Below are 56,931 nucleotides of genomic sequence, written 5' to 3'. Positions count from 1 at the left end.
TTCCCGGCTCACCACCCGCCGATGAACACCTTCCTCGGCGTACCGATCCGGGTGCGGGACCACGTCTTCGGCAACCTCTATCTGACGGAGAAGCGCGGCGGGCAGCAGTTCGACGAGGACGACGAGTCGGTGCTGGCGACGCTGGCCGTGGCGGCCGGCGTGGCGATCGACAACGCCCGCCTCTACGAGGAGTCCCGGCTGCGTGAGCGCTGGCTCCAGGTGAACGCCGAGATCACCCACACGCTGATGTCCGGCGCGGACCAGGGCGGGGTGTTGCCTCTGATCGCCGAACGGGCCAGGGAGATCACCGCTTCCGCCCTGAGCGTGGTGGCCATGCCGGTGAGCGGAACCGACACACTCGCGGTGGAACTCGCCATAGGCCACGAGGCCGACGTATGGCTTGGGATCGTGCTGCCCGTGGAGGGCACGCTCATGGGGCAGGCGTTCGTTCAGCGGGTGCCCGTCAGCAGCCCGGACGTCTCACGTGACACCCGGGTTTCGGCCGCTCCGCCACGCTTCGAGGGACTCGGACCGGCCGTCGCCGTACCGATCGGCTCGGGCGACGAGGCCCGCGGTGTCGTGCTTCTGGTCCGGCGCTCGGGTGGCGCGGAATTCTCCGAGAAGGAGACCGAGCCGCTCCAGGTCTTCGCCGCCCAGGCCGCCGTCGCGATGGAGCTGGCGGAACGACGCGCGGACGCCGAACAGATCGCACTGCTGGAGGACCGCGACCGCATCGCACGCGACCTGCACGACCTGGCCATCCAACGGCTCTTCGCCACCGGCATGACCCTGCAGAGCGCCGGTCGCCGCGTCCAGGATTCGATGGCCTCCGAGCGGATCCTGCGGGCGGTGGACGACCTCGACGAGACCATCAAGATCATCAGGTCGACCATCTTCGGCCTGCGCTCCCGCGACGACGACGCTGCGCCCGGCCTGCGCTCCCGCGCGGTGCGCGCGATCGGCGAGGCCGCCCCGCTCCTGGGCTTCGCTCCCAGTGTCCGCATGGAGGGTCTGCTCGACACGCACGTGCCCGGCCGGACCGCCGACCACGTCATGGCCGTCCTCACGGAGTCCCTGACCAACGTCGCCCGGCACGCAGGCGCCGACCGCACCGACGTCGTGCTGGAGACGGACGGCAAGCAGGTCCGCCTGACGGTCACGGACAACGGCGTCGGCATCCCGGACGGAGGCCGCCGCAGTGGTCTGACCAACATGGCCGAGCGAGCGCAGAAGCTCGGTGGGGGCATGGAGCTGGAAAGCCCCGCTGGGAAGGGGACACGGCTGGTGTGGCACGCGCCGCTGGCGCAGTCCCCGGACACGACGGAAAGCGGCAGGCCCGCCCAGTGACGCACGGCGTCGGCGGACGAGCGGCACCTTGATGGCTCCTTGAGGCCCCTGCGATCGAGGCCGGCCGGTCACCGGGACCATCGGCTCACCGTGCGGGCCCCACGGCCCAAGACGGCGCACCGCGACCGCGGTCGGATGGAAGGCGTCAGGACGGACGACCGGGACCGTCCCGCCCGCCGGCCCGGCTCGGGTGGGCGGAGCCCCTGGGACGAGCACGCCGGAAGCTCGCGGGCAAGGCACCCGGCAGGGAGACGCCATGAAGATGACCAGCCGCTGTGGACGCACCCTCAACGTCACACGCCTCGCGCCCCATGATCTCCCGGCGTCCATGGGACGCGTCGTCCTGGACACTCCCCGTGCCCCGCACGACAGCCGGGCCCCGTGGCTGTCGCTGACGGCCGAAGAGGCTCGGCGCCTGGCTGGTCTGCTGCTCTTCCAGGCCGCCGCCGTGGAGCCCGCTCCAGACGGGCCGGCCGGACGCGTCGAGGTGACGCCTGTCGCCGGCGACGCCTTCGAGATGCGGGTACGGGGTCACGTCCTGACCGTCGACCAGCCACGGGCCGAAGGCGGCAGGGACACGGCACCCACACCCGTGGAACTCTTCGTCGCGTCCGTGGCCTCCTGCACCGCGCACTACGCGGGCCGGTATCTGGACCGGCACGGTCTCAGCCGGGACGGCCTGACCGTCCAGGCGGACTTCCGCATGGCCGACGACCGCCCCGCACGGGTCGCCGCCCTGTCGATGACCGTCCACGCCCCGTCCCTGCCCGCGGAGCGGCTGGCCGCGATGCGCGCGGTGGTCTCCCACTGCACGGTGAGCAACACACTGGCCGACGCTCCCGAGGTACAGGTGCACGTCCGGTGCGAGCCGGAGATGTCGCAGGCGAGGGAGCACGGGCCCGTTGAGGCGGGGTGACACGCACCGCAGACGGGTACGGAGCGCCCGCGCCGGCCGACGCCGGAAGAACACCGCCCGGTCGCGTCGTCGACGGGACCGGGCGGCGCGCGTGTTCACACGTCGGCTTCCATCACCTCCTCGACCGGGCGACGCGGCGAGGCCGGTCCTTCGGGTCCGTACCCGAGCCGGATCACCATCTGCGAGTGCACGCGAGGGCCGTCGACCGGGAGACCGTCGAGGACCCGGCGCAGATCGGGCCACTCCATGGCCTGGTGAAGAAGCGACGCGCGCGCTCCGCGCCGGGTGGCCAGCAGAAGTACGCGTTCCAGGGCCTGTCCGGCCCGCAGCCAGTCCGTCCGCCGGTCGTGTGCCGTGGACAGCAGCGCGAGCGTCGGACGCGTCTCGAAGGCGCGGGCAGGCAGCACGTCCGGGTGCCGCTGTGCCCCGAAGTCCCGCATGGGCATGCGCTCCAGCGCGTCCTGCGGACCCAGAGCCGCTGACGGAAGTCCCAGCGACTGGGAGTGCGGGCCACTGACCAGTCGGCGGCTCTCGGCTGCGCGATCGGCGTCCGCCCGGTTGCGCCACTCCGCCTCCCGTGTGGCGCGCAACACCCGGTGAGTGTCGTTGCGTCCCAGGAAACGCAGAGCCGCCCCCTCCAGGTGTGCCGCTTCGGCCAGCTCGGCGAGCAGGTCCGACGGCAGCGGTTGCCCGGAGAAGGGGAAACGACTGCTGTGCCTGCGCCACACCGCCTCGTACAGGCCGGTTGTCGGTGCACCGCGCACCGATTCGGCGAGCCGGACCGTGGCGAGCAGAGCGGGACGGTCCGGGCACGGGAGCAGCCGGGGCACCGGCTCCCAGCCGAAGTGGGCGGCGGCGACGCGCAGATTGAGGACCGCGCAGCCCACGGACAGGTGCACGGCGCGGCCCACCGGATCGGTGTGGCGCAGCGCCCGGTCCGCGGCGGCGTGGATGCGTACCGTGCGGGTGTCGGTATCGAGCCGGAAGCGCCAGGGCTGAGTGTTGTGCAGGGACGGTGCGGCCACGGCCGCCGCGACCAACCGTTCCAGTGCCGGGGCATCGAGGGCTGACGAGCTCATCGGGACTCCTTCCCGCCCACGTCCGAGGCCGGCTGGGCTGGTGGGTGGACCCTTCCCAGCCTTGGTCCCCGCCGGCGCGTGCGTAAAGGGCCGTACGGGCACCGCCCGGCACCGTTCGGCCTTGGCGTCCGGTGGTGGCCGAAGGTCCCTGTGGATTGGGGCTGTTGAGTCCCTGGGGTGTGGACCTTCGGCGTCGGGTGCGCGGTGGTTGGGGGCGGGAGAGTGAGTGGTGTCAGGAACCAGCCGGATCTTCTCTGAAGGGGGCACTGTCATGGCCGTGCACCAGTCCACGCACCGTAGTTCGGGTTTCCACCTGCCGTCGTTCCGCCGGAACCACGCCGGTTCCGTGCCGGGGGCGGCAGGGTCGGCGGAGGTCATGCCCCTTGCCGTGGTGTAAATGATCAGTCGTCTGACGTGGCGGGTAGGAGGATCGTGTCGTCGGGGTAGAGGGCGTCCATGCTTTCGTTGGAGGGGTAGCGGCGGGGCAAGGCGATCCATTCGTCGTGGAGTTCGGCGAGGACCGCGGTCGCGAGGCGGAGGACGGCGGGCGGGTTCGGGAAGACCTGGACGACGTCGGTGCGGCGTTTGATCTCCCGGTTCAGCCGCTCCAGCGGGTTCGTCGACTGGATCTTCTTCCAGTGCTGGTGGGGAAAGTCCGCGAACGCGGTCAGATCTTCCTTGGCCTCCAGCAGCATCTCTCTGACCTTGGGGAACTGTCGGCCGAGCATGTCTGCCACGGTGTCGAGCTGGGTGCGGACGGCGTCCGCGGTGGGCTGGGCGAAGATTGTGCGGATCGTCGCGGCGACCATCTCCGCCGAGCCTTTCGGGATCACGGCGAAGACGTTGCGGACGAAGTGGACCCTGCAGCGCTGCCAGGCGGCGCCGAGCATGACCTTGCGGATCGCTTTGACCAGACCGCTGTGGCTGTCGGAGATGACCAGGCGGACGCCGCTCAGGCCGCGTTCTCGCAGGTGACGTAGGAACTGGGCCCAGAAGGCTTCGGTCTCGCTGTCGCCGACCATGACGCCGACGACTTCGCGGCCGCCGTCCTGGGTGACGCCGGTGGCGATGACGATCGCCTGGGAGACGATGCGGTGGTCGACGCGGGCCTTGACGTAGGTGGCGTCGAGGAACAGGTAGGGGAACCGGATGTGGTCCAGAGGCCGGGTGCGGAAGGCGTCCAGCTGTTCGTCGAGCTCAGCGCAGATTCGGGAGACCTCACTTTTCGATATCCCGGTATCGGAGCCGAGGGCTTTGACCAGGTCGTCGACGGAGCGGGTGGAGACGCCGTGGACGTATGCCTCCATGATGACCGCGTAGAGGGCCTGATCGATCCGCCGGCGGCGTTCGAGGAGGCTGGGGAAGAAGCTTCCGGCCCGTAGTTTCGGGATGGCGAGTTCCAGGTCACCGGCCTGTGTGGTCACTGTCTTCTCGCGGTGTCCGTTGCGCCAGGTGGTGCGGGTGTCGGTGTGTTCGCCCCACTCGGCGCCGATCTTTGTGGTGGCCTCGGCCTCGATCAGTTCCTGGAGCAGCCTTTCGGCGATCTCGCGGACGAGTTCAAGGCCATCGGCCGAACGTAGTGACTCAAGCAGGCGAAGTAGGTCATGCTGGGACAAGGCCATCGTGCACCCCCTGGGGTCGAACTGCCCGTTCACTCCGGACAGTTGCACGGTGGCCTGCCAGTTGAGCAGGGCACAGTCACCGGCAGACGGTGCACCCCAGGGAGCAGAACCCGCGCACTCAACCGCGGAGATCCCCTACACCACACAGCGGGACGCCATCGTCGGCGGAGGCCGGCACGCTCACCGCACGGGCCTATGTCTGGGCCTCGGCGCGGGTGCTGATGGGGTTCGTCTTCCTGTGGGCGTTCCTCGACAAGACGTTCGGGTTCGGCTATGCCACCCCGTCCGGCAGGGGCTGGATCGACGGTGGTTCGCCGACCGAGGGCTTCCTCGGGCATGTCGCGGTCGGGCCGATGGAGTCGACGTTCCACGCGTGGGCCGGGGCGGCGTGGGCGGACTGGCTGTTCATGCTGGGGCTGCTCGGTGTCGGGCTCGCGCTGACGGCGGGAGTGGCGCTGCGGGCGGCGGCGCTCGCGGGGACGGTGATGATGGCGCTGATGTGGGTGGCCGAGTGGCCGCCCGCGAAGCACCTGTCGGACGGGACGGCGAGCATGTCGTCGAACCCGTTCGCCGACTACCACCTGATCTACGCGGTGGTGTTGATCGCCCTGGCCGTGGTGTCGACGGGTGACGCGCTCGGTCTGGGCCGGCTGTGGGCCAGGCTCCCGATCGTCCGCGACCACGCGTGGCTGCGCTGAACACGACTGGCGGGGCGGGCGCACCCAAGGACCCGCCCCGTCGGCCTGCCGGCAGGGACCGTCGGCCCCGTCCAGGGACCACAGGCCCCTGCCCCCCGGGACCGCCCGAAGAGACGCTGAGAACAGAACGAACGACACAGGAGGTGGCCAGCATGGCCCGCACGATCACCGTGGGACTCGACGGCTCGCCCGAGAGCCGGGCAGCCGCAGAGTGGGCGGCCCGCGAAGCCGCGCTGCGCCAGGTGCCGGTACGGCTGCTCCACGTGTGGCAGCCGGTACCGGAGCCCATGGCCCAGGCCCCGTTCCTCGGTGCCGAGACGCACCAGCACTGGACCGAACGGATCCCCCGGGATGCGGCCGAGGGCTTGAGGCTGCGTCACCCCGGGGTCGAGGTGACCACCGAGCAGCGGGCGGGGGCTCCGGCAGACGTCCTGCTCGCCGCCACCCGTGAGGCGGAACTGCTGGTGCTGGGCTCGCGCGCCCTGAGCGGCCTCACGGGCTTCCTGGTCGGGTCCGTCGGCCAGTCCGTGATCGCCCGCGCGGAGGCGCCGGTGATCCTCGTCCGAGCAGGCGAACAGGCCGCCGACGAGCACGTGAAGGACCCCGCCGGCATTCCGTCCGCCGCCACCGGCTTCCGGCCCGTCGTCGTGGGTCTGGACACCGGCTGCCCCGACGAGACCGTCCTCGCCTTCGCCTTCGAGGAGGCGTGGCGCCGTGGGGCCCCACTGACCGCCCTGAGGGCCTGGAACCTGCCGTCCTCCTACAGCTACAGCCTGGCCGCCGGTTTCGATCCGCGCGAGGAACTGGCCCGCGCCCAGGCCGAAGCGCTCACCGAGGCGCTGCTGCCCTGGCGGGAGAAGTACCCGGACGTCGAGGTGACCGAGGCCTGCCGGCTCGGCAGCCCCGCCGAGCACCTCATCGACGCGGCCCGCGACGCCTCCCTCGTCGTGGTCGGCCGCCGCGTCCGCCGCAGCCCGTTCGGCGCGCACATCGGCGCCGTCGCCCACGCGGTCATGCACCACGCCACCACCCCCGTCGCCGTCGTCGCCCACGACTGACGCGACCGACCGAAGGAGCAGGCACCATGAAGGCAGCGGTTGTCCGGGAGTTCGGCAAGCCTCTGGTCATCGAGGACCGCCCCGATCCCGAACCGGGCCCGGGACAGGTCCGCGTGCGCGTCGAGGCGTCCGGTCTGTGCCACACCGACATCCACGCCGCGCACGGAGACTGGCCGGTCAAGCCCACCCCGCCGTTCGTCCCCGGCCACGAGGGCGTCGGCCTCGTCGAGAAGCTGGGCGACGGCGTGACCCACCTCGCCGTCGGACAACGCGTCGCCGTGCCCTGGCTCGGCAAGGCGTGCGGACGGTGCGAGCACTGCCGGTCCGGCTGGGAGACCCTGTGCGAGAGCCAGATCAACACCGGGTACGGCTGCGACGGCGGATACGCCGAGAAGATGCTGGCCTGGGCCGACTTCGCCCAGCCGGTGCCCGAGGGCGTCAGCGCCCTGGACGCCGCCCCGCTGACCTGTGCGGGCGTCACCACCTACAAGGCGCTGAAGGTCGCGGACGTCGGGCCCGCCCAGCTCGTCGCGATCTCGGGCGTGGGCGGACTGGGCCACCTCGCCGTGCAGTACGCGAAGATCGCCGGAGCGCGGGTCGCCGCGATCGACGTCACCGACGACAAGCTGCAGCTCGCCCGGGAACTCGGCGCCGACATCGTCATCGACGCCCGCACCCAGGACGTCGGCACCGAGCTGAAGCGGCACGGCGGTGCGCACGCCGCCCTCGCTCTCGCCGTGAACCCGGCCGCCTTCCAGGCCGTCAACTCCGGTCTGCGGCGCGGTGGGAAGCTCGTCATGGTGGCCCTGCCGGCGCACGGCACCCTCCAGGTCCCGATCTTCGACACCGTCCTCAACGGCACCTCGGTCATCGGCTCCATCGTCGGCACCAGGCAGGACCTCGCCGAGGTATTCCAGTTGCACGCCGAGGGCCGCACGAAGGTCATCCGGGAGACCCGCCCGCTCGCCGCCGTCAACGACTGCATCGACGAGGTTCTCGGCGGTCACGTCAAGGCCCGGATCGTGTTCGATCTCAACGCGGGAGGCTGAGAACGATGTACCTGCCCATGGTCGTCGGCGTCGACGGCTCCGAGTCGAGCCTGCGAGCCGTCGACTGGGCGGCCGACGAGGCGGCCCTGCACGGAGTACCCCTGCGGATCGTCCACGCCTACCGCTGGGACCGCTACGAGGGCGCCTCGCTCGCCCGAGAGCTGGGCAAGCCGTCCGGCCACGTCACCCCCGACGACATCCTCGTCGTCGCCACCCGCCGCGCCCGACGTCACCACCCGGACCTCGCCGTCACCACCGAAGCGATGGCCGAAGAACCGGAGTACGTTCTCCTGCGCGAGGCCCGCAACGCCTCCGCCGTGATCGTGGGCACCCGCGGGCGCGGCGAACTCGCCGACCTCCTGCTCGGCTCGGTCAGCCTGGCCGTGGCCACCGCGGCGGACTGCGCGGTCGTCGTGATCCGCGGGAACCACGACAACCGGGCCGCCGACGGCCGGCGCGGCCGCATCGTCGTCGGTGTGGGCGACGCGCCCACGGCGGCGGTGCGGTTCGCCTACGAGGAGGCCCGGCGGCGCGGGGCCGCCCTGGACGCGGTACGGGCGTGGCGATGCCCCACGCACGACACGGCCGACCACCCCCTGCTCGCGGGCACGCCCGAGCGTCTGCACGAGGAACGGGCGGCCAAAGAGCTGGAGGCCGCGCTCGCCGGTGTCCCAGCGGACGCGCGCCTGCGCCCGCACACGGTCGAGGGACCTGCCCGCCGGGTGCTGCTGACCGCCTCGCACGAGGCGGACCTGCTGGTCGTCGGCCGACGGCGTCCCGGACAGTTCGGGCACCGCCTCGGCCGGGTCGCCCACACGCTCCTGCACCACGCCACCTGCCCGATCGCGGTCGTACCCGACGCGGCGTGACGGTCCCGGGCTGCCGCGCGTGGGACGACCGGCATGGGACCTGAGGCCGACCGGCCCATCGAGTACCCCCGGTCGGTCCCTGGGCGCGGCCGACGTCGTGACAGATGCTCGACAAGTCAAGGGACCCGAGCGGCTCGAGGGAGAACCGTCATGAAGGACGACACGTCCTACCGCCCCGCGGTTCACGCGCTGCTCAAGGACGGCACCACCGTCCGCATCCGTGCCGTCGAGCCCGGGGACCACGATCAACTGGAAGGGCTCTACGCGGAGATGTCCCCGGACAACCGCCGCCTGCGCTTCTTCTCCGCCGGCTCCCGCTCCGCCGGCCCGGCCGCCGACACCGTGTGCGCTCCGGCCCGGCGCGGGCACCGGGCCCTGCTCGCCGAACGCGCGGGACAGGTCATCGGCCTCGTCGAGTACCACGCCGACGACGACGCGCCGCGCACCGCCGAACTCGCCGTAGCGGTCGCCGACGGGCTGCACCACCGGGGCGTGGGAACCCTGCTCGTCGAGCACCTCGTCTCGGCCGCCCGGGCCGACGGCATCACCGGCTTCACCGCCGACGCCCTCAGCGAGAACCACGAGGTGCTGCGGCTCTTCGCCGACCTCGGCCTCGCCGCGACCCGGCGGTTCGACGGGCCCGAGGTGCACTGCGTCATCGACCTGCACGAGGACGAGACGTACTTGACGGCCTCGGAGGCCCGGGGACGGGCCGCCGACGTGGCCAGCCTGGAGCCGCTGCTGAAGCCCCGGTCCATCGCCGTCGTCGGGGCCGGCCGCCGTCCCGGCTCGGTGGGACGCGCCCTGCTGCACCACCTCCACGAGGGCGGCTTCACCGGCCGCCTGTTCGCGGTGAACCCGGCCGCCAGGGCGATCCTCGGGGTACCGTCCTACCCCTCCGTCGGCGCCCTTCCCGTCGCCCCTGACCTGGTCGTCGTGGCCAGCCCGGCCGGGACCGTGCCGGCCGTCGCCGAGGAGTGCGGCAAGGCGGGAGTACGCGCCCTCGTCGTGGTCTCCGCCGGACTCGACACGGAGCAGTCCGAGGCCCTGCTCACCGCATGCCGGGCCCACGGGATGCGCCTGGTCGGCCCCAACTGCCTCGGCGTGGCCAACACCGCCCCCGGGCACCGGTTCGACGCCACCTTCGCCGCCGCGCACCCGCGTGCCGGGACCGCGGGGGTCGCCGTACAGTCCGGCGGCGTCGGCATCGCCCTGCTGGAGGGACTGTCCCGGCTGGGCATCGGCGTCTCCGCGTTCGCCTCGCTCGGCGACAAGTACGACGTCAGCGGCAACGATCTCCTCCAGTGGTGGGAGAGCGACGGCCGCACCGACCTCGCCCTGCTCCACCTGGAGTCCTTCGGCAACCCGCGGGCCTTCTCCCGCACCGCCCGGCGTGTCACCCGGCGCATGCCGGTGCTGACCGTCGACGCCGGCCGCACCGACGCCGGCCGCCGCGCCGCCGCCTCGCACACCGCCGCCGCGGCCACCGGCACGATGACCCGCCAGGCACTGTTCACCCAGGCCGGCATCACCGCGACCCGCTCCGTCGGCGAGCTGCTGGAAGCGGCGGCCCTGCTGCACGCACAGCCACTGCCGGCCGGCATCCGCGTCGCCGTGATCACCAACGCCGGCGGCGCGGGAGTACTGGCCGCCGACGCCTGCGCCGAAGCCGGCCTGACCCTCAACCCGCCCAGCCCCGAACTGGCCGACGACCTGCTCGCCGCGCTGCCCGCCGGAGCGAGCGCCGGCAACCCCGTGGACGCCACCGCCGCCGTGACCGAGGACGCGTTGAGCGCCTGCGTCGAGCGGCTCGCGGGTCACCCGGCCGTCGACGCGGTCCTGGTGGCCCTCGTCCCCACGGCGGTCGCCGCGGCGACGGGTGACGACCTGGTCCGGGCCGTCACCCAGGGCCCCGGCCGCCGGGCCAAGCCCGTCATCGTCGTACGCCTGGAACAGGACCTGCCGGTCACCCTGCTGCCCGTCACCGACGGCGAGGCGATCCCCGCGTACGCCGAACCGCAGGCGGCGGCCCGGGCGTTGGCCCACGCCGCCCGACGAGCCGCGTGGCTCGCCCGGCCTGTCGGCACCGTGCCGGACCTGGACGACATCGACACCCCCCGTGCGCACGCCCTGGCGGACGGCTTCCTCGCCCAGCAGCCGGACGGAGGCTGGCTGGACCCGCGTGCCTGCGCCGAACTCCTCTCCTGCTACGGCATCCCCCAGCAGCCCTGGGCCTGGGCCGAGACCGAGGACGACGCCGTACGCGCCGCCGCACGCCTGCGCGGCACCGACGGCCGAGTGGTCCTCAAGGCACACTGGCCCGGACTCGTGCACAAGAGCCTTCAGCACGCCGTCCACCTCGACCTGCGCGACGAGGCCCAGGTACGCACGGCCTTCCAGGACCTGCGCACCCGCTTCGAAGGACTCATGACCGGAGTCGTCGTCCAGCCGCTCGCATCCCGCGGCACCGAACTGTTCGCCGGCGTCGTCCAGGACGGCGTCTTCGGCCCGCTCGTCGTCTTCGGCCTGGGCGGCACGGCGACGGAGGTACTCGCCGACCACGCCGCCCGCCTCGCCCCGCTCACCGGTCGGGACGTGCACGACCTGATCACCGCCCCGCGCTGCGCCCCCCTGCTCTTCGGCACGCAAGGAGGCGGCCCCGTCGACCTGGAGGGACTGGAACAGGTGCTCCACCGGTTGTCCTGCATGGCCACGGACCTGCCGCAGCTCGCCGAGGCCGACTTCAACCCGGTCCTCGCCACACCCGGCGGGGTCACCGTTCTCGACGCGCGGATACGTCTGCTGCCCCGGCGGCCGCAGGACCCCTATCTGCGCCGACTGCGCTGAGGAGGAACAGACATGAGGAACCAGAAGGTCGGCTCCGTGATGACCACCGAGGTGATCCGCGCCGAGCACGGCACTCCCTTCAAGACCGTCGCCAGGCTGCTCTCGGAACACCGCGTCAGCGGACTGCCCGTGGTGGACGACGACCAGCACGTCATCGGCGTCGTCTCCGAGACGGACCTGATGCTCCACCAGGCCGCGACGCCGCTCGCCTACGAGCCGCCCCCGCGGTTCCGCGTCGCACGGCTGACACCCCGCGCCCGCCGGCGGGCGGCCAAGGCCCGGGCGTGCACGGCCGGCTACCTGATGACCGCTCCCGCCGTCGGCGTGCACGCAGGGGACACTGTCGTGGAGGCCGTCCGCACCATGGTCGAACACCGGGTGAACCGGCTCCCGGTACTCGACGAGGACGACCGCCTGATCGGCATCGTCACCCGGCACGACCTGCTGCGGACCTTCCTGCGCCCCGACGCGGAGATCCGCGAGGAAGTGCTCCGCGAGGTGCTGGAACGCGGACTGTGGCTGGTCGACGGCAGCGTCGACGTCACCGTCACGGAGGGAGTCGTCACGCTGGAAGGCGAGATGGAGCGGAAGAGCGAGACCGAGGCAGCGGTGGCCATGACCCGCAGGACCGACGGAGTCGTCGACGTCGTGGACAGACTCACCCACCGCTTCGACGACTCCCGGTTCCGGGACGACACGCGCGTGCCGGGCGGCGTCGCGGACGACTGGCTGCGGCGGCTGTGAGAGGAGGCGGACCACCATGGAGCAGAGGGTGCTGGTCACCCACGGGTCGACCAACGGATCGACGGAAAGGATCGCCGAGACCGTGGCGGAGGTGCTGCGGACAGCGGGGATCACGGCCGAGGCGCTGCCCGCCCGGTCGGTGACGGACCTGGACACCTACGAGGCCGTGGTGGTCGGCGGTGCCCTGTACGCCGGGCGCTGGCACAAGGACGCCAGGCGCTTCGTACGGCGGCACCGCGGAGCACTGGCGCACCGGCCGGTGTGGTTCTTCAGCTCCGGACCACTCGACTCGACGGCCTCGCAGCGGGACATCCCGCCCGTGCCGGGTGTCAAGAAGGCCATGGCCAGGCTGGACGTCCGTGGGCACGTCACCTTCGGCGGTTGCCTCACCGAAGGCGCGGAAGGTCGCGTCGCCCGCCTGATCCTTCGCAACGGCAAGGGCGGTGACTTCCGCGACTTCGCCGCGATCGAGCACTGGGCGGCGGGTGTGGCGAAGGAACTCGGTGGCATGGTGCACCGGTGAACAGCCGTGGCGGTACGGCCCGTCGTGCCCCCGACGGCCGGTCTCCCGGCGCCGGGGGCACGGTCACGACCGCGTACGAGCCGACGGCGTGGGCGCTCAGGCGCGCCCGGCCACATGGTCGGTGAACCAGTCGGTCGTCAGCCGCACGACGTGGTGCAGGGCGTCGGTCGAGGAGGCGGGATCGGCGACGTCCGGTATCTCGACCACGTGGTGGGGACAGCGCAGCCAGTCGGCGGCCAGCCGGTTACGGCTGAGCAGCGGTTGGTCGAGGTCGCCGGTGACCAGCAGGACGGGAACGGACACCCGGGCCAGCGCGGACGGGCGGGCGAGTCCTGGCCGCCCGCTGACGCAGACCACCGCACGGAGGGCGTCGTGTTCCGCCGCGGCCTCGAGCGCTGCGGCCGCCGACGTGCCGCCGGCCGCGCAGCCCACGGGAAGGCTGGTGCGCTCGTGCAGCCAGTCACAGGCCGCACCCAGACGACGGGCCAGCATGACGACGTCGAAGACGTTGCGCCTGTGTGCCGGCCGTACCGTCTCCCACAGGTTCAGTGTCAAGGTGCCCAGGCCGACGCGGTGCAGTGCGGCGGCGGAGTCCTGCCAGGAACGGTCTCCCGTGAGCAGGACCATGCCCCGGGCCGCCACGGGTACGGTCAGCCGTCCGGTCAGTTCCACCGACCCGGCGGGCACCGTCACCGCGTACTCCCGTGGCGGGTGACGGCGGGGAACCGGCTCGATGGCCGGTGGACCGACGGCGGCCGTCGCGCGGACGTCCTCCAGGATGCGGTGGCCCGCCTCATGGCGGTCGCGACCGTGTGCGGGAAGCACCGTGCGCTCGACATCTACGGGCCGATGGGTCGGGCCGTCCGTGTGGGTGCGGTAGCGCATGAGCCGCCACCTCCTCCGTGCTGCGGCGGCACTGTCGCGGTGCGCCGCCCTGGTATCAGTGCAGCGCGCCACCGCCGTCCGCAACAGAGGCGACCGGCCCTCGTGACGAGGGCCGGCCGGTCCTTGCCGGGCGAGCCGCGAGGACGGGGCACGTCCCGTCGACGGTTCAGCCCGCTCGCTGGCTCCACCGCGGACCGACGAGCCGCCACTCCGCGTCCCACTGAGCCATGCGCCGTCGGTCGAGGCGCCGCCGGGCGAGGGATGCCGTACCGGTAGCGGCGCCGGCGAGGACGGAGGCGGAGCCGAGACCGAGGAGCACGGACGAGACGAGTGCGTCGGCCGGTCCGGTCGGCGGGGTGGCGAGCTTGTCGCGGGCGTCCAGCCAGACCGTGACGTGCGCGCCGGGCTGCACATGGTTGCTCACCAGCGTCCGGCCGGTGCGGTAGGTGCCGTCCGAGTGCGGCCAGCGAACGGTCGCGGAGGTCCGGTAGGCCGAACTCTCGACCGATGCGGAACTCTGCACGGCGTTCGTGAGTACGACGGCCCGCACGGGGTTCAGTTCCGCGCGCTCCCGGGCGAAGCCGTCCTGGGCCGCCTGAGCCGTCACCAGTCCGGCGACGGCTCCTCCGCACACGATGACCACCCACATCACCAGCACCATCCAGGCTTCGACGATGTCGTCGTGCCGCCGCAGGGGATTGCTGCGCCAGCGCCACAGCCGCTTCCGCGGGATTTCGTGCACACCCATCAGCCCCACCTCCTCGTCCCTCACTCCTCCGAACATGGCAGCCGGCCCGTGCCGCCGTCTTGAGCCGATCGGTACCCCCGGAGGCCGATCGGCCCTGCCTCGCACGCTCACGAAGCGATCCCCGAGACATGCGCGTACGGGCACGTGACCGGATGAGCACCGGTGAGCGGACGGGACCGGCCGGCGAAGCGGGGGGCCGTCCGGCCCAAGCCGTGCCGAAGGGAGAGGGGCACGGTGGAAGCAAGAGCCGAGCACCTGTGACGACGGCAACCCGGCTCGCACCTGCGGGTCGCCGTCCGCAGTCTCCCGGCTTCCGCCGCGGACAGCGAAAGGGTGAGCACACATGAAGGCATATGTCTTCCACGGCCCCGGAGAGGCCGCCTGGGAAGAGACCGCCGATCCGGTTCTGAGCGATCCCACGGACGCGATCGTGCGGGTCGATGCCGTCACCGTCTGCGGGACGGACCTGCACATCCTGAAGGGCGACGTGCCCGAGGTCGGGCCGGGGACGGTCCTCGGTCACGAGGCGGTCGGGGAGGTCGTCGAGACGGGCCGGGACGTCCGCTCGGTGCGGCCCGGGGACCGGGTGCTGATCTCCTGCATCAGCGCCTGCGGGCGGTGCCGCTACTGCCGGGAAGCCATGTACGGGCAGTGCCGGGGCGGTGGCGGCTGGGTCCTCGGACACCTCATCGACGGCACCCAGGCCGAGTACGTACGCGTCCCACACGCGGACTTCTCCCTGCATCCTCTGCCCGCGAACGTCACCGACCAGGACGCCGTGTTGCTGGCGGACATCTTCCCCACCGGCTACGAGGTGGGCGTGCTCAACGGCCGGGTGCGTCCCGGGGACACCGTCGTGGTGGTCGGCGCCGGCCCGGTGGGGCTGGCCGCCATCGCCACGGCCCGGCTTCTCGCACCCGAGCGGATCGTCGCCGTGGACGTGGCCACCGCCCGGTTGGAAGCCGCCCGGAAGGCCGGGGCGGACGCGGTGGCCGCTGCCCAGGAGAACCCCGAGCAGTTGGTCGCCGACCTGACCGAAGGACTCGGCGCGGACGTCGTCATCGAGGCCGTGGGGGTGCCCGAGACCTTCGAGATGTGCACCCGCACGGTGCGGCCCGGAGGACGCGTCGCCAACGTCGGCGTCCACGGCAAGCCCGTGACCCTGCACCTCGAAGACCTCTGGAGCAAGAACATCACCATCACCACGGGCCTGGTCGACACCCACTCCACGCCCACCCTGCTGCGTATGGCGGCCGCCGGCCGGCTCCCCACCGCCGGGCTGGTCACCCACACCTTCCCGCTCGACCGCATGGAGGAGGCGTACGACGTCTTCGCCAGCGCCGCCGACACCGGCGCGCTGAAGGTCGTTCTGGGCGGACCACGGCGTGAGGTCGTCGAGGCCGGCGCAGCCTGAACGCGGCACCGCAGGACACGTCAGAAAGGTGGGCCCCACCGGGACGAGGGCCGTTCCGCGACAGGTCAGGGACTGTCGGCCCTCGCCGCCGGCCGCTTCCCCCGTGAAGGCTGGGAGCTCGTGCACCGGACGACACACGGAAAGACGACCGGCTGATGTACCGCAACGACGGATTCCGCGAACTGAACCGGCAGGAGAGCCTGCGTCGGCTGGCCAAGGCGGTCGTGGGCCGCATCGTGCACACCCGCGAAGCCCTGCCCGCCGTCCTGCCGGTCAACTTCCTCCTGGAGGAGAGCGGTGCCGTGCTGTTGCGCACGTCGGCCTCCTCGGAGCTGGCCCGCGCCATCGACGGCGCCGTGGTCGCCTTCGAGGCCGACGAGGTCGACGTCGCGGCGCATTCCGGCTGGAGCGTCGTCGTCACCGGCCCCGCCTCGGTGGTGACCGACCCTGACGAACATGAGCACCTGGTCCGCATCGGGCCACGGCCCTGGGTGCCCTGGCCCGTGGAGGTCTTCGTGCGCATCGAGCCGGAACTGGTCACCGGCAGGGAACTGGTCGGCGGGCGCACTCTTTACGGTGTGGACATGCCGCCGTCGGCTTCGGCACGGACGTCGAAACCACCGTCGACGAAGGAACACTGACCCTGCGGGCCGAGCGCGGCTTCCGGTTGACGGCAGCACTCGCGACGCGCCTTCGGATCACTTGATCCGAAGGCGCACACGTGTCGCGCCCTGCCAGGCGTGTCAGTCCACCCGACGCACCACGTCGCCGTTCGGCGGATCGAACTCCACATCGACTACCCCCTCGACCGCGCGGACCAGCCGGGCGGCCACGGGCACCAACGAGGTGTCCCGCAGACGGCCGCTGAGCGTCACCCTGCCGCCGGAAACGCGGACCTGGACAGGCTGCGCGGAGGCGACGAAGAGGGGGGAGACGATCTCCCGGCGAATCTCGTCGGCGAGTTCCTCGTCGGACCGCAGGAAGACCTTCAGGAGATCGGCGCGGCTGATCACGCCTTCGAGGAGTCCCTCGGCGGTGGTGACGGGCAGCCGCTTGAGCTGCCGCTGTGCCATGATCCGGGCGGCTTCCGCCAGTGTGGCGTCGGCGTGGACGGTGACGGCCGGTGTACTCATCAGCTCGCCCGCGATCAGTGCGCCAGCTTTGGCCAGGTCGGGCAGCCGCCTCAACTGCGTGAAGCGGTCGGGGTCGCTGTCGCGGAATTCTTCTTTGGGCAGCAGATCTGCCTCCGAAACGACACCGACGACACGCCCCTCGCCCTCCAGCACGGGCAGGGCACTGATCTTCCACTGCTGCATGAGCTCGACGATCTCTTTGAACGCGGCGCCGCGGCCCACGGCCACGACGGTGTGCGTCATGACATCGCTCACGAGATGCGGACCATGTGACATGAGGTTCCTCCTCGATGCGCCGTGTGTGCCGACGACGGTTTCGGTGAAGCCTTCGGTCCCGGATGCTGCAGCAGCTCCGGAATGGCCGAGGCGGCGGGCACCCGGCGTCTCCGAGCGCCGAGACGCCCCGGCTGACGGTGCAGGGCGGTGTAGTCACACCCGGTGCCCGCTGCCGTAGGGCGCGTACAGATCGAGCAGGCGAATCCGAGCCGCCTGCAAGCGGTGGGCGACCACGGAGCCGACCCAGACGGCGACGGCACGACCGAACTCCGGATCGCGAGCGCACATGACCCGTACGGCCTCCGCGTCGAACTCCCAGGCCCTCACCGGGCTCAGCGCCTCGGCGCCCAACTGCCACTGGTACGGCGGAAAGTGCCAGGACCAGCCGAGGAGTTCCCCGTGACTCACCGACTCGATGGCGGCGGCCCGGCGGCCGGGAACCCGCGAGTCGAGTGTGACGGTGCCGCTGCGGATGACCCAGAACCGGTCGGCCGGCCGACCCTCTTCGAACAGTCTCGTGCCCGCCTCGAAAGAGACTTCGCGGGCTATGCCCATCAGCCGGTCCCGGTGGCCGACGGACAGGGCCGTGGTCATGCTGTTGGTCATCGTCCGATCCCTTTCGCGTCGTGTGGCTCGTAGTTCGGTGACGTGTGACCAGGCACTCGACCTGACGGCGCGCGTCACGTCGAGCACCCCGTCCGGCTCGAGACCGGCGAGGCTGCCGATGGTGTTGTCCCGGTCTTCCTCGAAGGCTCCTGCTTTCAGCCTGTACGGCAGGCGGGTGCTGTGACACGGGTCGCCCGGGCCCCATCGCAGGGTCGTTCGGCCCCCAGCGCGTGGCCCGCGACCATGGAGACGGGACCGCACAGTGCTCGTGCACCGTGAGTGTCAGGTGGCGAAGAGCAAGAAGGGCGGGACGGAGAGAACCCCTTCTCGTGGATCCCGGCTCTGCGCGACTGCCGTCGTGCGGTTGTGGCGACCCGCGCAGTCGGCGCGATCGTCCAGCTGTTCGCTCGGCGGGGGAGCGGGGAGTGCCGTCTGGCCCCGACCGTGAAGGCTGCTCACGGACCGCAGGACGGCAGAGCGGGTGGCCGCCTGGTATGGCCCCGTTCGGCCCAAGACGCCGCGGGCTGGGCAGGCCGATTCTGGACATGTGGAGAACACCGCCCATACGTGCGGGAGGAAGCGATGTACGGCTGCGAATACACGGTGAGCGATGTCATGACCCGCTCCGTCGTGGCGCCGGCCGCAGGGGCGAGGTTCAAGGACATCGTGCGGACCATACGAACGCAGCGGATCAGCGCGCTCCCCGTCATCGACGCGGGGAACCGTGTGGTCGGCGTCGTCTCCGAGGCGGATCTGTTGCGCAAGGAGGAGTTCCGCGACAGTGACCAGGATGTGCACCCGAGGACCGGTCCCGTCCCGGCCCACGACAAGGCGCGAGGGGTGACGGCGGCGGACCTGATGACGTCCCCCGCCGTCACGATGGGCCCCCACGAGCCCCTGGCCGGGGCTGCCCGCGTCATGGCGCGGCGTGGGATCAAACGCCTGCCCGTCGTCGACGCCGACGGCGTGCTGCGGGGGATCGTGAGCCGTGGCGATCTGCTCAGGGTCTTCCTTCGGCCCGACCAGGAGATCGCTGAGGAAATCCGGCACGAAATCATCGGCGGCCGCTTCCCGACTGAGATCGGACCGGTTCGAGTCGAGGTTCACGAGGGGGTGGTCACACTCGCCGGCCGAGTGCGCGACACGTCGGTCGTCCCTCTGGCCGAACGGCTGGTGCGCTCGGTCGAGGGCGTGGTCGACGTTCGTTGTGAGCTGGCAGGGCCCCGTCATCGGCCAGCGCTCGAGTGAACCGGCCCGACCGCACGGCCCGCCGGCTGCTCGGCAAGTCGGACCCGCTAGACGCGGGTCGCCGCGCGAGCCGTGCTCAGCGGTCGCGCCCGGGTCCGGGCGAAGTTCGGCGACGGTCCGGTGCACAGCGCCCGGATCTACAAGCTCGCCAAGGACTCCGCGGTCAAGGCCCGCACCCAGGCGATCAACCAGCTCAAGGCCGTCCTGGTCATCGCCGACCCCGCCCTGCGGGAATGTCGAGCCTCGGCAACGCCGAGCTGTTCCGCACTGCGCGTGCCTCGGCCCACCCGACGGTGGGGGAGACGAGGACGCGGTGACCCGGGCCACCCACATCACGTTGCGCATGCTCGCCGAGCGCAACGAACAGCTCGCCGGACAGATCACTGAGCTGAACCAACGCCTGACCCGGCTCGTCGAACACCACGCACCGCAGCTGCTCGTGCCGGTGGGCATCGGTCCGGACAGCGCCGTCACTCTCCTGATCACCATGGGGACAATCCCGAGCGGATGGACAGCGAGGCGTCCTTTGCTGCCCTTTGTGGAGTCAGCCCCCTTGAGTACTCCTCTGGGCGCCGGAGCACGCGCCGGCTCAACTACGGCGGCGACCGCCAGGCGAACGCCGCCCTGCACCGCATCGTCTTCACCCGGCTGCGCCACGACCCGCGCACCCAGGCGTACTACGAACGCCGCATCCAGGAGGGCAAGACCCGCCGTGAAATCATCCGATGCCTCGAACGATACGCAGCCCGCGAGGTCTTCGACCTGGTCAGACCAGTTGCCCGCACCCCCGCGTTATAGGGGCGTCTGTGAGACGTGAGAGGCTGCGGGGCGTGAGTGAGACACCGTCGAACACCCTGCAATACCGCTTTGACGGGCCAGAAGAGGCCCCGGTCCTGATCCTCGGTCCCTCACTGGGTACCACATGGCACATGTGGGACCGGCAGGTGCCCGAACTGACCCAGCACTGGCGGGTCTTCCGTTTCGACCTGCCCGGACACGGAGGTGCCCCGGCCCACCCGGCGGGCTCCGTCGCCGAACTCACCACGCGTCTGCTGGCCACCCTCGACGGACTCGGCGTGCAGCGCTTCGGCTACGCGGGCTGCGCGTTCGGCGGTGCCATCGGGATCGAACTGGCCCTGCGCCACCCCGAGCGCCTCGCCTCCCTCGCGTTGATCGCCGCCTCGCCCCGGTTCGGCACGGCCGACGAGTTCCGCCAGCGCGGTGTGATCGTGCGCACCAACGGGCTCGACCCCATCGCCCGCAGTTCTCCCGAGCGCTGGTTCACCGGCGGGTACGCGGCCGCGCAGCCCGCGATCACCGAGTGGGCGGTGCAGATGGTGCGGACCACCGACCCGGGCTGCTACATCTCCGCCTGTGAGGCCCTCGCCGCGTTCGACGTGCGCGGCGAACTCGGCCGGGTCGGCGTCCCGACCCTGGTCCTCGTCGGCTCCGACGACCAGGTCACCGGTCCCGCCGAGGCCCGCACCCTGGTCGCCGGCATCCCCGACGCCCGCCTCGCCGTCGTCCCGGGCGCCTCCCACCTGGTCCCGGTCGAGCAGCCCGCGGCCGTCACCGACCTGCTGGTGCGGCACTTCACCACCGCCTGGCAGGCCGTCCACGACGCCACCTCCACCGGTCAGATCCCCGTCCCGGCCCCGGTCCACCCCACCGCACACCCGGTCCCGGTCGGCCCGGTCCCGGGACCCTCCGCCGCGCCCCTCCAGCCGGTGCCGGCTCCGCCGCCGCAGGCCGCGCCCATCGCCGAGATCGCCCCGGCCCCCGTCGTGCCGCAGGCGCAGGGGAGGCCCGACCCGTACGACGCCGGCCTCAAGGTGCGCCGCGAAGTCCTCGGCGACGGGCACGTCGACCAGGCGCTCGCACAGGCGGACGAGTTCTCCGGGGATTTCCAGGAGTTCCTCACCCGGTACGCGTGGGGGGAGATCTGGGACCGGCCCGGGCTGGACCGGCGCTCGCGCAGCTGTGTCACCCTCACCGCCCTCGTCGCCGGCGGCCACCTGGAGGAGCTGGCGCCCCACCTCCGGGCCGCCCTGCGCAACGGCCTCACCCCGGGCGAGATCAAGGAAGTACTGCTCCAGGCGGCCGTCTACTGCGGCGTACCGGCCGCGAACGGCGCCTTCCGGGTGGCCCAGCAGGTCATCCGCGAGGAGACGACACCACCGGAGTGAGCCCTGCGGGCGGGGAGCGGGCGCGCGGCGGCAGGATGGGGTCATGAAGCTCACCAAGAAGTCGCACGCCTGTGTCCGCCTCGAAAAGGACGGGCAGACGCTCGTCCTGGACCCCGGCGGGTTCACCGAGGAGGACGCCGCCCTCGGCGCGGACGCGATCCTCGTCACCCACGAGCACCCGGACCACTTCGACGAGCTGCGGCTGCGCGCCGCGATGGAGGACAATCCGGCCGCGGCGATCTGGACGCTGAACTCGGTCGCGGAGAAGATCTCGGCGGCGTTCCCGGGCCGCGTCCACACCGTCGGCCACGGCGACACCTTCACCGCCGCCGGCTTCGACGTGCAGGTCCACGGGGAGCTGCACGCGGTGATCCATCCGGACATCCCGCGCATCACCAACGTCGGCTTCCTCGTGGACGGCGGCAAGGTCTTCCACCCCGGCGACGCCCTCACCGTCCCCGACCACCCGGTCGAGACGCTGATGCTGCCGGTCATGGCGCCCTGGAACAAGATCGCCGAGGTGATCGAGTACGTCCGCGAGGTCAGGCCGCAGCGCGCCTACGACATTCACGACGCGCTCCTCACCGACCTCGCCCGCCCGATCTACGACCGCCAGATCGGCGAGCTGGGCGGCACCGAGCACCTGCGGCTGACGCCCGGCGACTCGGCGCGGCTCTGAGGCCCCGCCCCGGGCGGGACCGCGCTGTCAGTCCCGCCCGGTAGGTTGTGGGACATGCGCATCGCGACCTGGAACGTGAACTCGATCACCGCCCGCCTGCCGAGGCTGCTCGCCTGGCTGGAGAGCAGCGGCACCGACGTGCTGTGCCTCCAGGAGGCCAAGGTCGCCGAGGCGCAGTTCCCCTTCGACGAGCTGCGCGAGGCGGGCTACGAGGCGGCGGTCCACGCCACCGGCCGGTGGAACGGGGTGGCGGTGCTCTCCCGCGTGGGCCTCGAGGACGTGGTCAAGGGCCTGCCCGGCGACCCGGGCTACGAGGGCGTCCAGGAGCCGCGCGCCATCTCCGCCACCTGCGGGCCGGCCCGCGTCTGGTCGGTGTACGTGCCCAACGGCCGCGAGGTGGAGCACGCGCACTACACCTACAAGCTCCAGTGGTTCGAGGCGCTGCGCGCCGCCGTCGAGAGCGACGCCTCCGGCAGCCGCCCCTTCGCCGTGATGGGTGACTACAACGTCGCGCCGACGGACGACGACGTCTACGACCGCGCGGCCTTCGAGGGCGCCACCCACGTCACCCCCGCCGAGCGCGCCGCCCTCGCCTCCCTGCGCGGCGCCGGCCTGTCCGACGTGGTCCCGCGCCCGCTGAAGTACGACCACCCCTACACGTACTGGGACTACCGCCAGCTCTGCTTCCCCAAGAACCGCGGCATGCGCATCGACCTGGTGTACGGGAACGAGCCCTTCGCCAAGGCGGTCACCGACTCCTACGTCGACCGCGAGGAGCGCAAGGGCAAGGGAGCCTCGGACCACGCGCCGGTCGTGGTCGACCTGGACCTGTAACCGCACACACCGCACACACCGCACACACCGCACACACCGCACAGGCACCTGCACCGCACACCCACCGCACGCGTACCGCCCGCGTGCCCTGTGGTGCACATGGCGGTACGAATGACAGTCTGGAGGTATGAACTTCCCCTTCCTGGGCAAGCGGCGCGAAGATCCCCGGGTGCACGACGCGGAGGGCATCGGCGAACTGCTCGCCGACTGCGATCTGCTGCGTTCGCAGGCGCTGCGGGAGGGGGTCCGCCTCGACGACTCCGCGCTCTCCCTGGAGCAGCTGGACCAGGTGCTGCCGCGCTGGCGCAGCGACGAGGAGATCCTGACCTGGCTCGGCAACGACGCCGGCCTCTACCTCGGCACCGTGATCGTGCGCACCGTGCCCGGCGCCGTCTGGGCCATCCGGTCCGACGGACAGCCGGTCGTCCGGCTCGCCTCGGGCCGGGAGTTCGACGTGGTGGCGAACGGGCACGCGTGGGCGGAGGACGGCGTTCCCGAACTCTCGCAGCTGTACGGCGAAGTCGCCGAAGCATGAGCCGGCGCGTGAGCCGAAAAGCGGGCGGCGTCCCCGCCCCCGCGGCCGTCCGCCTCGAAGCCGTCCGCCGTGAAGCCGCCCGCCTTAAATAGGGGTAATGCCCGAAAGGTGCGTGTCGGCATCATGCGTGACGTTTGCCTCGATACGTTGCGGTGGTCGGAGCGGACACGAACACACGGGGGGCCTACGCAGGGTGCAGCCGGAGATCACTGCTCGCGCGGCGCGGCGGACACCACGATGCGGTGTCCGCGGGCGAGGAGAAGGTCAGCTGCACACCGGCGAGCGACCGCGTCGAGGCGCCGCTCGACGACGTACCGCTCGCCGGTCGGCTCAGTGGGAGCTGCCGGACGGTGCCGAGGGCAGGTACCTGGGCGCCCGCCAGGCACCCAGCCGGTGCTCCACCGACGCACCCAGGGACAGCAGTTCGGCGTCCTGCCGGTCCCCGGCCATGAGGAGCAGCCCGACCGGCAGTTCACCGACGAACCCGGCGGGCACGGACAGTGAGGGATACCCGGCCACGGCGGCGGGGGTGGAGGACGGGATCACGTCGTTGTCGCCCCGCGCGCAGTCGGTGGTCCACGCGGGCGGGTTCGCCGGAGAGGCGATGGCGTCCAGGTCGTGCGCGGCCATGACCTCGTCAATGGACCGCCTGGACAGGTCGGTCAACTCCGCGCGCATCGCCCGGTACTCCGGATCGGTGGTGGGCGGTGCGGCCAGCGCCTGCTCGAACAGCTCCTGACCGGCGAAACAGGTCTGCTCCTGCGGGTGCGTGCGGTTGAACTCGATCAGCTCGGCCAGGTCCCGCGGCCCGCCACGGGTGGCGAGGTAGGCGTCGATGTCCCGGTGGAACTCGCTCAGCAACGCCGGGAACTCGAGTTCGGCCAGCCGCTCCTGGTACGGCATGCTCACCTCGACGACCTCCGCCCCCGCCGCGCTCAGCCGGTCGGCCGTACGGGTCATGAGGGCGTCCACCTCGGCGCCGAGTGACGGCAGCCGCCACAGGCCGATCCTCTTGCCGCGCAGCGTGCCGGGGCGGCCGGCCGCGTCCGTGAGGCTCGGCGCGTCGTCGCCGCGCACGGCGTCACGGCCGCTGAGCACGGAAAGGGTGAGCGCGGTGTCGACCACGTTGCGCGCCATGGGACCGGCCGTGTCCTGTTCGGCGGAGATCGGTACGACGCCCGACTGGCTGACCAGTCCGAGGCTGGGCTTGAGGCCGACCACCCCGTTCATACCGGCGGGGCAGACGACGGAACCGTCCGTCTCGGTCCCGATCGCCACCTGCGCCAGCGACGCGGCGAGCGCCGCGGCCGAACCGGAGGACGATCCGCAGGGGTTGCGGTCCAGGACGTACGGGTTGTTGGTCTGACCGCCCACCGCCGACCACCCCGATGTCGGCCTCGCCGCGCGGAAGTTGGCCCACTCGGACAGGTTGGCCTTGCCGAGGATCACCGCGCCGGCCGCCCGCAGCTTCTTCACCAGGTCGGCGTCGGTGGCCGGTGGGCTCCCGGCCAGTGCCAGGGATCCTGCGGTCGTCGGCATGTCGCGGGTGTTCACATTGTCCTTGAGCAGGACGGGGATGCCGTCCAGCGGGCCGCGGGACTTGCCGAGGCGATGCCTGAGGTCGCTGGCGGCCGCCTGGCGCAGGGCCGTCGGGCTCGTGCGCAGCACCGCGTTGATCCTCGGGTCGACGGCCTTGATCCGCCGTAGATAGGCAAGGGTCAGCCGGAGCGAGGACAAGGACCCGCTGTCCATGCGCGCCTGCAGTTCGGGGATGGTCACCGTGTCGAGGTTCACTCCGCGGACGAGCGTCGACTCGGCGGATCGCGCCGAGTCGCCGGGCTCGGGTTCGGCGGCTTGAACCCGTTGACCGGGTGCCGCCGCCACGAGGGGGACCACGACCAGGATCGCGGTCAGGGCCGCCATGCTTCTCTTCTTCATGCCGGACAGCCCACTACACCGGGCCGGGGCGCACAAGGGGCCGTCGTCGTAGCGCAGTTGGGCATCTCCCACCCCCTTGACGGCCCCTGCTCCTTCGCTAAGGTCTAGACCTGCACGCGCAGGTCTAGACCTGCGTTGCGGTGTTGCCTCATCGGCAACGTCGTACGTACGCCGGGGCAGGCTGGTTCGACGTGGACCGAAGGGAAACGTGATGTCATGCGCATGAAAAGACGAGTAGCAGCCGCCGTGGGAGCGCTGGTCGCCCCTGTGGTGGCCCTGAGCCTGCCGGCACCCACGGCGAGCGCCCACGGCTGGGTGGTCTCGCCGGGCAGCCGACAGGACCAGTGCGCCAACCGCGTGGTGCAATGCGGTCAGATCAAGTGGGAACCGGCGAGCGTCGAGGGTCCGAAGGGGCTGCGCAACTGCAGTGGCGGGGACGCCCGGTGGGCCGACCTGGACGACGACGCCAAGGGCTGGCGGGTCACGCCGATCGGCACCACCCACACCTTCACCTGGACCATCGAGGCACGGCACGCCACCAGCAACTGGCAGTACTTCATCGGCGACCGGAAGATCGCCCAGTTCGACGGCCACGGCGCCCTGCCTCCCGCCTCGGTCAGCCACCAGCTGGACTTCAACGGGTTCACCGGGCGGCAGAAGGTGCTCGCGGTCTGGAACATCGCGGACACCGCCAACGCCTTCTACGCCTGCATCGACGTCAACATCGGTGGTGGGGGCGACGGTGGTGGGGGCGACGACGGCGGGGACGGCGGCGGTGGCGACGACGGCGGCGGCGATCAGCCGGGCGACTGCGTCGCGGGAGCCTGGAGTGCCGGGAGCGTCTACAACGGCGGAGAGACCGTCTCCCATGCCGGCCACACCTGGCGTGCCAAGTGGTGGGTGACGGGCGAGGAGCCCGGCACGACCGGCGAATGGGGCGTCTGGGAGGACCTCGGCGCCTGCTGAACCGTCGCACCACCCGAGCACAACCGGCCGGCGTGCGCCACGCGAGGGGCGTACGCCGGCCATCGACAGGTCAGGACCGGCCCCAGGCGAGTCCCTCGAGCTCCTCGATGCCGTGGTTGAACTCGATCATCAGCGTGAGGAACTGCTGGGTGCGTTCGTCGTCCCACCCCGCCGCCTCGATCAGCCGCGCGGCCCCCGCCCGGCTGATGGCCCGGTCGGCCTCCAGCCGTTCCAGGCCCAGCGGGGTGGGCCGGAAGGTGCGGGCGCCGCCCTTGGTGGCGGCGTCGATGCGCTCGACCAGGCCGTGCCGGAGCATGGTGCTCATCTGCCGGTTGATGGTGGACACGTCGGCCTGGAAGGTGTGGGCCAGTTCCTTGAGCGTGAGGGGATCGCCCGTTTCCAGGCGGGTGAGCAGAACGTAGGCCGAGCGGTCGAGGCTCTGACCGATGCGTGGGCCGCGCGAGGCGATGAAGTGCCTCGACAGCAGGGTCAGTTCCCGTTCCAGGTCGTTCAGGCGGCGATCCTGCCCGCTCGGCTCGGTCATGTGTTCCGTGCTCCCTTCCTCCGTGTCCGCTCCACCAGTGTCCACGGCCGGGCCCGGCCGGGCCCGGCCGCCCCGGATGGCGACCTCTCCTGCAATGTGTATGTAACATGCACATCATAGTCGAGAAACCGGACAATGAAACGGACAGCACCATGACCCCACGGACCCTGCAGGGCAGGACCGCCATCGTCACCGGGGGAGCCTCCGGCATCGGTGGCGCCATCACCAGGACCTTCGTCGAGCGCGGCGCCCGGGTCGTCGTCGTCGACCTGCAGGAGGAGGCCGGGCAGCGCATCGCCGCCGAACTCGGTGACGCCGTGGTCTTCCTCCGGGGCGACGTCTCCGACCGGAAGGTCGCCGACACGGCCGTGGCCACCGCCGTCGACCGTTTCGGGTCCCTGGACGTGCTGGTGAACAACGCGAGCGTGTCGCGGCAGAAGCCGTTCGACGAGCAGACGGACGACGACTGGGACCTCGCGATGAACACCGGTCTGTACGCGACCCGCAACTTCATGCTCGCCGCACTGCCCGAACTCAAGAAGACCGGCAACGCCTCCGTCGTCAACTTCGGCTCCGGCGCCGGCCTGAACGGGCAGCCGAACCAGGCGTCCTACGCCGCGGCCAAGGAGGCGATCCGTGGCCTGAGCCGGGTGGCCGCCAACGAGTGGGCCCCGCACAACATCCGGGTCAACGTGGTCTGCCCGATGGCCCTGACTGCCGGCGTGGCCCAGTGGGCCGAGGCCCGCCCCGAGCAGTACGCGCAGTCCGCCGCCTCGGTGCCGCTGGGCCGCTTCGGCGACCCCGACCGCGACGTCGCCCCGATCGTCGCCTTCCTGGCGAGCGACGACGCGCAGTACATGACAGGGCAGACCGTGATGGCCGACGGCGGGGCCGTGAAGCTCCGCTGAAACACCACCCCCCTCAGGCCCGGTGGGAGTTGCGGGAGGTCGGGGCCGGGGTGGGCAGGGGGCTGGTGGCCGCCCGGGTGACGTCGCCGACCAGTTCGACGACGTCCGGGCCGTACGCCTGGGAGTTGACCACCTTGAGCAGCAGCACGAAGGAGTTGTTGCCGTGCTTGCGGGCCAGTTTCTCGTGGTGCCGGGCGAGGTAGCGGGTGGCGGCCTGGTTGGTGATCGCGCGCTGGCCGCAGAACAGGAAGGCGGGCCGGGCCTCGCGCCGGTCGCCGGCGGTGAGGCGGGCCAGCAGCACGTACTCCGTGACGCCCGCCTCCAGGCGGTAGCGCTCGCTGCCGATCTGGAAGGCGCCCCGGTCCGGGCCGGGCTCCGGGTCCACGTTGATCCGCACCCCGGGCAGCATGGCCGCCATGTGGGCGACCATGCGCCGATTCGGACACGTTCCGTGAGTCCCACCTTGAACTCACCTTCATGACAGACATTTGACCTGCACGTATGCAGGCTCTCGGTTCGGCGGGGGCCTGCATAGCGACAACGGACGAGCCACGAAGAACGGCAGCAGCTGCTTGGTACGCATCCCAGGTCAGAGAACGAGCGGACAAACCAGTGCGCTCCCGTTGCCAGGCGCTCGGCTCCCCAGCCGCCGATCGGCCGAGCTGCGCCAATTGGGCGTCGGGAAGGCGGAGCAGCTCGCCGCGTTGGTGGAGAGCGCCTACGGCAGCGTGCTTCCAGCGGGCGCCTCGAGCGCGGCGAACCTGGAGCTGCTGAGCCGGGAGACTCAACAGATCGACGAACTCGTCGACAAATGCGAGCCGACATCGGCTCCCTCACCCACGAGGAACAGACCACGGTACAGTCTGGCTCCGCACCAGGGGCCGGTCCTCACGGTCATCTCCGTGGGGCGTTTGACGGTGCCGGTGTCTGTTCTTGACGCAGGGTGGCCGTCCAGGGGGTGCCTTCACTGGCTCTCCGCAGCACACCTCTACAGCAGGTGGATGGAACACCACGAACACCTGGTGAGCCTGGAGATCCGGATCAACCTCGTGACCGGCGCGGACGCACTCCACCACGTGGCCGCCGAGCTGATCGACTCCCAGGACGAGTGATCACACAAGGCCCCCGGCAGCCAGCCGGGGGCCTACCCGCAAGACCGAAGACCGGCAGAGGCCGGGGCCGAAACCCACGGGCGCGCTGCGCCCGGCGCAATACCCCTGCCGGTCACGACCATCCACAAGGGACGGACACCACCCATGGTAGACAGCCCACCCGGCGAGACGTACGAGCAGATCGCCGCCGCCACGGACGCAGCCTCGCCCGCGTCCGCAACGCCTGGGCACGCCACCCCGCCTGGCCCGCCCCCACCGGCAAGCGCGGCAAACAGCTCCTGTTCGACCCGGCCGCCGTCGACCACGCCATCCGCGAGCACATTGACCGCCCCCCCGGCCACCCTCGAACCCGACCGCCTGTACACAGCCAAAGACATCGAGCAGCTGACCGGCATCACCGCCGCCACCATCCGCGCCGACCGCCACAAGGACCGGTGGCCCGCCCTCGACGACACCACCAGCCGCGCCCACCGCTGGACCGGCGCCACCGTCGCTCAGGCTCTCGAGGGCCGCCGCGCCTACCGCAAGACCGAGGAGAGATGACCCCATGGCCAAAGACCGCCCCTGGAACCGTCAACCCGAACCGGGTCCCACCCCCGAGCCCGCCGCCGCGCCAGAGAGCCAGTTCCTCAGCGCGCCGATGCCGGAGCTCCACCACCCCGGGATGGCCGGCCTCCAGCTCCATGACATGACCGACGCAGAGGTCCGGGACTACTGCCTCGCCTGGGCGCGGATGTGCCTCGTGCGCTACGACATCACCCTCCACCGCTCAGGCGACCTCGAGCTGGCAGCCCGGTACGCGCAGATCGCCCAGGCGTTCCGGCCGGACCCTCACGGATCAGACGACAGGAACGGAGGCCACTGAAAGCCAACGGTGAACCCTGCGAGTCCGCGCAACTTACGGAAGATTCGTGGATTTCCGCTACCGGAAATAGCGCGTAGTACTAGGGTGATATCACCTGGGAACGTTCCGGGGTGCTGTCGGTCACGCAAGTGAACTTGCGGTGATCGACGGGAGAGGCCGGAGCCGACTGTAGTCGGCCCCGGCCGTGACGGACTGCCGCCGGATCAGGGGTGGCCTGCGCTGGCCAGCTCGACAATGAGCTGGAGTATGGCGACTACTAGGCACAGGAAACCCCAGTCCGGCGGCTCTTCACCTCCGGGCAAGACATCACCCCCCTTCCTTGGTCGTGCGGAAGGTAGACGACGCCCATAGCCGTCGTGAATTAACCTAAAGTGATGGGAGCTGCGAGAACCCCGGAATTGCGAAAGCGTCAATTAGCGATCGTTTGCGCTCGACTTCTTGATCTGTTCGACGGTGCTCCGGCACATGGCAACGCGCCGACGCCCAACCCTCGCAAGGGTTGGGCGTACCTGGCGGACCGCCGCAGCAGGGAGATTCAGGAGTTCGGCCCCGCTGTCTTCGTGCCACGCGGCACGGGTTCGATGCCACGCATTCGCCGGAGCCCGAATGCAATAGCTGCGAGGAAGGCACCGCAGCCACCCAGCCACGCCCAGCCTTCTGTGAGCAGTACGTGTGCACCGTCACGCCAAACGACGTAGACGGCCAGACTGCCCACACACAGAGCGATCGTCACGTCGGTGCGCTGGTGGGTGGTGAGGACCCAGTCCACGGGCCTCCACACTGCCTGGGACAGGTCGTTAAGCCGATACCGGACTGCAGAGAGCAGGCAGCCGAATACGTGGCGCGTGCGCAGACCCCGCGACGGTGGCAGCGCCGTGAGGTGGTCTTTCCACTCGTTGTTCACGTGCGCCCGTCGTCTACCGGCCAGGACGACCGCTAGGTGCAGGACCCGCGACGATGACCTACGGGGGCCCGGGCCTCAGCCGAAGCCCGTACCCAGGCATCCACGCGGAGGAAGATCAGCGTTCCGAAGCTCACCCCGGACACGAGGGTTGGTACCGCCATCAGCGGCGCTTGGGCCAACATGTCCCGGTAGAACGGCAACGGGTTGTACTTTGAGGGCGGTTGCATGCCTGCCATGACCTTCGGATCGGTCAGTAGCACGCCGACGGACCCGAGCAGCAGACCGATCAATGCAGCTTGCTGGAGGCGGGCGGTGATTCGGGACAAGGTCCGCAGTGACAGCCCAAAGGTGCTCCTTTGATGCGCGCGTTGTGCTGCCTCAGTACTCATGCGGCGCCCCCTGCGAAGCCAGGGCGACGGGCATGTCCGAGGCGGGCGCGGCGGGCTTCCAGGGCGCTGCGAACTTCTTCACGTCCCTTGCCGCTCAGCTCGTAGTAGCGCCGCGGCGGACGTCCCGGATGGGCCTCTTCCTCGTTCCAGCTCGTTACCCAGCCACGCTGGACGAGTCGATCGAGGATCGGATAGACGGTGCCGGAGCCGAGGTCGGCGTCGCGGCAGATGCTCAGCCCCCAGGCGGGTGAGTCTTCCGTCGAGGTCAAGAGCACCTCCAGCACGGCGATAGTCGGCTTCGTGAGCCTCACAGTTGACATGCCATCAGTGAACCATGTGTCGAGTACGAGTGTCGAGTACGACAGTTACGTCTGCGATCTCGCCCATAGAGGGGGCCCAGGACGCCACCAGCACCCCGGGTCGCTCTGTCACTCCGCGCAGTCCCCGGCGTAGTGCAGCTGCACGCCCGGCTCGAAGCCCGGCTGCTCGATCATCGCGTCGGTGCTGTTGACCTTGTACCGGCAGTGCACGCCGCGCATGCTCGGGTGCGGGATGTGGATCTCTCCGACGCCGTCGGCCATCGTCCCGGTGTCGCCCTGGTGCGGGCCGCTAATCACGTAGTAGCGCATGGCCCGCAGGCTGCCTGTGCCCGCGCCGATCTGCAAACACCCGCGTCAGCACGCGTTGTCAGACCTCTCTGCCATGCTGCGGTCTCCAGCCCGCCCGACATCTGGTACGTACCGGAGCCGGTCTTCTCCGGGGCCGCGCCGGGGTCGCTGACGATCTCGTAGGAGCCGCCCCACGGGTCATGGGTGACGGGGATTTGTAGGCGCCGCCTGCACCTGAGGAGATACGCTCTCGACCGGTGATATCGAATTCCGGAAGCATGGCCGCCTAACGAGCCGGCCATGGGGAGAGGTTGCGGCAGAGGCAGGGCGCACGTCCGTTCTGCATATGCGCGAACGACTGGCCAGAACCTCACCCGAAAGCGAACGCATGGCCAGAGCTTCACCCCGGCGGAGGAACGACTCAGCCACCCCACAGCGGTACGGTCCTCGCCTCAGCTCACACGCCCCCCGTGGAGCTGGGAACCCGCTCCCCGTCTCCCGTCCCGTCCCCTGGCGAGGCGGGGACCACCCGACACCAACCACCGCGCGACGGCGCCGGAAACCATCTCGGGTTCCCGGCGCCGTCACTTCTTGCGCTACTGCAAGAACTGGCGACCCTCCGGCTGCGCCGTGTACACGGCATCGAACTTCGTACCCGGCTTGTCGAACACCGTGAACAGCAGCATGCACACGGCGGCAGCCATCGCGATGATCGCAAACGCACCCAGCACAGGATCACCGGGACCGTCACCCCTGACACCCGCCCACGGAAGCACCACCACCGTATACACGGCGAACACCGCGAACGTGACCCAGTCGGCACGCCGGCCCCGCTTGATACCGACATACAGGAACGGCACCCACACCAGGATCGACAGCGACGCGACCACCAGTACCGACCATGCGATCTTCTGGCACCAACCGGCCTCCAGGCGCCTCTGCATCGCGTCCCCCCCAATCAGCCACGCCCCCGAACCCGATCGGGGGCAGAGTGAGGCCAGGCTAGACCGCGAACCGCACAAGGACGCTCACCTGCACGGAACTCAGCCCACGCATTCACGTCACAACACCGTCACAAGGACTCCACGCAAGGTCCACTCTGCGCCACACTGCGGCCCATGTCCGACACCGTCTCCAGACCCTGGCGCCCCACTCGCAACCAAAAGATCGTCGCGATCCTCGTGCTGCTCATCGCATGGACGGCCATGGCCGGCTCCTGGACCGACAAAGGCTGCACCCTGCCCCAGGGCTACATGTTCGTCATCAGTCACGGTGGCAGCCCCGACCGGGACCAGGGCTGCGAGGACGAACCCGGCGGCCCCGAGTACACCGACACCTACTATGGATAGGCCCGGCCCCTGACGTGGTCGGGGGCTGCTGGTGCGGCACCGACGGTGTGCAAGCCGTCCGGCGTGACTGACTGTCCGCCGCGCCTCGCGGAGCCAGCATTTGGATGTTGCCTGTCAATTGGAATCGCGGATCAAATTGACGAAGGGGCTGCGCGCCAAATTGGTTGGCGCTAATGTCGTGTCACACGCCCAATGCACATGGATGTGCATTAGGTGGGTCGGCGTTGGGTCAGTGCCCCGCGGCGGCCCGTAGGAAGGTGACAGGAGAGAAGGGGCCGCAGTCGGTCTGTTAACCGTCCACGACCCCTTGACGGGGCTGCCGTCGGGTTACTGGGTACCTGCGCTGGAGAGCGCAGCGTAGAGCTGCAACAACTCCAGGATGAGGAACAGGAACATCCATCCTGACGGCTCCTCTTCTCCGGGCATGTCTCACTCACCTCCTTCCTGATGGCGCGGAAGGGGATGACGTGCCGAAGGCCCGCCAGAGACGACGCTAAGGGCGTGGCGCCGAACACCTGGCCCAATGTCAGAAAGCGCTCGATTACTGCCCAGTGGTTTGCATCATTGGCACCAAATGGCCATCTCGGCTGATCAAATCCAAGCGGCGTATCCTGCTGCGTACGACGGAGCACCGTCCGGCCAGTACACCGGGCGGTCCCTGGAGGCCCGCGCGAAGCCGTGCTCCTGGCAGGGGTAGAACTCCGGGCCTTCGCCAACGACTCCCACACAGGGGTGACGCGCAGGGACGGGAAGCCGGGCCGGCCCACGGGCCCCGCGCCGGCGTGGCTGCCACGAGCCTGGAGAGCGGCCCCTGTCACCCCGCCAACAGAGAAGAGCCCCGCCACCATCCGGTGGCGGGGCTCGCTGCGCGTGTCAGGGAACCGGCAGGACGACAGGATCTTCCTGGCCGTCCCACGTCACACAGATTTCAGTCGGCTCCAAGTTGTCGTAGTCGCCGCTGATCATGAACCGGTGGGCCTCGCCGGGTTGCAGGGAGAGCGAGTCCGGCCACTCGTCAACCGCCCCACACGGCTCCACGTTCGAGATGTTCGTGGCCGCGGCGCCACCCCAGTTGCGCAGTCGGTAGCTGTGCTTCGACATGTGCTCTATGCGCAACCTCACCCGCGGCCGGGCGGCTTCCGCCTCGGCAGCCCGCCGCTCGGCCGCGTCGCGACGCTGATCAGCAAGCGTTTGCTCCGCGGCAGTTGCTGACCGGACCGCAGCGTCGGCGCTGCGCTTCCCGTCCTTGCGGGCTCTGCGGCTGATCTCTACCGCAGCCAACGCCACTACGAATGCGGCCCACCCCGGCGCGTCTCCCCAGTCCATGGCCGCACCATAACCGCGCCCACTGACAACCCCGCTGCGTACCGAGCGAGCAGATCAGTCGGCCCGGTGCCGCCGCCAACGACGTCCCCGCCACCAGTCCAGCCGGTAGACCTGCCAACGCTTCGGCAGGTACCAAAGATCATCACGGCATACGTCCGTGAACTGCCGCTGTGCCTCCATGACTCCAGTCGCGACCTCCAGCAGCTCGTCATGTCGCGTCCCAGGCGAGCACTCAAGCAGCTGGAGGAACCGGTCCAGCACGGCGTCGGCTGCCTGTAGCGGCGCCGGGTTGGCCACGAGCCGCAGGTCCAAGTACGCGTTCAGAATTTCGCTTTCGGCCTGGGCAAGCCTGTGCAATGCCTTCCGCGCGGCCCGCTGCGCCGCCAGGGGGCGGATCGTCAGCGCGAGTCGGCGCCGGCCTATCCAGTACGTGTACAGCCGCTGCTCCAGCAGCACGGCCTGGATTACGCCGTTCGCGTCCATGACTGAGGCCTGGAAACGCGCGTACACCTGCCGTCGCTCATCACGACTACCGAGGCGCACCCCGGCTTGGGTTGGAGCCGCTTTGTCAGGACGGAGGTGAGTGCCTTGGCCGCAGACGGCCCGGCCACGCTGATCGGATCAATCACCTCGGCAGTGTTCTACAGATCAGCACCGCAGGTGGGCAGTTCAGGCACGTTACCCACACAACCCGTCACAACTACGCCACGAAATAGACCCCGTATGGTTGCCAGATTCACGACTCCTCCACAATGGCCTGTTGTCAGCACCACCCTTGGGGGGAACCGTGAACACCGCCAGAGCCGCACTCGCCACCGTCGCCGTCCTCGCCGCCACGCTCACCGCGTGCAGCAGTGATCACGACGGCCCGGCGCCCTCCGGCACGACCGCCGCGCAGCCGGATCAGACCGCCACCGTGGAGCCCGCGGACGCCGCCCCCGCCGTGAGCCTGGCCTGGAGCCACGACACCACCTACGGGGATGAGCCCCAGGTCCTGTACGTCGCCCAGGTCAAGAACTCCAGCAAGAAGGTCACCTCCGTCGCCATCGACGTACGGGCGCTCGACAAGACCGGCACCATCGTCGGCTCCGCACAGGAGACCCTGCCCAACATCCCGGCCGGTATGACCTTCGACTACTTCGGCGCCATCGGCGGCAGCATCGGATCCGAACTGACCGGTACCCCGGACAAGATCGAAGTATCCCAAGCGGAGAACGCCTTCGGCCGCGCCGGCTCCATCCAGGCGCCGCTGCTCAAGACCAGCGAGGTCAAGCTCACCGCGAGCGAAGACGAGACGTACACCGACACCCCGCACTCCTACGACCTGTCGGCCAAGGTCACCAACAACACCACCGACCCCGTGTCCTCGGGCGTCACCCAGCAGGTCATCCTCTACAACGCCCAGGGCAAGATCGTGGGAGGCGACAGCGGCATGTCCGACAACATCCCGCAGACCCTGCCCAAGGGCATGAGTTACCGCGAGCAGTGGACCGGCATACCCGCCCTCGACGAAGCCACCCGCGCCGTCTACACCGTGTGGGCCGGCTGATCCTCAGCCAACCCGCAGGCGCCTGGGCACACTGGAGCCGTGAGCACCACACGCACCGGCCGTGACGGCCGACCCCTCGTCACCACCGCCCAGGCCGCCTACAGCCTCGGCAAGACGCCCGCTCAGTTCCGCTCCTGGGCACGCCGCCGCGCCCTCACCCCGGCAAGCTCCATGCCCAACCCCAGCCGGGGCCAGGCCCTCGCCCTGTGGGACCTCGCCGACATCGCCACTGCCCTACGCCAGCCCGAGCCCACCAGGCCCGTATGCCAAGAGGCCTGACCAACCAGTACTTGACAGGCGATCAGCGCGCACTCATTCCGTGAGACGGTGGCAAAGTATCAACGCCCCATCTGCCACCACCACAGCAACCCTCAGCGCCAGGCTGCGCCATGTACGGAGGGGCCATGCTGCGACGCCACCGCGCCGAGTACGAGGTACCGGGCAAGGGCCGCTACGCATCCACCTGGTGGCAGCTGGGCAGCCGCATCCTGCGCCACCGGCAGCGCCCATCCACTGACCCGGAACCCATACCCGATCTCAGCCCGCAGGAGATCGCGCGCCGTACGAAGCAGGCCCGCAGCGGCCGGCCATGGCTACGCCTCCAGGCGCAGGTGTATGCCGAAGAGACCGAGTGCTGGATCTGCCACCGGCACGTGGACCAGTCCCTGCCCGGCACCACCCACCCCATGGCCCGCACTGTCGACCACGTCCACCCACTGTGGCTGGGCGGTGATCCACTGGACCGTGCCAACTGCCGCCTCGCACACCGGCGCTGCAACAGCGCCCGCAACAACCAGCTGCGCGCAGCTCGGCGCCACCGCCCCACCTACACCGTGGACGCCACGACCCTGTGATCACCGCACCAGACACTTGACCGGTCGGACGTATTCCAAGAGTCCCACCTTGAACTCACGCTCACGACAGAGGCTTGACCTGCGCACACGGAAGGCCCTCGTCGCGGCGAGGGCCTTCGTAGGGAGAACGCAGGAACCACGGGGCCGGTGGCTGCGGTTCAGCAGGTGCATCCTAGACTGCAATACGGGCGAAATCCGTGTGCTCCAGGTTCCGGCAGCTGACAGCTGGCTTCGCGCACTTGCGGTGATCTGTCGTTCGACCAGCCACCTCTCCCCCTGCTCTCATCCGGTCAGTTCAGTCTCCGACTGGTCTCCAAGAAGTGGCTGTTCTTGCTGCGGATCGCCAGCCCCACAGGCACAGCAGCACTGCACATGCGCTCGTGACGACCGCGAGGATGAGGTAGAGACTATCCGGCACGGGTTGCCTGCCGCCGACGGTAATGGGGGCGGTCAACCATAGGGAGATGACGCTCCCAAGCACCGCCGCCACCAGCGTGGGCGCCAGCAAGGACCAGGTGACGATGGTACCGAAGATCCTGTTACCGCCGGTAAGCACCGAGAGTGGTGCCACTTCCCGACCGAAGCGCAGGAATTCGGCGAGTGCGGTGAAGCCGATGGCCACTACTGTCAGACAGGCACCGATCATCCCAAGCAGCCGCACCCACGAAGCGGACGCCGCGAGGTCTTTCGCACCCAGGAGCCAACTGTTGCCCAAGGGCTCCACGCTGGCCTGCACGCTCAGGTGTGCGTGCGCGGTCTCCTTGAGCGCGGGCACCGACAGATCGTTTCCCGATTGGGAGACGACGAGCAGTGACAGCACCTCGTCATCCGCTACTTTGACGCCGTCCACCCGGCCTTGCTGCGCCACCACTTGGGCGTCGGCTCTGCCGCCGGTCCAGCGGAGCAGTTCTGAGATACGCGTATCACGAGGCTTCACGTCCGAGGACCCTGCCGCGGAGCAAGGCAGCTTGACGGCTTTCAGAGCCGCGCAGGAGCCCGTGAGTAGGAGGGTTGCGGCATCGTTGCCGCCCGGGGCGCTCTGCTGTGCAAGCAGTGCATGGGCGTCGGAGGGAAGGGCAGCCATGAAATCCGCCATCCGCTCCCGGTCTCCGGGGTAGGGGGAGACGGTCAGGAGTGAGGTGCCAATTCGGTCCCGTGTGGACAAGGCGTTTGTCGCGTTCTCGCCCAGCAAGCTGGTCCAGAGCTGAGTTTGGGCCACAAGACCGATCATGACGATCACGGCGGCGACGAAGCGCGCAGTGACCCTGGTCTGGGTGGCCATCCTGCGTCCGGCCACGAGCATTCCTGGGCGTCCCAGCTTGTTGCCCGCACGGGCGATCCGCCCCCCGAACCAGCCAGTGAGAGCGGCAATGACCGAGGGGAGCGTCGCCAGTACTCCTGCGACACCCAGTGCGTAGACGGGCAGACGCAGTTCGTCGCCGGCGAGTTCCGAACCGCGCACCGCGAAGAGCATGGCGAACGGGAAGAGCCAAGGCAACCAGGCCCGCTGGCGTTGAAAGCGGGAAACAGGGCGCGTCGAGCCCTCAGCGGGGCGCCGGGGGTGCAGCAGCACGGCCGCTACCAACAACGCGGCAAACGCAACCACGCCTGCAGCCACCAACCATGGCACGGCACGCCGAGCGTCCTGGACGCTGAGGGTGAAGTCGACCCAGGGAAACGGTATGTCGGTGAGGAGAGCCGGACTGAGGACGACAGCGGCCGTGCCGAGACCGAGCAATGAGGGGCCAGTCACCTCACCCACGGTGAACACCATCCGCGAGCCTGCGCCTGCCCCCAAGGCTTCGAAAAGTGCCAGCCTTCGCTGCCGGGCCGCCGATCCAATGCGTACGGCCGTCACAGCAAGGGCGGCGGCGGGCAACAGCGTGAACCCGGCGAGCCCTGCGGCCAAGACCGACAGGTCAGGAATAGACATACTCTCGCCAAGCGAAGCGATTCCCTCCCGTCGCAGACCGAAGCTCGCGACAGGGTGCATGTCCTGCTTATCCAGTAGATGCGCACGGGGCCGGACGTAGGCGAAGCGCTCCTCCGGCGCCTCCAGCCCCTCCACTCCGATTGTGCCGACAAGTTTGCCGTATCGAGTCCGAATGCCTTCCCTCTCGCCCGCTTTCAACAGAGCAGGCGACAGCAGGACCTCACCTGGATGGGGCCAGCGGTCGAGCCCGGGAGGCAGCGGGGCATCCGACGCCAACGGTTCGATGTACACCACCGCGAACTGGCGCCCATCAACATCGTCGGTGTCCCAAGACCAGAGAGCCACGGCCTCGCTCCGCTGCGCTTCTCTGAGGATCTGTGGTGCGCGTGCGGCTCCCCGGAGTTCCCGGCCCTCGTAGGTGGCGTGCGCGAGGACCAGTCCACCCAGCGTCAGGGCAAGCAGAGATGTGGCCAGGAAGATTGCCCAGAACCTCAGCCGCCCGCCCTCACTGGAGAGGCTCGTCTTCCATCCGGCTCGAAAGAGCTGAAGCGACAAAGGACGGTGCTTCACTTGGCCACTCCGCATTCCGCTTCCGCGCGTTGAGGTGCTGGAGTCAGACGTCCGTCCTGGAGCAGGAGGCGCCGCTGAGCGTGTCGAGCCACGGCGTAGTCGTGTGTGACGAGCACAAGGCCGCAGTTCCAGCGGTCGGGCAGACTGTAGAGGAGATCGGTGACCGTTTCACGGGTGGCCGAGTCCAGGGCCCCTGTGGGCTCGTCGGCCAGGAGGAGCGCAGGCTTGTTGATCAATGCACGAGCCACGGCGACGCGTTGGCGTTCACCACCAGACAGCGCTCCCGTGTCCGTCGCGTCAGTCGGCAGCTTGAGGTCGGCGAGCAAGCGCTCAGCCCTGGTGAATGCTTCGGCGCGTGGAACTCCGTCGAGCAACGCAGCGACGGCGACGTTTTCCACCGGGGTAAGCTCCGGAAGGAGTTCACCGGACTGGAAGACCACGCCGATCGATTCCCGTCGGTGCCGCAGCAGCCGTCGCCCGGAGAGGCGGTCGATTCTCTCGCTGCGCACTAGCACGGAACCCTCGTCCGGCTTCAGCAGGCCCAGTGCACACATCAATAGCGTCGATTTCCCGCTGCCGCTTGGCCCGGAGATCGCGACCGACTCCCCAGAGGCCACTGTCAGGTCAACAGAGTTGAGGATGATCCGGTCGCGCACTCGGTACCGGAGATTGCATATCTCCAGCACCGCCGCTGATTCCGCCGATTTCAATGTTCCTGCTCTCGCATATTGTCTCTATCTCTGAGCGTGAAGGCGCGTAGCGGCTTTGGCTCACTACGCGCCCTCCGGGGCGCGTGCCTGGTTCATGCAAAGCACCGATAGAATGCCTTGCGTTCACAGGTACGCGCGCCTTCAGCGCCGGATCAGTCGGTGTCCCATCCGCTGCACTCATCGGGCCACATGTTGATGTACTCGCAAGCCTTTATGCGCCAGATCTCGTCGGAGTGATAGGCGCTCCTGTTCGAGTTTCCGTAGCCAGCCTTCTCCCACAGGGTCGAGACGCTTTCACTGAAGTACGGATGCGAGTACTGGGCCTTGACCGGGTGGCCGTCCGCTGCCGTGTCTTTGATGTTCGCGTAGTGGCGAACGTTGCCCGACGTCCAGGCATAGGCCCCGTTCGTTGAGGCGTTGATCTCTCCTGCGAATGCCGGCGTGGACATTGTGAGTGCAGCTACTGCAATCACGGCTGCCGCCGTTTTCTTCATCTCCATGGAACTTCCCTTTCGTCGCTCTTCGCCCCAGTCCCCGACGAGGGCGATCCGCCATCTGCCTCGTCGAGGTCAGTCGTCGTCCCATGCGCTGCACTCATCGGGCCAGTTGTTGATGTACTCGCAGGCTTTGATCCTGGTGATCAGTGACCCGTAGCCGCTGGTGTTGCTGTGTCCGTATCCGCTCTTTTCCCACAGAGTCCGAAGCACGTCGAGATCGTACAAGCGGTAGTACTGAGCCTTGACTGGATGACCGTCCTTCGCCGTGTCCTTGATGTTCGCGTAATGATCGTCGCTTGTGGTCCAGGCATATGCCCCATCAGTCGACGCATTGAACGCGAAGGCAGGGGCAGACGCAGTAACTGCTGCCAACGCGAGCGCAACTACAGCAGTTCTCCTGATTTTTGGCGCTATCAACTAATACTCCCTTTCGATTCTATCGATTCGCCCTTGATGGTGAGGAACTCAAAGGTTCTCGTCTTGCCTTGCCGCATCGACGCAGGCTCGTGGATTGATGGCGAGAACCGCGAGAATTCCCATCAGCGGGTGAAGTTTGGATCGTCGCCTCGTCGCGACCGCCACAAGATCTTGACGGCATCTCCACGCGGCGATCAAGGCCCCAAATGGCCGCATTTGAAGTCGAATGCGACGAAATGTATAACTGTGCGTTACGAAACTGTTGCTCAAAGTGAAGGAGTGCTTGTGGTGGGTCGCGCGCGGTCTTGACGGTCGCCCTTGAAGGGAGAGGCCGCGACTGCGGATGGTGAGGCGGCGCGGCTCGAGAGGGCGATTCAAGCCATGTGGTGGCGAGTTTCAGAGATTATCGGGTGAGCGCTTCAACTGAACTGCCTGTGCTGTCCGCCGAGTTGATTGCCGACACGCTCGGCAAAGGTATGACAACCGGCCAGTCTGCGATGGGCCCCTTGATCGCACGGCTGAAACTCTTCAGGATCTTGAGGTTGTGCAAAGGTGCGTTGCCTTGTGTGCATGCAGTGAAAGGGGTGGGGGAGTGCTGGCGTCTGTGTCTGGGCGGGTGCGGGCGTTGATCGTGCTGGTGGTGCTGTCCGTGGTTGCGGGCGGTGGCTGGCTGGTCAAGGTCTCAGGAGGTGGCGCCGGTGGGGTCGTCGAGGCGTACAGCTATCGGGGGCCGCAGCCGGCGGCTCATCAGGAGCCGGTGACGCCGGAACAGCGGCGTGAGCAGACGCGAGGCAAGGCGAAGCCCGTCAAGCCCCATGCGCTTCCCACGACGCAGAGCAAGCCGACGACGGCGGAGCAGATCAAGCTGCTGAAGGAAAACCAGAAGCGGCTGCGCTCCCAGGGGCCGGAGTCGCCTGCTGTGCCCGCTCCTTCCGGCAGTCCTGTCACCCAGGCATCCTTCACCACCCGCAGTCAGGCGGCGACCGCTGCGTCATACTCCGCTGGCGCTCTGTACGTGGTGTCGCAGGACCCGTTCGGGAACACGGCCGCCCAGCAGGGCGGCTTCCTGATGACGCTGGGCAATCACATCGGTGCGGCGGTGCCGGGGGAGCCGCTGCAGGTGTCGGCGGCGATCTGGCAGGTCGGGGGTGAAGACGACGAAGTACACCCGGTGAAGGTGACCTGGCAGGTGGACTACACCAGTTGCCACTCCGGTGAAGAGGAGGATCAGTCCTTCGACTTCGGTCAGACGGTGCAGGCGCCGACGTTGAACTCCGATCGTGAGTTTCCCGTGGTGAACGCGACGTTCACGGTGCCGACGACGCAGTGCGAGTACCCGCTCCCGAGCTACACCATTTTTGTGTGCACGCGGGTAGCGGACGATCCCACGGACGAGGGGGGCTGCGGCGCGTACAACATGTTCTACATCGTCCCTTCTCTGCCGGACGGTGCTGCGTGTGCAGCAGTGTGCGGGGACGCGAGCGGTGCAACGGGCACGACGGTCATGCGTGCTGACCCGGTGAACACGGCAACGGGTGCCTTCACCGAAGCGTTCACCGATGCGCAGGTCCCCGCGCCGGGAGTACCGCTTTCGGTGGGGCGGGTCTACTCCTCCGACAACACGTTCACCGGTGCTCTGGGGAAGGGCTGGAACCTGCCGTGGGAGACGCGGCTGCAACTCGAGGCCGACGGGGACGCGGTCCTGGTCGGCGGGGGCGGAACGCGGCACACCTATACCAAGGCGTCGGGCGGCGAGTTCGACACTCCTGCTGAGGCGCGTTCCACGCTGGCCGTTGACGGCAGCGGCTTCAAGCTGACCACTGCCGACCATGCGACCTACAGTTTCAACGGCTCCGGGCAGTTGACGGCGGTCAAGGACCGCACCGGCCGGGGCCTGGCCTTGACGTATACCGGCGGCAAGCCGACGGCGATCACGGACGCGGCCGGCCGCAAGGCGGTCCTCGCCTACACGGGCGACCTGCTGGACAAGGTGACACTGGCGGATGGCCGTGTGGTCAACTACGGCTACACCGGTTCCCGCCTGACCGGAGTGACGGGGCTGGATGGTGAGACGGAAGCCTACGCCTACGACACCGCGGGACGCTTGGACAGGGTCACCGACACCCGTGGCAAGCGGGTCACCTTCAACCTCTACGACACCCAGGGCCGGGTGACCAGCCAGACGGACGCCCTGGGACACGAGACGACGTTCTCCTACAGCAAGAACGGCTCCTTCGACCAGGTCGACGTCACCGCTCCGGACGGTGGGGTGTGGACGGACGTCTACTACCAGAACGTTCTGTTCACCCAGATCGACCCGCTGAACAACAAGAGCTACTACCGCTACGACGAGTTCTTCAACCGCACGAGCACCATTGATGCGGAAGTCCGCGAGACCGAGTACGAGTACGACACCTCGGGACGCCTCGAGCGCCGGTCCAGCTCCGCGTCGGACGAGGAGTGGAGCTACGACGTCAATGGCAACGTGGAGACGTACGAGGACGGCGAGTACAACGAGTACACATTCGGGTACAACGCCGCCAACCAGGTCGCCACGGTCGAGGACCCTCTGGGCAAGGTCACCTCGTACGGCTACGACGATGCCACCGGCCTGCTGAAGACCGTCACCACCCCGGGCGGTAAGACCACGTCCTACGGCTACGACACCGACGGCAACCTGACGTCGGTCACCACGCCGAAGGGCAACAGGACCACCTACACCTACTTCCCGTCCGGGCAGGTGAAGACAGTCGTCGATCCGCGCGGCAACGTTGACGGTGCGGATCCGGCGAAGTACACGACCGCCTACACCTACGACGCCGCCGACCGCGTCAAGACCGTCACCGACGCCCTCGGCCACACCACCTCGTTCGCTTACGATGAGGCTGGCAATCTCCGCACGGTTATTGACGCGGCGAAGCGTACGACCGCATACGGCTACAACGACGCAGGCCGCCTGACCAGCGTCACCGACCCGGCGCAGAAGACGACCGTGCTCGACTACGATCCCGTCGGCCGCCTGGCCAAGGAGACCAACCGGCGCGGAGCTACCGTCACCTACAAGTACGACAAGGCCGGCAACCAGATCCAGGTCGTGACCGCCCGGGGCAACGCCACCGGAGCGGACGCGAAGCAGTACACGTGGACGTTCGGCTACGACAAGGTCGGCAACCGCAAGACCGTCACCGACCCGCTCGGCAAGACCACGGCCTTCACCTGGGACGCCGACAACCGCCCGCTGTCGGTCACCGACCCGCTCAACCACACCCGTACCGTCACCTACGACGACAACGGAGCCGTCGAGACGACACGGGACGGCCTCGGCCACGGCATGACGCTGACCTACGAAGCAGGCCGTCTCGCCACTTCCAAGCCCTGGCGCGGAGACGCGACACGCTACGAGTACAACGACGACGGGCAACTGTCGGCCGAAGTCACCCCGGAAGACGAGCGCACCACCTACACGTACAACGACGACGGACAGCTCGCCACGGTCGTCGACCCGCGCGGCAACGCCACCGGCGCCGACCCGTCGAAGTACACCTGGTCCTTCGGCTATGGCCCGGCCGGCCATCCGACCTCCGTCACCGACCCGCTCGGCCACCAGCGCACCACCGGTTACGACGCCGTCGGCAACATCACAGCCGTCACTGACGCCCGCGGCAAGAAGACCGGCTACGAGTACGACACGCTGAACCGCCCGACGAAGGTCACCGCACCGGACACCGGCACCACCACCTTCACCTACAACACCGCCGGCTTCCTCGCGACCAGCACCGACGCCAACACCCACACCAGCACCTACGGCTACAACGCCGAAGGCCAGCTGACGTCGGTCAAGAATCCGCTCGGCAAGACCGTCTCCTACGAGTACGACCTCGACGGCAACCGCACCACATACACCAACGCCCGCGCACAGACGATCACCACCACGGTCGACGCCCGCAACCTGCCGACAAAGATCAGTTACTCCGACGGCACCCCCGCCCAGACCTACGTCTACGACGACGCCAGCCGCATCACCAAGGTCACGGACGCCACCGGCACCCGCACCCTGACCTACGACGACGACGACAAGATCGAGACGATCACAGCGCCGGGTGCGAGCAAGCCCTTCACCTACCGCTGGAACACCGACGACACCCTCAAGTCACGCACCTACCCCGACGGCCGCTCCACCAGCTACACCTACGACGAGACCGGCCGGATCACGGGCCAGACGACCAACAGCAAGGCCGTCTCCTACGCCTACGACAAGGCCGGCAACCTCACCACCGTCACCCTGCCCACCACCACGGCCCGCACCGAGACCCGCACCTACGACGCAGCCGGCCGGCTCGCCTCACTGACCACGCCGACCCTCGACAACACGTTCACCTACGACGCGAACAGCCGGCTGACAGCCGAGACACCCGCCGCCGGCAAGCCGACCCGCTACGGCTACGACGACGCGGGCCGCATGACCCGCGTCTGCACCGACAGCTCGACCACCTCCTGCCTGAGCGGCACCACCGGCAGCACCTACACCTACGACAAGGTCGGCAACCTCAAGACCGCCACCGAAGCCGGCACATCCACCGCGTACACCTACGACGCCGGCGACCAGCTGCTGTCGACGACCACCGGCACGGCCACCACCAGCTACACCTACGACGCCGACGGCAACCAGACCAAAGACGACGACGGCACCTACACCTACGACCCCGCCGGTCGCCTCAAAACCGCCACCATCGGCAGCAACAACTTCGCGTTCGCCCACGACGCCGACGGCAACCGCACCGCCGTCAAGAAGAACAACACACTCGCCGGCACCTCCCTGTGGGACATCAACAACGCCCTCCCACAGATAGCCACCGACACCAACTCCACCGGCGCAACCGTCGCGGACTACCAGTACGACCCTGACGGCACGGCCCGCTCCATGGACCGCGCCGCCGGCGCCTACTACTTCACCCAGGACCGTCAGAACTCCGTCAGCACGGTCTACGACGCAGCAGGCACTGATAACTACCGCTACACCTACGGCCCCTGGGGCAAACCCACCGGCAAGGCCACCATCACCGGCGGCCAGACCAGCCCCTACGGCTACACCGGCCAGTACAACGACCCCTACCTCCCCGACCGCCTCCAGCTCCGCGCCCGCTCCTACGACACCGACCAGCGCCGCTTCACTACCCAGGACCCCGTCCCGGCAGCCGCGGACAACCCCAACCAGTCCCCGTACAACTACGCCGACAACAACCCCGCCAACCTCGCCGACCCCACCGGTCAATGCCCGATGTGCATCGGCGCCATCATCGGCTCCGTCGTCAGCGGCAGCGTCTACGCCTTCACCCACCAGGACGACTTCGACTGGGGCGACTTCGCTGCCAGCACAGCGCAGGGCGCCGTTATCGGTGCTGTCGGCGGCTTCCTCGCCCCTGCCGGCACCGCCCTCGCCAGCCAGCTCGGCCTCCAAGGCGGACGAGCCCTCGGCGTCGCCGTCGTCACCGACGCAGCCATCGGTATGGGGCTTACCTGGGCCATCAACACAGCTCTATGTGAGCCCACCACTCCCACGGACCTTCTTGTTGGAGCCGTTACTGGTGGACTCAACGGTCTAGTCGGGCCAGTGTGGAACGCTCTCAAGGGCGGTTCCAAGTCGCCTGGACTGGTTCTGGACCTGCCTCAACTTCCCTCGATGCGAGGGTCCGCTGGCGCGAAGAAGCCGGCGCCGGCCGTGGAAGTGCATGATGCACCACTTGGGTGGACGCATGGCGGCCAACTCTCCCAGGCGGAAGCCATGGTGGATGACTTCGCGCTGACAAACCACAGCAGTCGCACAAACACACGCACGTACGTCGGTGGTTACAACACCGAAACCGGGCAGATCGCCCTCGCTTCGTCAGGAGGCAGGTTCCCTGGATACAGCTACTGCGCCGAAGGGAACGTATGCTTCGCTCTTGGTGGCGATGCGTCCAAGATAATCTTCACAAACGCCAAAACGGTAGAGAAAGTGAACGGCGTCAAAGTACCTCAACTTAAGCCGGTATGTGTCAGGTGTCAAAATGATTACGACCCGTCCCAGTTCATCCCAGGAGTGACACCTGAACAGGGCGGCCGCTGGGAAGGGCTTAACTAAATGCAGAAATTCGACATGGTGGCCATTGAGGTCGGGTTGCATGAGTGGTCCGCCCTGACCTGTGGGTGTGGTCGTACTGCCAGTCACATTCCGGCGGACTTCCAAAAGATGCTGGAGTCCCGTCCGCCCGCCCGCACGGGAGAGGGGTGGGCCGAAGGGCATGCGTATGTCCAGTCCAATCTGATGCAGCCGGCTGTGGCCACCGCGTCCATGGTCATGGCCTCGCTGGCAGACGGAGGGCACCGCGAACATCGGCGCCAGCTCTTCATTGTCTTGGCTACGCTCGTCAACGGAGAACAAGATGACATTGCGGATAGTTGCCTTGAGGTTGTCAAAAGAGGATCTTGGCTCCTCTATGAAGAAATCGCATCAGGTAGGGATGTTGACTCCGCTTCCTACGCCTTTGAGATTCTGGCGTTGGTAGACGACGAGGCAGTGCGACTCGATGCATTTCGTCGCGACGTTGCTATGAATTTGTCCTCGGATCTTCGGTGACGAATGCGCACCCCCGTGCTTACAGGAGCCTTGGGGTCGTAACGGGTACTGATGTTGCACCTCTGAGGGCGGCCGAAGACCCAGGGCAGGGCGACGGCGTCTGCTCCGCGTGGTGATGACGGCAGATGTTGGACGAGAACGGCCCGCGGACTCTGCGGCCACAGGGCCGGGGTCGCTTCCGAGACTGAGTCACGAGCAGTTTGTCCAGCCGGAGGGAGAGCTGGTCAAGGGGCCCGCAGCGCATGGTTGGGTGAGGTCAGCAATGGGTGCTCGCACGGATCAAGACGCTGATCGGCTGGCTCTCCCGGCAGAGCGGCCCGCCCGGTACCCAGCACCGGGCGGGCCGCTCTGCCGCTTTGCCTCCTTTGTGGGTGTAGCGGAGGCACTTGACCCTTCGAACCGGGGCCGCCCACGCAGAACTCCGTACGCTCGCCGAAGCCCTGGCCGACCATGTCCTGGGTGACCACCTGGACGTGCGCGCCGCAGTCCTTGACCAGCGCGGCGAGCTCCAGCAGCGCGAAGACGTCGAAGCGGTGGACCGCCGGTTCGGAGGCGGCGGGGTCCCGGTTGACGACGAGCAGCGACTCGGAACTGTCCGGCAGCCCGAAGAACGCCTGCTTCCGCCGGAGTTTGCGCTTCCACAGGTAGGTACGGGCGAGCCAGCCCAGCGTGGCGCTGATGCCTGCCGCGACCACACCCAGGACGATGTTGCGTACGTCGTCAGTCATGGGCGCGCATGCTAGCGGGCGTCCGCGTACCTGTGTTCGACGGGCCGCGGTGTACGGGCTCACCCCGGGTGCGCCACGCGCTTCCCGCGTGTTCCTGACGCGGCCATGACGGTCAACTAAGCTGCCCGAACGGCCTTTCCCTGGAGGTGCGGATGCGTCGCCCTGTCGCACGGAATCTGACGGTCCTGGCGGTCTCGGCCGCCGTGGTGGTCTCGGTGGGGGCGGCGGCGCCGCCCACGCACCAGAGCGGGCCCGCCGACCGGGGCGGAACCGCCGACCCGAAGACCCCCGTCGCCGTCGGCTACGGCGGCGCCGTCTCCAGCGTCGACCAGGACGCCTCCGCCGCCGGCATCGAGGTGCTCCGCAAGGGCGGCAACGCCGTCGACGCCGCCGTGGCCACCGCCGCCGCGCTCGGCGTCACCGAGCCGTACTCCGCCGGTGTCGGTGGCGGCGGCTACTTCGTCTACTACGACGCCAAGTCCCGCACGGTGCGCACCATCGACGGCCGCGAGACCGCGCCGCTCACCGCCGACGAGAAGCTCTTCACGGAGAACGGCGAGCCGCTCGCCTTCGCCGACGCCGTCACCAGCGGCCTGTCCGTGGGCACGCCGGGCACACCCGCGACCTGGCAGACGGCCCTCGACCAGTGGGGCAGCCGCAAGCTCGCCTCGGTGCTCAAGCCCGCCGAGCGACTCGCCCGGCACGGCTTCACCGTCGACGAGACCTTCCGCTCCCAGACCGCCTCCAACGAGCAGCGGTTCCGTTACTTCCCGGACACCGCCGAGCTGTTCCTGCCGGGCGGCGAACTCCCGGTCGTCGGCTCCACGTTCAAGAACCCCGATCTGGCGCGCACGTACAAGGAGCTGGGCCGCGAGGGCGTCGGCGCGATCTACCACGGCGAACTCGGCGAGGACATCGTCGACACCGTCGAGAAGCCGCCCGTCGATCCGGACTCCGGCTGGAACGCCCGCCCCGGCGACCTGTCCGCCAAGGACCTCGCCGCCTACGAGGCCAAGCTCCAGGCGCCCACGAAGACCTCGTACCGCGGCCTGAACGTCTACTCCATCGCGCCGTCCTCCTCCGGCGGCACCACGGTCGGCGAGGCCCTGAACATCCTGGAGCGCACCGACCTCTCCGCGGCGGACAAGGCCGGGTACCTGCACCGCTACATCGAGGCCAGCCGCATCGCGTTCGCCGACCGCGGGCGCTGGGTCGGCGACCCCGTCTTCGAGGACGTACCGGCGAAGGAGCTGCTGTCGCAGCGGTACGCCGACTCGCGCGCATGCCTGATCAAGGACGACGCGGCGCTCACCAGCCCCCTCGCCCCCGGCGACCCGAGGCGCCCGGCCCCCTGCGCGAGCGGCGGCACGGCCGCGCCGACGACGTACGAGGGCGAGAACACCACGCACCTCACGGTGGCCGACAAGTGGGGCAACGTCGTCGCCTACACGCTCACCATCGAGCAGACCGGCGGCAGCGGCATCACCGTGCCGGGCCGGGGCTTCCTGCTCAACAACGAGCTGACGGACTTCTCCTTCGCCCCGGCCGACCCGGCGGTCCACGACCCGAACCTGCCCGGGCCCGGCAAGCGCCCGCGCTCCTCGATCGCGCCGACGATCGTCCTGGACCGCCACCACAAGCCGGTCGTGGCCCTCGGCTCGCCCGGCGGCGCCACCATCATCACCACCGTGCTCCAGACCCTCACCGGCTTCGTCGACCGCGGACTCCCGCTCGTCGACGCGATCGCCGCACCGCGCGCCAGCCAGCGCAACGCCGCCCAGACGGAACTCGAACCCGGCCTCTACGACAGTGGGGTACGGGCGGAGCTGGAGGCCCTCGGGCACTCCTTCAAGCTCAACCCCGAGATCGGCGCCGCCACCGGCGTGCAGCGGCTGCCGAACGGCAAGTGGCTGGCCGCCGCCGAGAAGGCACGGCGCGGCGGCGGCTCGGCGATGGTGGTCGAACCGGTGCGACAGAGGTAGACGGTCACAGTTCGGGGACGGGCTGTTCGGGCGTCCGGAACGCCAGCCGCCCGTCCTCCACGTCGACCGTCACCCGGCCGCCCTCCGAGACCCGGCCGTCGAGCAGCAGCCGGGACAGCTCGTTGTCGACCTCGCGCTGGATGGTGCGGCGCAGCGGACGCGCGCCGTACTCGGGCTGGTAGCCGCGCTCGGCGAGCCAGTCCACGGCCGCGTCGGTGAAGTCGACCGTGATGCCCTGCGCGTGCACCATGCGGCGGGTCTGCTCCAGGAGCAGGCTGGTGATCTGCCGCAGCTGCTCGCCGCTGAGCTGGCGGAAGACCACGATCTCGTCGACGCGGTTGAGGAACTCGGGCCGGAAGTGCTCCCGCAGCGGGCGCAGCACCTGCTCGCGCCGGGCCTCCTCGTCCGCCTCCGCGCCGCCCGCGCCGAAGCCGATGCCGGCGCCGCGCCGGGTGATCACGTCGGAGCCCAGGTTGCTGGTCATCACGACGACCGCGTTGGAGAAGTCCACCGTCCGGCCCTGCGAGTCGGTCAGCCGGCCGTCGTCCAGGACCTGGAGGAGGATGTTGAAGACGTCCGGGTGCGCCTTCTCCACCTCGTCGAGCAGCAGCAGCGAGTACGGGTGGCGGCGCACCACCTCGGTCAGCTGACCGGCCTCCTCGTGCCCGACGTAGCCGGGCGGGGCGCCGACCAGGCGGCTGACGGTGTGGCGCTCCTGGTACTCGCTCATGTCGAGGCGGACCATCCGGTCCTCGCTGCCGAACAGCGCCTCGGCCAGCGCGCGGGCCAGCTCGGTCTTGCCGACGCCGGTCGGGCCGAGGAAGAGGAAGCTGCCGATGGGCCGGTCGGGACTGGACAGCCCGGCGCGCGAGCGCAGTACGGCGTCGGAGACGACCCGTACCGCCTCGTCCTGGCCGACCACCCGCTCGTGCAGGTGGGACTCCAGACCCAGCAGGCGGTCCTTCTCCTCCTGGGTGAGGCTGCTGACCGGGATGCCGGTCAGCCGGGAGACCACCTCGGCGATGGACTCGGTGCCGACGACCAGCTTCAGCCCCTCGTCGGCCTCGCCGTCGCCCGTGGCCTCGGTGATCCGCTGCTTCAGCTCGACGATCCGGTCGCGCAGCTGCGTCGCCTGCTCGTACTGCTCGTCCGCGACCGCCTGGTCCTTGTCCCGGACCAGCTGGTCGACCTCGCGCTCCAGAGCCCGTACGTCGGTGCCCTTGGTGCGGGACTGGAGCCGGACGCGGGCGCCCGCCTGGTCGATCAGGTCGATGGCCTTGTCGGGCAGCCGCCGGTCGGTGAGGTAGCGGTCGGACATCTCCACGGCCGCGACCAGTGCTTCGTCGGTGTAGCGGACCTGGTGGTGGGCCTCGTAGCGGTCGCGAAGGCCGCGCAGGATCTCGATCGCGTCGGCGACGGTGGGCTCCGGCACCAGGATCGGCTGGAAGCGGCGGGCGAGGGCCGCGTCCTTCTCGATCCTGCGGTACTCCTCCAGCGTGGTGGCGCCCACGATGTGCAGCTCACCGCGGGCCAGGGCCGGCTTGAGGATGTTCCCGGCGTCCATCGACCCGCCCTCGCCGCCACCGCCGGCGCCGACGACCGTGTGCAGCTCGTCGATGAAGATGATCAGCTGATCGGAGTGGGCGCGGATCTCGCCCACGATGTTGTTCATCCGCTCCTCGAAGTCGCCCCGGTAGCGGGTACCGGCGACCACGCCGGTCAGGTCCAGCGCGACCACCCGCCGTCCGACCAGCACGTCGGGCACGTCTCCGTCGGTGATGCGCTGCGCCAGTCCCTCCACGACGGCGGTTTTGCCGACACCGGCGTCACCGATCAGCACGGGGTTGTTCTTGCCGCGCCGGGAGAGCACCTCGACGGTCTGCTCGATCTCCTCCTCGCGCCCGATCACCGGGTCGATCCGGCCCTGCTGGGCCAGGTCGGTGAGGTCGCGGCCGTACTTGTCGAGGGTCGGCGTGTTCGTGGCCCGGGCACCCTCGGTACGGGCCTTCGCGGTCTCCGGCGGTTCCGTGGGCATGCTGGAGGGTGCGAACCGGGCCGCGTTCAGGATGTGCCCGGCGGCCGAGTCCGGGTTGGCGGCCAGGGCGCTGAGCACGTGCTCCGGGCCGATGTACCCGGTGCCGGTGGAGCGGGCCAGCTCGTGCGCGTCGAGCAGGGCGCGCTTGACGGCCGGGGTGAGCGAGAGCGACGTGGGCGGCGGGACCTCGCCCGGCGGGTGCTGCACCGGGCCGGTCCGCTCGTCGATCTGCGACGCCAGCGAGTCGGGGTCGGCACCGGCCCGGCTGAGCAGCCCCCGGGTCGGCTCGGTGGCGAGCGCGGCCCGCAGCAGGTGCTCGGTGTCCAGGTCCCGGCTGCCGTGCTCGGCGGCGTACTGGGCGGCGCCGCGCACCAGCTCACGGGCGGGCTGGCTGAGCAGTCGGCCGATGTCGATCTGCCGGGGCCTGGGTCCGCCGAAGAAGCGTGCCAGGAATTCCGCGAACGGGTCGCCCTCCGGGCCCATGTAGCCGCTGGTCATCGTGTACGGACCTCCGCTGCATCGCTGATCGACGTGCCGGGGCCGGGTAACCCGGACGGGGCGCGGTCATGCCCAACATGACACGTTCTGTTCCGGCGGGCATGCCGGGAAGCCGGGAGGGCTCAGCGCCGCACGGCCGGGAGGGCTCAGCGCCGCACGACCGGGAGACGGAGCCCCGCACGGCCGGGAGACGGAGCCCCGCAGGGCCGGGAGGGCGGAGCCCCGCAGGGCCGGGAGGCGGAGCCCCTCACGAAGGGGTCGCGGAGCGGCTCAGAGGCCGTCCCTCGACGTCAGGACGCGCGGACCGCTGTCCGTGATCGCCACGGTGTGCTCCACGTGCGCCGCCCGGGAGCCGTCGTTCGTGCGCAGGGTCCAGCCGTCGGGAGCCGCGTGGTAGTCGTCCCGGCCGCCGGCGATCAGCATGGGCTCGATGGCGAGGACCATGCCGTGCCGCAGCGGGAGCCCGCGCCCCGGGCGGCCCTCGTTGGGCACCCCCGGGTCCTCGTGCATGTGCCGGCCGATGCCGTGGCCGCCGAAGTCCTCCATGATGCCGTAGCCCGCAGACCGGCACACCGTGCCGATGGCGTGGGCGATGTCGCCGATGCGGTTGCCGACGACGGCCGCCCCGATGCCCGCCGCGAGGGCCCGCTCCGCGGTCTCGATCAGCGTCACGTCGGCCGCGCGCGGGGCGCCCACGACGAAGCTGAGCGCCGAGTCGCCGGCCCAGCCGTCCAGGAGGGCGCCGCAGTCGATGGAGACCAGGTCCCCGTCGCGCAGCCGGTAGCCGTCCGGGATGCCGTGCACGATCGCGTCGTTCACCGAGGCGCAGATGACGCCCGGGAAGGGCGTCGGCGCGAAGGAGGGCCGGTACCCGAGGAACGGCGAGCCCGCGCCCGCCTCCCGCAGCACCTCGTGCGCCACCGCGTCCAGCTCCAGCAGGGACACGCCCACGTCCGCGGCCTGCCGTACGGCGGTCAGGGCGCGCGCGACGACCTGCCCGGCCGCGTGCATGGCGTCGATCGATGGGTCCGTCTTCAGTTCCACCATGCCAATTACTATACCGGTATTTGAATTGGGATCTCCCGGCGTGTGGCACACCCGGGGCCGGTACGGGAAACCGGTATTAGAATGACGCCATGGTGCGGACCCCTCTGACCCCCGAAGAGCGTGAGCGCGGCGAGCGCCTCGGCCGCCTGCTCCGCGCGGCCCGCGGCGAACGGAGCATGACGGCGGTCGCCGCCGAGGCCGGCATCTCCGCCGAGACCCTGCGCAAGATCGAGACCGGCCGGGCCCCCACCCCGGCGTTCTTCACGGTGGCCGCGCTGGCCGCCGCGCTGGGGCTGTCCATGGACGAACTGGTGGGCAGGTGCGCGCCCGCGATGGCCTGAGGCGCTCGCGCTCACCCACAGGAGTGCGAAACGTGATCGACACCGCGCCTTGACGACGATGGTCTTGGCAAGCCCGTCCGGCCAGGCTTACGTTCGTCCCTCTACGGCCTGCTCTACGGGCGTAGAGGCTCTGACGTCGTGTCGAAGGAGCAGCTCATGGCCAACGTCGTACGTGCCGCTCTCGTCCAGGCCACCTGGACCGGCGACACCGAGTCCATGGTGGCGAAACACGAGGAGCACGCCCGCGAGGCCGCCCGGCAGGGTGCCGAGGTCATCGGATTCCAGGAAGTCTTCAACGCCCCCTACTTCTGCCAGGTCCAGGACCCCGAGCACTACCGCTGGGCCGAACCGGTGCCCGACGGCCCCACCGTCCGCCGCATGCAGGCCCTCGCCCGCGAGACCGGCATGGTGCTCGTCGTCCCCGTCTTCGAGGTCGAGCAGTCCGGCTTCTACTACAACACCGCGGCCGTGATCGACGCCGACGGCACCGTCCTCGGCACCTACCGCAAGCACCACATCCCGCAGGTCAAGGGCTTCTGGGAGAAGTTCTACTTCCGCCCCGGCAACCTCGGCTGGCCGGTCTTCGACACCGCCGTCGGCAAAGTCGGCGTCTACATCTGCTACGACCGGCACTTCCCCGAGGGCTGGCGCCAACTCGGCCTCGGCGGCGCCCAGCTCGTATACAACCCCTCGGCCACCCACCGCGGCCTCTCCGCCCACCTGTGGCAGCTGGAGCAGCCCGCCGCGGCCGTCGCCAACGAGTACTTCGTCGCCGCCATCAACCGCGTCGGCGTCGAGGAGTACGGGGACAACGACTTCTACGGGACGTCGTACTTCGTGGACCCGCGCGGCCAGTTCGTCGGCGAGAGGGCCAGCGACAGCAAGGAGGAACTCGTCGTCCGCGACCTGGACTTCGACCTCATCGACGAGGTCCGGCAGCAGTGGGCCTTCTACCGCGACCGCCGCCCCGACGCCTACGAGGGGCTGGTGCGGCCGTGACCCGTGACCTCTTCGCCCGCCACCGCGCCGTCCTGCCCGACTGGCTCGCCCTCTACTACGAGGACCCGCTGGAGATCACCCACGGCGAGGGCCGGCACGTCTGGGACGCCGCCGGCAACAAGTACCTCGACTTCTTCGGCGGCATCCTCACCACGATGACCGCACACGCCCTGCCCGAGGTCACCAAGGCCGTCGCCGAACAGGCCGGGCGGATCATCCACTCCTCGACCCTCTACCTCAACCGCCCGATGGTCGAGCTCGCCGAACGCGTCGCCCAGTTGTCCGGCATCCCCGACGCCCGCGTCTTCTTCACCACCTCCGGCACCGAGGCCAACGACACCGCCCTGCTGCTCGCCACCGCCCACCGGCGCAGCAACGCGATCCTGGCGATGCGCAACAGCTACCACGGCCGCTCCTTCAGCGCCGTCGGCATCACCGGCAACCGCGGCTGGTCGCCGACTTCTCTGTCCCCGCTCCAGACCCTCTACGTCCACGGCGGCGTCCGCACCCGCGGGCCCTACGCCCACCTGGACGACCGGGACTTCATCGACGCCTGCGTCGCCGACCTCGAGGACCTGCTCGGCCACACCCGCGCCCCCGCCGCACTGATCGCCGAACCCGTCCAGGGCGTCGGCGGCTTCACCTCCCCGCCGGACGGTCTGTACGCCGCCTTCCGCGAGGTGCTGCACGAGCGGGGCATCCTGTGGATCGCCGACGAGGTGCAGACCGGCTGGGGCCGCACCGGCGAGCACTTCTGGGGCTGGCAGGCCCACGGGAGGAACGGTCCGCCCGACATCGTGACCTTCGCCAAGGGCATCGGCAACGGCATGTCCATCGGCGGCGTCATCGCCCGCGCCGAGATCATGAACTGCCTGGACGCCAACAGCATCTCCACCTTCGGCGGCACCCAGGTCACCATGGCCGCGGGCCTCGCCAACCTCAACCACCTCCTGGAGCACGACCTCCAGGGCAACGCCCGGCGCGTCGGCGGACTGCTCATCGAACGGCTGCGCGCCGTCGCCGCCCAGGTGCCGCACGTACGGGAGGTGCGCGGGCGCGGGCTGATGATCGGCGTCGAGCTGACCCGGCCCGGCACCGACGAGGCGGACCCCGAGGCGGCGTCCACCGTGCTGGAGGAGGCCCGCGCCGGCGGGCTGCTCGTCGGCAAGGGCGGCGGCCACAGCACCAGCGTCCTGCGCATCGCCCCGCCGATGTCCCTCACCGTCGCGGAGGCCGAGGAGGGCGCCGCGATCCTCGAACGCGCCCTGCGGAGCATCTGACCGCCGCGTCCCGAGCCCAGGAGGCGCCGTCATGACCACCACCTCGCAGACCTCCGCCCAGCAGCCCTGGGAGCCCGCCCTGTCGGTCCGTCAGGTCCTCGGCCTCGAACGGGTGCAGGCGGGGCAGCCCGAGGTGGTGGCCGGCGCACACCGGCTCGACCGGCCCGTGCGCTGGGTGCACGTCGCCGAGGCCGCCGACGTCGGCGTGATGCTCAGCGGCGGCGAGATGGTCCTGACCACCGGCGTGCTCCTCGCCGGTGACGAGGACAGGCAGGGCGAGTACATCCGCTCCCTCGACCGTGCCGAGGCCGCGGCCGTCGTGCTCGGCCTCGGCCGCGCCTTCCCCGCCCCGCCCGACGTGATGCGCCGGGCGGCCGAGCGCTGCGGGCTGCCCATGGTCGTCCTGCACCGGCCCTTCCCCTTCGCCGAACTCACCGAGGAGGTGCAGTCCCGGCTGCTGCGCCGCAAGTTCGCCGCCGTCAGCCTCTCCGAGGCCGTACGCACCGAACTGACCGGCCTGATCACCGCGGGCGCCCCGGTGCAGCGCCTGCTCGACGAGGTGGCCCGGCACGCCGGCTGCCCGGTCGTCGTCACCAACCTCGCCCACCGCGTCCTCGCCACGGCGGGGGAGCGGGCGGCCGTCGACGACGTACTGCGGGACTGGGAGCGC

51 protein-coding genes and 2 pseudogenes (2 of these 53 cut by a window edge) are annotated in these 56,931 nt (G+C 69.7%); 32 read left to right on the top strand and 21 right to left on the bottom strand.

The genetic code is table 11. The annotated features are described in order from the left end of the window. Together ABS735_RS25220 and ABS735_RS25215 are read left to right on the top strand one after the other, a co-directional pair. A protein-coding gene (locus tag ABS735_RS25220) for a sensor histidine kinase (RefSeq protein WP_373900279.1) crosses the window boundary here: on the top strand, positions 1–1,347 show its 3' portion. It extends 411 nt beyond the left edge of the window; the window shows 1,347 of its 1,758 coding nt (coding positions 412–1,758); its start codon lies beyond the left edge, outside the window; it ends in the stop codon at positions 1,345–1,347. A gap of 256 nt (positions 1,348–1,603) precedes the next feature. Further along, positions 1,604–2,263, top strand: coding sequence for an OsmC family protein (locus ABS735_RS25215; RefSeq protein ID WP_373900280.1), 660 nt, complete (start codon positions 1,604–1,606; stop codon positions 2,261–2,263). Between the two features lie 95 nt (positions 2,264–2,358). On the opposite strand, the gene ABS735_RS25210 is transcribed toward ABS735_RS25215, so the two are convergent. After that, the gene (locus ABS735_RS25210) at positions 2,359–3,342 is read right to left on the bottom strand and encodes an Acg family FMN-binding oxidoreductase (protein ID WP_373900281.1); all 984 of its coding nucleotides are present in this window, start codon (positions 3,340–3,342) and stop codon (positions 2,359–2,361) included. Between the two features lie 401 nt (positions 3,343–3,743). Beyond that, entirely contained in the window at positions 3,744–4,964 is a 1,221-nt protein-coding gene (locus tag ABS735_RS25205; RefSeq protein WP_373900282.1) for an IS256 family transposase, read from the bottom strand. Between the two features lie 89 nt (positions 4,965–5,053). Between ABS735_RS25205 and ABS735_RS25200 the strand changes: the two genes are divergently transcribed. The 7 genes from ABS735_RS25200 (at position 5,054) to ABS735_RS25170 (ending at position 12,752) form a co-directional block, all read left to right on the top strand. Next, the gene (locus ABS735_RS25200; RefSeq protein ID WP_373900283.1) at positions 5,054–5,662 is read left to right on the top strand and encodes a hypothetical protein; all 609 of its coding nucleotides are present in this window, start codon (positions 5,054–5,056) and stop codon (positions 5,660–5,662) included. A gap of 152 nt (positions 5,663–5,814) precedes the next feature. After that, positions 5,815–6,720: a universal stress protein gene (locus ABS735_RS25195; RefSeq protein WP_373900284.1), complete on the top strand. Its 906-nt coding sequence runs from the start codon at positions 5,815–5,817 to the stop codon at positions 6,718–6,720. Between the two features lie 26 nt (positions 6,721–6,746). Further along, positions 6,747–7,769, top strand: coding sequence for an alcohol dehydrogenase AdhP (adhP, locus tag ABS735_RS25190; RefSeq protein WP_373900285.1), 1,023 nt, complete (start codon positions 6,747–6,749; stop codon positions 7,767–7,769). Positions 7,770–7,774: 5 nt separating this feature from the next. Beyond that, entirely contained in the window at positions 7,775–8,638 is an 864-nt protein-coding gene (locus ABS735_RS25185; protein WP_373900286.1) for a universal stress protein, read from the top strand. Positions 8,639–8,788: 150 nt separating this feature from the next. Further along, positions 8,789–11,485: a bifunctional acetate--CoA ligase family protein/GNAT family N-acetyltransferase gene (locus ABS735_RS25180; RefSeq protein WP_373900287.1), complete on the top strand. Its 2,697-nt coding sequence runs from the start codon at positions 8,789–8,791 to the stop codon at positions 11,483–11,485. Between the two features lie 12 nt (positions 11,486–11,497). Continuing rightward, a complete protein-coding gene (locus ABS735_RS25175) occupies positions 11,498–12,229 on the top strand; it encodes a CBS domain-containing protein (protein WP_373900289.1) in 732 nt (243 codons plus the stop codon). A 16-nt stretch (positions 12,230–12,245) separates the two neighbouring features. Beyond that, complete coding sequence (locus ABS735_RS25170; RefSeq protein ID WP_373900290.1) at positions 12,246–12,752, top strand: flavodoxin domain-containing protein; 507 nt, start codon at positions 12,246–12,248, stop codon at positions 12,750–12,752. A gap of 96 nt (positions 12,753–12,848) precedes the next feature. Here ABS735_RS25170 and ABS735_RS25165 read toward each other — a convergent pair whose 3' ends face one another. Continuing rightward, positions 12,849–13,637 carry an alpha/beta hydrolase gene (locus ABS735_RS25165; RefSeq protein ID WP_373900291.1) on the bottom strand — a complete coding sequence of 263 codons (789 nt, stop codon included), beginning with the start codon at positions 13,635–13,637 and terminating at the stop codon, positions 12,849–12,851. A 166-nt stretch (positions 13,638–13,803) separates the two neighbouring features. Beyond that, the gene (locus ABS735_RS25160) at positions 13,804–14,385 is read right to left on the bottom strand and encodes an Rv1733c family protein (protein ID WP_373900292.1); all 582 of its coding nucleotides are present in this window, start codon (positions 14,383–14,385) and stop codon (positions 13,804–13,806) included. A gap of 343 nt (positions 14,386–14,728) precedes the next feature. On the opposite strand from ABS735_RS25160, the gene ABS735_RS25155 reads away from it, so the two are divergent. Together ABS735_RS25155 and ABS735_RS25150 are read left to right on the top strand one after the other, a co-directional pair. Further along, entirely contained in the window at positions 14,729–15,799 is a 1,071-nt protein-coding gene (locus ABS735_RS25155) for an alcohol dehydrogenase catalytic domain-containing protein (RefSeq protein WP_373900293.1), read from the top strand. Positions 15,800–15,954: 155 nt separating this feature from the next. Then, positions 15,955–16,440, top strand: coding sequence for a pyridoxamine 5'-phosphate oxidase family protein (locus ABS735_RS25150; protein WP_373900294.1), 486 nt, complete (start codon positions 15,955–15,957; stop codon positions 16,438–16,440). 102 nt (positions 16,441–16,542) lie between these two features. Here ABS735_RS25150 and ABS735_RS25145 read toward each other — a convergent pair whose 3' ends face one another. Together ABS735_RS25145 and ABS735_RS25140 are read right to left on the bottom strand one after the other, a co-directional pair. Next, entirely contained in the window at positions 16,543–17,208 is a 666-nt protein-coding gene (locus tag ABS735_RS25145; protein WP_373900295.1) for a CBS domain-containing protein, read from the bottom strand. A 153-nt stretch (positions 17,209–17,361) separates the two neighbouring features. Continuing rightward, entirely contained in the window at positions 17,362–17,814 is a 453-nt protein-coding gene (locus ABS735_RS25140; RefSeq protein WP_373900296.1) for a Crp/Fnr family transcriptional regulator, read from the bottom strand. 582 nt (positions 17,815–18,396) lie between these two features. On the opposite strand from ABS735_RS25140, the gene ABS735_RS25135 reads away from it, so the two are divergent. The 6 genes from ABS735_RS25135 to ABS735_RS25110 all read left to right on the top strand — a co-directional run bounded on the left by ABS735_RS25135 (position 18,397) and on the right by ABS735_RS25110 (position 23,296). Continuing rightward, positions 18,397–19,062, top strand: coding sequence for a CBS domain-containing protein (locus ABS735_RS25135; protein ID WP_373901249.1), 666 nt, complete (start codon positions 18,397–18,399; stop codon positions 19,060–19,062). A 507-nt stretch (positions 19,063–19,569) separates the two neighbouring features. After that, a complete protein-coding gene (locus tag ABS735_RS25130; RefSeq protein WP_373900297.1) occupies positions 19,570–19,860 on the top strand; it encodes a transposase in 291 nt (96 codons plus the stop codon). A 32-nt stretch (positions 19,861–19,892) separates the two neighbouring features. After that, complete coding sequence (pcaDC, locus tag ABS735_RS25125) at positions 19,893–21,248, top strand: bifunctional 3-oxoadipate enol-lactonase/4-carboxymuconolactone decarboxylase PcaDC (protein ID WP_373900298.1); 1,356 nt, start codon at positions 19,893–19,895, stop codon at positions 21,246–21,248. Between the two features lie 43 nt (positions 21,249–21,291). Beyond that, the gene (locus tag ABS735_RS25120) at positions 21,292–21,927 is read left to right on the top strand and encodes an MBL fold metallo-hydrolase (protein ID WP_373900299.1); all 636 of its coding nucleotides are present in this window, start codon (positions 21,292–21,294) and stop codon (positions 21,925–21,927) included. Between the two features lie 54 nt (positions 21,928–21,981). Continuing rightward, entirely contained in the window at positions 21,982–22,761 is a 780-nt protein-coding gene (locus ABS735_RS25115; protein ID WP_373900300.1) for an exodeoxyribonuclease III, read from the top strand. Positions 22,762–22,888: 127 nt separating this feature from the next. After that, positions 22,889–23,296 carry a DUF6278 family protein gene (locus ABS735_RS25110; RefSeq protein WP_373900301.1) on the top strand — a complete coding sequence of 136 codons (408 nt, stop codon included), beginning with the start codon at positions 22,889–22,891 and terminating at the stop codon, positions 23,294–23,296. 330 nt (positions 23,297–23,626) lie between these two features. Here the strand turns inward: ABS735_RS25110 and ABS735_RS25105 are convergent, their stop codons facing one another. Further along, entirely contained in the window at positions 23,627–25,234 is a 1,608-nt protein-coding gene (locus ABS735_RS25105; RefSeq protein WP_373900302.1) for an amidase family protein, read from the bottom strand. 216 nt (positions 25,235–25,450) lie between these two features. Between ABS735_RS25105 and ABS735_RS25100 the strand changes: the two genes are divergently transcribed. Further along, a complete protein-coding gene (locus ABS735_RS25100) occupies positions 25,451–26,200 on the top strand; it encodes a lytic polysaccharide monooxygenase (protein WP_373900303.1) in 750 nt (249 codons plus the stop codon). 70 nt (positions 26,201–26,270) lie between these two features. Here ABS735_RS25100 and ABS735_RS25095 read toward each other — a convergent pair whose 3' ends face one another. Beyond that, positions 26,271–26,744, bottom strand: a complete 474-nt coding sequence (locus ABS735_RS25095) for a MarR family winged helix-turn-helix transcriptional regulator (RefSeq protein ID WP_373900304.1) — start codon at positions 26,742–26,744, stop codon at positions 26,271–26,273. Between the two features lie 152 nt (positions 26,745–26,896). Here ABS735_RS25095 and ABS735_RS25090 point away from each other — a divergent pair, with 152 nt between their 5' ends. Next, the gene (locus tag ABS735_RS25090; protein ID WP_373900305.1) at positions 26,897–27,652 is read left to right on the top strand and encodes an SDR family NAD(P)-dependent oxidoreductase; all 756 of its coding nucleotides are present in this window, start codon (positions 26,897–26,899) and stop codon (positions 27,650–27,652) included. A gap of 13 nt (positions 27,653–27,665) precedes the next feature. On the opposite strand, the pseudogene ABS735_RS25085 reads toward ABS735_RS25090, so the two are convergent. After that, positions 27,666–28,103, bottom strand: a pseudogene (locus ABS735_RS25085) (hypothetical protein); the annotation flags it as partial. A gap of 982 nt (positions 28,104–29,085) precedes the next feature. Here ABS735_RS25085 and ABS735_RS25080 point away from each other — a divergent pair. Beyond that, on the top strand, positions 29,086–29,307 hold the full coding sequence (locus ABS735_RS25080) for a helix-turn-helix transcriptional regulator (RefSeq protein ID WP_373900306.1): 222 nt from the start codon (positions 29,086–29,088) through the stop codon (positions 29,305–29,307). Positions 29,308–29,311: 4 nt separating this feature from the next. Beyond that, positions 29,312–29,629, top strand: a complete 318-nt coding sequence (locus ABS735_RS25075; protein WP_373900307.1) for a hypothetical protein — start codon at positions 29,312–29,314, stop codon at positions 29,627–29,629. Between the two features lie 1,289 nt (positions 29,630–30,918). Here the strand turns inward: ABS735_RS25075 and ABS735_RS25070 are convergent. The 3 genes from ABS735_RS25070 to ABS735_RS25060 form a co-directional block, all read right to left on the bottom strand. After that, the gene (locus ABS735_RS25070; RefSeq protein ID WP_373900308.1) at positions 30,919–31,242 is read right to left on the bottom strand and encodes a PadR family transcriptional regulator; all 324 of its coding nucleotides are present in this window, start codon (positions 31,240–31,242) and stop codon (positions 30,919–30,921) included. 108 nt (positions 31,243–31,350) lie between these two features. Continuing rightward, on the bottom strand, positions 31,351–31,551 hold the full coding sequence (locus ABS735_RS25065) for a hypothetical protein (RefSeq protein WP_373900309.1): 201 nt from the start codon (positions 31,549–31,551) through the stop codon (positions 31,351–31,353). Positions 31,552–32,126: 575 nt separating this feature from the next. Continuing rightward, positions 32,127–32,474, bottom strand: a complete 348-nt coding sequence (locus ABS735_RS25060) for a hypothetical protein (protein WP_373900310.1) — start codon at positions 32,472–32,474, stop codon at positions 32,127–32,129. Positions 32,475–32,648: 174 nt separating this feature from the next. Between ABS735_RS25060 and ABS735_RS25055 the strand changes: the two genes are divergently transcribed. Continuing rightward, positions 32,649–32,879: a hypothetical protein gene (locus ABS735_RS25055; protein WP_373900311.1), complete on the top strand. Its 231-nt coding sequence runs from the start codon at positions 32,649–32,651 to the stop codon at positions 32,877–32,879. Between the two features lie 873 nt (positions 32,880–33,752). On the opposite strand, the gene ABS735_RS25050 is transcribed toward ABS735_RS25055, so the two are convergent. Continuing rightward, on the bottom strand, positions 33,753–34,205 hold the full coding sequence (locus tag ABS735_RS25050) for a hypothetical protein (RefSeq protein ID WP_373900312.1): 453 nt from the start codon (positions 34,203–34,205) through the stop codon (positions 33,753–33,755). A gap of 54 nt (positions 34,206–34,259) precedes the next feature. Continuing rightward, positions 34,260–34,688 carry a hypothetical protein gene (locus ABS735_RS25045; protein WP_373900313.1) on the bottom strand — a complete coding sequence of 143 codons (429 nt, stop codon included), beginning with the start codon at positions 34,686–34,688 and terminating at the stop codon, positions 34,260–34,262. Positions 34,689–34,992: 304 nt separating this feature from the next. Here ABS735_RS25045 and ABS735_RS25040 point away from each other — a divergent pair, with 304 nt between their 5' ends. From ABS735_RS25040 to ABS735_RS25030, 3 genes are all read left to right on the top strand, one after another. Beyond that, positions 34,993–35,754 (top strand): hypothetical protein, encoded by a 762-nt coding sequence (locus ABS735_RS25040; RefSeq protein ID WP_373900314.1) that lies wholly within the window; start codon positions 34,993–34,995, stop codon positions 35,752–35,754. 39 nt (positions 35,755–35,793) lie between these two features. Next, positions 35,794–36,033, top strand: a complete 240-nt coding sequence (locus ABS735_RS25035; protein ID WP_373900315.1) for a hypothetical protein — start codon at positions 35,794–35,796, stop codon at positions 36,031–36,033. A gap of 125 nt (positions 36,034–36,158) precedes the next feature. Continuing rightward, complete coding sequence (locus ABS735_RS25030) at positions 36,159–36,608, top strand: HNH endonuclease (protein WP_373900316.1); 450 nt, start codon at positions 36,159–36,161, stop codon at positions 36,606–36,608. A gap of 295 nt (positions 36,609–36,903) precedes the next feature. On the opposite strand, the gene ABS735_RS25025 is transcribed toward ABS735_RS25030, so the two are convergent. The 4 genes from ABS735_RS25025 to ABS735_RS25010 form a co-directional block, all read right to left on the bottom strand. Continuing rightward, positions 36,904–39,111 (bottom strand): hypothetical protein, encoded by a 2,208-nt coding sequence (locus ABS735_RS25025; RefSeq protein WP_373900317.1) that lies wholly within the window; start codon positions 39,109–39,111, stop codon positions 36,904–36,906. Next, complete coding sequence (locus ABS735_RS25020; protein ID WP_373900318.1) at positions 39,108–39,767, bottom strand: ABC transporter ATP-binding protein; 660 nt, start codon at positions 39,765–39,767, stop codon at positions 39,108–39,110. The genes ABS735_RS25025 and ABS735_RS25020 overlap by 4 nt, the downstream gene beginning before the upstream one ends. A 206-nt stretch (positions 39,768–39,973) precedes the next feature. Continuing rightward, on the bottom strand, positions 39,974–40,321 hold the full coding sequence (locus tag ABS735_RS25015; protein ID WP_373900319.1) for a hypothetical protein: 348 nt from the start codon (positions 40,319–40,321) through the stop codon (positions 39,974–39,976). 69 nt (positions 40,322–40,390) lie between these two features. Next, positions 40,391–40,528, bottom strand: a complete 138-nt coding sequence (locus tag ABS735_RS25010) for a hypothetical protein (RefSeq protein ID WP_373900320.1) — start codon at positions 40,526–40,528, stop codon at positions 40,391–40,393. A 799-nt stretch (positions 40,529–41,327) separates the two neighbouring features. Here ABS735_RS25010 and ABS735_RS25005 point away from each other — a divergent pair. Next, positions 41,328–46,856, top strand: coding sequence for a DUF6531 domain-containing protein (locus tag ABS735_RS25005; RefSeq protein WP_373900321.1), 5,529 nt, complete (start codon positions 41,328–41,330; stop codon positions 46,854–46,856). Beyond that, entirely contained in the window at positions 46,857–47,351 is a 495-nt protein-coding gene (locus ABS735_RS25000) for a hypothetical protein (protein ID WP_373900322.1), read from the top strand. A 395-nt stretch (positions 47,352–47,746) separates the two neighbouring features. Here ABS735_RS25000 and ABS735_RS24995 read toward each other — a convergent pair. Further along, positions 47,747–48,079, bottom strand: a pseudogene (locus ABS735_RS24995) (hypothetical protein); the annotation flags it as partial. A gap of 152 nt (positions 48,080–48,231) precedes the next feature. Here ABS735_RS24995 and ggt point away from each other — a divergent pair. Further along, complete coding sequence (gene ggt / locus ABS735_RS24990) at positions 48,232–50,061, top strand: gamma-glutamyltransferase (RefSeq protein WP_373900323.1); 1,830 nt, start codon at positions 48,232–48,234, stop codon at positions 50,059–50,061. 4 nt (positions 50,062–50,065) lie between these two features. On the opposite strand, the gene ABS735_RS24985 is transcribed toward ggt, so the two are convergent. Both ABS735_RS24985 and map read right to left on the bottom strand, forming a co-directional pair. Next, a complete protein-coding gene (locus tag ABS735_RS24985) occupies positions 50,066–52,594 on the bottom strand; it encodes an ATP-dependent Clp protease ATP-binding subunit (RefSeq protein ID WP_373900324.1) in 2,529 nt (842 codons plus the stop codon). A gap of 270 nt (positions 52,595–52,864) precedes the next feature. Then, entirely contained in the window at positions 52,865–53,641 is a 777-nt protein-coding gene (gene map / locus ABS735_RS24980; protein WP_373900325.1) for a type I methionyl aminopeptidase, read from the bottom strand. A gap of 89 nt (positions 53,642–53,730) precedes the next feature. Here map and ABS735_RS24975 point away from each other — a divergent pair, with 89 nt between their 5' ends. The 4 genes from ABS735_RS24975 to ABS735_RS24960 form a co-directional block, all read left to right on the top strand. Beyond that, positions 53,731–53,982 carry a helix-turn-helix domain-containing protein gene (locus ABS735_RS24975; RefSeq protein ID WP_373900326.1) on the top strand — a complete coding sequence of 84 codons (252 nt, stop codon included), beginning with the start codon at positions 53,731–53,733 and terminating at the stop codon, positions 53,980–53,982. Positions 53,983–54,138: 156 nt separating this feature from the next. After that, positions 54,139–54,981, top strand: coding sequence for a nitrilase-related carbon-nitrogen hydrolase (locus tag ABS735_RS24970; protein ID WP_373900328.1), 843 nt, complete (start codon positions 54,139–54,141; stop codon positions 54,979–54,981). Then, positions 54,978–56,261 (top strand): aspartate aminotransferase family protein, encoded by a 1,284-nt coding sequence (locus tag ABS735_RS24965; protein WP_373900330.1) that lies wholly within the window; start codon positions 54,978–54,980, stop codon positions 56,259–56,261. The genes ABS735_RS24970 and ABS735_RS24965 overlap by 4 nt, the downstream gene beginning before the upstream one ends. Positions 56,262–56,292: 31 nt before the next feature. Then, positions 56,293–56,931 carry the 5' portion of a PucR family transcriptional regulator gene (locus tag ABS735_RS24960; protein ID WP_373900332.1) on the top strand. Its footprint extends 972 nt past the window's final position, so 639 of the gene's 1,611 nt are visible here — the first part of the coding sequence; it begins with the start codon at positions 56,293–56,295; its stop codon lies beyond the right edge, outside the window.

Source organism: Streptomyces sp. MMCC 100, assembly GCF_041538145.2.
Classification (GTDB): Bacteria; Actinomycetota; Actinomycetes; order Streptomycetales; family Streptomycetaceae; genus Streptomyces.
Note: the sequence above shows the minus strand (reverse complement) of the source record. Positions and strands in the feature narration are given on the sequence as shown.

Excerpts from the sequence above, each read along its gene's own strand:
- ABS735_RS25215 (WP_373900280.1), top strand. The coding sequence starts at position 1,604 with ATGAAGATGACCAGCCGCTGTGGACGCACCCTCAACGTCACACGCCTC.
- ABS735_RS25210 (WP_373900281.1), bottom strand. The coding sequence starts at position 3,342 with ATGAGCTCGTCAGCCCTCGATGCCCCGGCACTGGAACGGTTGGTCGCG.
- ABS735_RS25205 (WP_373900282.1), bottom strand. The coding sequence starts at position 4,964 with ATGGCCTTGTCCCAGCATGACCTACTTCGCCTGCTTGAGTCACTACGT.
- ABS735_RS25195 (WP_373900284.1), top strand. The coding sequence starts at position 5,815 with ATGGCCCGCACGATCACCGTGGGACTCGACGGCTCGCCCGAGAGCCGG.
- adhP (WP_373900285.1), top strand. The coding sequence starts at position 6,747 with ATGAAGGCAGCGGTTGTCCGGGAGTTCGGCAAGCCTCTGGTCATCGAG.
- ABS735_RS25185 (WP_373900286.1), top strand. The coding sequence starts at position 7,775 with ATGTACCTGCCCATGGTCGTCGGCGTCGACGGCTCCGAGTCGAGCCTG.
- ABS735_RS25180 (WP_373900287.1), top strand. The coding sequence starts at position 8,789 with ATGAAGGACGACACGTCCTACCGCCCCGCGGTTCACGCGCTGCTCAAG.
- ABS735_RS25175 (WP_373900289.1), top strand. The coding sequence starts at position 11,498 with ATGAGGAACCAGAAGGTCGGCTCCGTGATGACCACCGAGGTGATCCGC.
- ABS735_RS25170 (WP_373900290.1), top strand. The coding sequence starts at position 12,246 with ATGGAGCAGAGGGTGCTGGTCACCCACGGGTCGACCAACGGATCGACG.
- ABS735_RS25165 (WP_373900291.1), bottom strand. The coding sequence starts at position 13,637 with ATGCGCTACCGCACCCACACGGACGGCCCGACCCATCGGCCCGTAGAT.
- ABS735_RS25160 (WP_373900292.1), bottom strand. The coding sequence starts at position 14,385 with ATGGGTGTGCACGAAATCCCGCGGAAGCGGCTGTGGCGCTGGCGCAGC.
- ABS735_RS25155 (WP_373900293.1), top strand. The coding sequence starts at position 14,729 with ATGAAGGCATATGTCTTCCACGGCCCCGGAGAGGCCGCCTGGGAAGAG.
- ABS735_RS25150 (WP_373900294.1), top strand. The coding sequence starts at position 15,955 with ATGTACCGCAACGACGGATTCCGCGAACTGAACCGGCAGGAGAGCCTG.
- ABS735_RS25145 (WP_373900295.1), bottom strand. The coding sequence starts at position 17,208 with ATGTCACATGGTCCGCATCTCGTGAGCGATGTCATGACGCACACCGTC.
- ABS735_RS25140 (WP_373900296.1), bottom strand. The coding sequence starts at position 17,814 with ATGACCAACAGCATGACCACGGCCCTGTCCGTCGGCCACCGGGACCGG.
- ABS735_RS25135 (WP_373901249.1), top strand. The coding sequence starts at position 18,397 with ATGTACGGCTGCGAATACACGGTGAGCGATGTCATGACCCGCTCCGTC.
- ABS735_RS25130 (WP_373900297.1), top strand. The coding sequence starts at position 19,570 with ATGGACAGCGAGGCGTCCTTTGCTGCCCTTTGTGGAGTCAGCCCCCTT.
- ABS735_RS25120 (WP_373900299.1), top strand. The coding sequence starts at position 21,292 with ATGAAGCTCACCAAGAAGTCGCACGCCTGTGTCCGCCTCGAAAAGGAC.
- ABS735_RS25115 (WP_373900300.1), top strand. The coding sequence starts at position 21,982 with ATGCGCATCGCGACCTGGAACGTGAACTCGATCACCGCCCGCCTGCCG.
- ABS735_RS25110 (WP_373900301.1), top strand. The coding sequence starts at position 22,889 with ATGAACTTCCCCTTCCTGGGCAAGCGGCGCGAAGATCCCCGGGTGCAC.
- ABS735_RS25105 (WP_373900302.1), bottom strand. The coding sequence starts at position 25,234 with ATGAAGAAGAGAAGCATGGCGGCCCTGACCGCGATCCTGGTCGTGGTC.
- ABS735_RS25100 (WP_373900303.1), top strand. The coding sequence starts at position 25,451 with ATGCGCATGAAAAGACGAGTAGCAGCCGCCGTGGGAGCGCTGGTCGCC.
- ABS735_RS25095 (WP_373900304.1), bottom strand. The coding sequence starts at position 26,744 with ATGACCGAGCCGAGCGGGCAGGATCGCCGCCTGAACGACCTGGAACGG.
- ABS735_RS25090 (WP_373900305.1), top strand. The coding sequence starts at position 26,897 with ATGACCCCACGGACCCTGCAGGGCAGGACCGCCATCGTCACCGGGGGA.
- ABS735_RS25075 (WP_373900307.1), top strand. The coding sequence starts at position 29,312 with ATGGCCAAAGACCGCCCCTGGAACCGTCAACCCGAACCGGGTCCCACC.
- ABS735_RS25070 (WP_373900308.1), bottom strand. The coding sequence starts at position 31,242 with ATGTCAACTGTGAGGCTCACGAAGCCGACTATCGCCGTGCTGGAGGTG.
- ABS735_RS25065 (WP_373900309.1), bottom strand. The coding sequence starts at position 31,551 with ATGCGCTACTACGTGATTAGCGGCCCGCACCAGGGCGACACCGGGACG.
- ABS735_RS25060 (WP_373900310.1), bottom strand. The coding sequence starts at position 32,474 with ATGCAGAGGCGCCTGGAGGCCGGTTGGTGCCAGAAGATCGCATGGTCG.
- ABS735_RS25055 (WP_373900311.1), top strand. The coding sequence starts at position 32,649 with ATGTCCGACACCGTCTCCAGACCCTGGCGCCCCACTCGCAACCAAAAG.
- ABS735_RS25050 (WP_373900312.1), bottom strand. The coding sequence starts at position 34,205 with ATGGACTGGGGAGACGCGCCGGGGTGGGCCGCATTCGTAGTGGCGTTG.
- ABS735_RS25045 (WP_373900313.1), bottom strand. The coding sequence starts at position 34,688 with ATGGACGCGAACGGCGTAATCCAGGCCGTGCTGCTGGAGCAGCGGCTG.
- ABS735_RS25030 (WP_373900316.1), top strand. The coding sequence starts at position 36,159 with ATGCTGCGACGCCACCGCGCCGAGTACGAGGTACCGGGCAAGGGCCGC.
- ABS735_RS25015 (WP_373900319.1), bottom strand. The coding sequence starts at position 40,321 with ATGGAGATGAAGAAAACGGCGGCAGCCGTGATTGCAGTAGCTGCACTC.
- ABS735_RS25000 (WP_373900322.1), top strand. The coding sequence starts at position 46,857 with ATGCAGAAATTCGACATGGTGGCCATTGAGGTCGGGTTGCATGAGTGG.
- ggt (WP_373900323.1), top strand. The coding sequence starts at position 48,232 with ATGCGTCGCCCTGTCGCACGGAATCTGACGGTCCTGGCGGTCTCGGCC.
- ABS735_RS24985 (WP_373900324.1), bottom strand. The coding sequence starts at position 52,594 with ATGACCAGCGGCTACATGGGCCCGGAGGGCGACCCGTTCGCGGAATTC.
- map (WP_373900325.1), bottom strand. The coding sequence starts at position 53,641 with ATGGTGGAACTGAAGACGGACCCATCGATCGACGCCATGCACGCGGCC.
- ABS735_RS24975 (WP_373900326.1), top strand. The coding sequence starts at position 53,731 with ATGGTGCGGACCCCTCTGACCCCCGAAGAGCGTGAGCGCGGCGAGCGC.
- ABS735_RS24970 (WP_373900328.1), top strand. The coding sequence starts at position 54,139 with ATGGCCAACGTCGTACGTGCCGCTCTCGTCCAGGCCACCTGGACCGGC.